At 66.0% G+C, this 55,009-nt stretch carries 54 protein-coding genes (2 of these 54 running past the window's edge); 23 read left to right on the top strand and 31 right to left on the bottom strand.

Annotation, left to right across the window (positions count from 1 at the left end; translation table 11 throughout):
- Window positions 1–802: the 5' portion of an AraC family transcriptional regulator gene (locus ACWIGM_RS25960; RefSeq protein ID WP_454028866.1), read on the bottom strand. It extends 98 nt beyond the left edge of the window; only the first 802 of its 900 coding nucleotides appear in the window; its start codon is at window positions 800–802; the stop codon falls past the left edge of the window.
- A gap of 299 nt (window positions 803–1,101) precedes the next feature.
- On the opposite strand from ACWIGM_RS25960, the gene ACWIGM_RS25955 reads away from it, so the two are divergent.
- Window positions 1,102–1,488, top strand: coding sequence for an Atu4866 domain-containing protein (locus ACWIGM_RS25955; protein WP_454028865.1), 387 nt, complete (start codon window positions 1,102–1,104; stop codon window positions 1,486–1,488).
- 37 nt (window positions 1,489–1,525) lie between these two features.
- Here the strand turns inward: ACWIGM_RS25955 and ACWIGM_RS25950 are convergent, their stop codons facing one another.
- A complete protein-coding gene (locus tag ACWIGM_RS25950; protein WP_454028864.1) occupies window positions 1,526–2,137 on the bottom strand; it encodes an NAD(P)-dependent oxidoreductase in 612 nt (203 codons plus the stop codon).
- 118 nt (window positions 2,138–2,255) lie between these two features.
- Between ACWIGM_RS25950 and ACWIGM_RS25945 the strand changes: the two genes are divergently transcribed.
- Window positions 2,256–2,627: a winged helix-turn-helix transcriptional regulator gene (locus ACWIGM_RS25945; RefSeq protein ID WP_454028863.1), complete on the top strand. Its 372-nt coding sequence runs from the start codon at window positions 2,256–2,258 to the stop codon at window positions 2,625–2,627.
- Here the strand turns inward: ACWIGM_RS25945 and ligD are convergent, their stop codons facing one another.
- The 4 genes from ligD to ACWIGM_RS25925 all read right to left on the bottom strand — a co-directional run bounded on the left by ligD (window position 2,628) and on the right by ACWIGM_RS25925 (window position 6,873).
- A complete protein-coding gene (ligD, locus tag ACWIGM_RS25940) occupies window positions 2,628–5,171 on the bottom strand; it encodes a DNA ligase D (RefSeq protein WP_454028862.1) in 2,544 nt (847 codons plus the stop codon). It abuts the gene before it with no gap.
- An 18-nt stretch (window positions 5,172–5,189) separates the two neighbouring features.
- Window positions 5,190–6,068, bottom strand: coding sequence for a non-homologous end joining protein Ku (gene ku / locus ACWIGM_RS25935; protein WP_454028861.1), 879 nt, complete (start codon window positions 6,066–6,068; stop codon window positions 5,190–5,192).
- Window positions 6,068–6,310: a hypothetical protein gene (locus ACWIGM_RS25930; protein WP_454028860.1), complete on the bottom strand. Its 243-nt coding sequence runs from the start codon at window positions 6,308–6,310 to the stop codon at window positions 6,068–6,070. Before ACWIGM_RS25930 ends, ku begins: the two co-directional genes overlap by 1 nt.
- 65 nt (window positions 6,311–6,375) lie before the next feature.
- The gene (locus tag ACWIGM_RS25925) at window positions 6,376–6,873 is read right to left on the bottom strand and encodes an NUDIX hydrolase (RefSeq protein ID WP_454028859.1); all 498 of its coding nucleotides are present in this window, start codon (window positions 6,871–6,873) and stop codon (window positions 6,376–6,378) included.
- A gap of 185 nt (window positions 6,874–7,058) precedes the next feature.
- On the opposite strand from ACWIGM_RS25925, the gene rpsO reads away from it, so the two are divergent.
- The 3 genes from rpsO (at window position 7,059) to ACWIGM_RS25910 (ending at window position 10,544) form a co-directional block, all read left to right on the top strand.
- On the top strand, window positions 7,059–7,328 hold the full coding sequence (gene rpsO / locus ACWIGM_RS25920; RefSeq protein ID WP_454028858.1) for a 30S ribosomal protein S15: 270 nt from the start codon (window positions 7,059–7,061) through the stop codon (window positions 7,326–7,328).
- 283 nt (window positions 7,329–7,611) lie between these two features.
- A complete protein-coding gene (gene pnp / locus ACWIGM_RS25915; protein WP_454028857.1) occupies window positions 7,612–9,783 on the top strand; it encodes a polyribonucleotide nucleotidyltransferase in 2,172 nt (723 codons plus the stop codon).
- A 128-nt stretch (window positions 9,784–9,911) separates the two neighbouring features.
- The gene (locus ACWIGM_RS25910; RefSeq protein ID WP_454028856.1) at window positions 9,912–10,544 is read left to right on the top strand and encodes a pyridoxamine 5'-phosphate oxidase family protein; all 633 of its coding nucleotides are present in this window, start codon (window positions 9,912–9,914) and stop codon (window positions 10,542–10,544) included.
- 651 nt (window positions 10,545–11,195) lie between these two features.
- On the opposite strand, the gene ACWIGM_RS25905 is transcribed toward ACWIGM_RS25910, so the two are convergent.
- Entirely contained in the window at window positions 11,196–12,827 is a 1,632-nt protein-coding gene (locus ACWIGM_RS25905; RefSeq protein WP_454028855.1) for an HAL/PAL/TAL family ammonia-lyase, read from the bottom strand.
- Between the two features lie 209 nt (window positions 12,828–13,036).
- Here ACWIGM_RS25905 and hemA point away from each other — a divergent pair, with 209 nt between their 5' ends.
- The gene (gene hemA, locus ACWIGM_RS25900; RefSeq protein ID WP_454028854.1) at window positions 13,037–14,248 is read left to right on the top strand and encodes a 5-aminolevulinate synthase; all 1,212 of its coding nucleotides are present in this window, start codon (window positions 13,037–13,039) and stop codon (window positions 14,246–14,248) included.
- Between the two features lie 17 nt (window positions 14,249–14,265).
- Here the strand turns inward: hemA and ACWIGM_RS25895 are convergent, their stop codons facing one another.
- From ACWIGM_RS25895 to ACWIGM_RS25875, 5 genes are all read right to left on the bottom strand, one after another.
- Window positions 14,266–15,264 (bottom strand): adenosine kinase, encoded by a 999-nt coding sequence (locus ACWIGM_RS25895; RefSeq protein ID WP_454028853.1) that lies wholly within the window; start codon window positions 15,262–15,264, stop codon window positions 14,266–14,268.
- Between the two features lie 56 nt (window positions 15,265–15,320).
- The gene (locus tag ACWIGM_RS25890) at window positions 15,321–15,695 is read right to left on the bottom strand and encodes a helix-turn-helix domain-containing protein (RefSeq protein ID WP_454028852.1); all 375 of its coding nucleotides are present in this window, start codon (window positions 15,693–15,695) and stop codon (window positions 15,321–15,323) included.
- On the bottom strand, window positions 15,695–16,255 hold the full coding sequence (locus tag ACWIGM_RS25885; RefSeq protein ID WP_454028851.1) for a Smr/MutS family protein: 561 nt from the start codon (window positions 16,253–16,255) through the stop codon (window positions 15,695–15,697). Before ACWIGM_RS25885 ends, ACWIGM_RS25890 begins: the two co-directional genes overlap by 1 nt.
- A gap of 3 nt (window positions 16,256–16,258) precedes the next feature.
- Window positions 16,259–17,314 carry a murein transglycosylase A gene (mltA, locus tag ACWIGM_RS25880; RefSeq protein ID WP_454028850.1) on the bottom strand — a complete coding sequence of 352 codons (1,056 nt, stop codon included), beginning with the start codon at window positions 17,312–17,314 and terminating at the stop codon, window positions 16,259–16,261.
- A 104-nt stretch (window positions 17,315–17,418) separates the two neighbouring features.
- A complete protein-coding gene (locus tag ACWIGM_RS25875; RefSeq protein WP_454028849.1) occupies window positions 17,419–18,144 on the bottom strand; it encodes a Tim44/TimA family putative adaptor protein in 726 nt (241 codons plus the stop codon).
- Between the two features lie 244 nt (window positions 18,145–18,388).
- Between ACWIGM_RS25875 and secB the strand changes: the two genes are divergently transcribed.
- On the top strand, window positions 18,389–18,895 hold the full coding sequence (secB, locus tag ACWIGM_RS25870) for a protein-export chaperone SecB (RefSeq protein ID WP_454028848.1): 507 nt from the start codon (window positions 18,389–18,391) through the stop codon (window positions 18,893–18,895).
- A 153-nt stretch (window positions 18,896–19,048) separates the two neighbouring features.
- Window positions 19,049–19,792, top strand: coding sequence for a TerC family protein (locus ACWIGM_RS25865; RefSeq protein WP_454028847.1), 744 nt, complete (start codon window positions 19,049–19,051; stop codon window positions 19,790–19,792).
- 48 nt (window positions 19,793–19,840) lie between these two features.
- On the opposite strand, the gene dnaQ is transcribed toward ACWIGM_RS25865, so the two are convergent.
- From dnaQ to ACWIGM_RS25840, 5 genes are read right to left on the bottom strand one after another with little or no spacing between them, the layout of a single operon-like run.
- Window positions 19,841–20,548: a DNA polymerase III subunit epsilon gene (gene dnaQ, locus ACWIGM_RS25860; RefSeq protein ID WP_454028846.1), complete on the bottom strand. Its 708-nt coding sequence runs from the start codon at window positions 20,546–20,548 to the stop codon at window positions 19,841–19,843.
- 1 nt (window position 20,549) lies between these two features.
- Window positions 20,550–21,161: a dephospho-CoA kinase gene (gene coaE / locus ACWIGM_RS25855; protein ID WP_454028845.1), complete on the bottom strand. Its 612-nt coding sequence runs from the start codon at window positions 21,159–21,161 to the stop codon at window positions 20,550–20,552.
- 22 nt (window positions 21,162–21,183) lie between these two features.
- Entirely contained in the window at window positions 21,184–22,017 is an 834-nt protein-coding gene (locus ACWIGM_RS25850; protein ID WP_454028844.1) for a shikimate dehydrogenase, read from the bottom strand.
- A gap of 19 nt (window positions 22,018–22,036) precedes the next feature.
- Entirely contained in the window at window positions 22,037–22,660 is a 624-nt protein-coding gene (locus ACWIGM_RS25845) for a Maf family protein (protein ID WP_454028843.1), read from the bottom strand.
- On the bottom strand, window positions 22,657–23,487 hold the full coding sequence (locus ACWIGM_RS25840; protein ID WP_454028842.1) for a pyruvate, water dikinase regulatory protein: 831 nt from the start codon (window positions 23,485–23,487) through the stop codon (window positions 22,657–22,659). Before ACWIGM_RS25840 ends, ACWIGM_RS25845 begins: the two co-directional genes overlap by 4 nt.
- 460 nt (window positions 23,488–23,947) lie before the next feature.
- Between ACWIGM_RS25840 and hemE the strand changes: the two genes are divergently transcribed.
- From hemE to rho, 3 genes are all read left to right on the top strand, one after another.
- A complete protein-coding gene (gene hemE, locus ACWIGM_RS25835; RefSeq protein ID WP_454028841.1) occupies window positions 23,948–24,973 on the top strand; it encodes a uroporphyrinogen decarboxylase in 1,026 nt (341 codons plus the stop codon).
- 19 nt (window positions 24,974–24,992) lie between these two features.
- Window positions 24,993–25,418, top strand: a complete 426-nt coding sequence (gene hemJ / locus ACWIGM_RS25830; protein WP_454028840.1) for a protoporphyrinogen oxidase HemJ — start codon at window positions 24,993–24,995, stop codon at window positions 25,416–25,418.
- 217 nt (window positions 25,419–25,635) lie between these two features.
- Window positions 25,636–26,901 carry a transcription termination factor Rho gene (gene rho, locus ACWIGM_RS25825; RefSeq protein ID WP_091835939.1) on the top strand — a complete coding sequence of 422 codons (1,266 nt, stop codon included), beginning with the start codon at window positions 25,636–25,638 and terminating at the stop codon, window positions 26,899–26,901.
- A gap of 82 nt (window positions 26,902–26,983) precedes the next feature.
- Here rho and ACWIGM_RS25820 read toward each other — a convergent pair whose 3' ends face one another.
- Entirely contained in the window at window positions 26,984–28,981 is a 1,998-nt protein-coding gene (locus ACWIGM_RS25820) for a thioredoxin domain-containing protein (protein WP_454028839.1), read from the bottom strand.
- 32 nt (window positions 28,982–29,013) lie between these two features.
- Here ACWIGM_RS25820 and mnmE point away from each other — a divergent pair, with 32 nt between their 5' ends.
- From mnmE to ACWIGM_RS25795, 5 genes are read left to right on the top strand one after another with little or no spacing between them, the layout of a single operon-like run.
- Complete coding sequence (mnmE, locus tag ACWIGM_RS25815; protein WP_454028838.1) at window positions 29,014–30,318, top strand: tRNA uridine-5-carboxymethylaminomethyl(34) synthesis GTPase MnmE; 1,305 nt, start codon at window positions 29,014–29,016, stop codon at window positions 30,316–30,318.
- 46 nt (window positions 30,319–30,364) lie between these two features.
- Window positions 30,365–32,257: a tRNA uridine-5-carboxymethylaminomethyl(34) synthesis enzyme MnmG gene (gene mnmG / locus ACWIGM_RS25810; RefSeq protein ID WP_454028837.1), complete on the top strand. Its 1,893-nt coding sequence runs from the start codon at window positions 30,365–30,367 to the stop codon at window positions 32,255–32,257.
- A 4-nt stretch (window positions 32,258–32,261) separates the two neighbouring features.
- Entirely contained in the window at window positions 32,262–32,915 is a 654-nt protein-coding gene (rsmG, locus tag ACWIGM_RS25805) for a 16S rRNA (guanine(527)-N(7))-methyltransferase RsmG (RefSeq protein ID WP_454028836.1), read from the top strand.
- Window positions 32,915–33,745, top strand: a complete 831-nt coding sequence (locus tag ACWIGM_RS25800) for a ParA family protein (protein WP_454028835.1) — start codon at window positions 32,915–32,917, stop codon at window positions 33,743–33,745. The genes rsmG and ACWIGM_RS25800 overlap by 1 nt, the downstream gene beginning before the upstream one ends.
- A gap of 30 nt (window positions 33,746–33,775) precedes the next feature.
- Entirely contained in the window at window positions 33,776–34,657 is an 882-nt protein-coding gene (locus tag ACWIGM_RS25795) for a ParB/RepB/Spo0J family partition protein (RefSeq protein WP_454028834.1), read from the top strand.
- Here the strand turns inward: ACWIGM_RS25795 and holA are convergent, their stop codons facing one another.
- Genes holA through leuS form a run of 3 tightly spaced genes read right to left on the bottom strand, consistent with a single transcriptional unit; the run spans window position 34,658 to window position 38,841 of the window.
- Window positions 34,658–35,680 (bottom strand): DNA polymerase III subunit delta, encoded by a 1,023-nt coding sequence (gene holA, locus ACWIGM_RS25790; RefSeq protein WP_454028833.1) that lies wholly within the window; start codon window positions 35,678–35,680, stop codon window positions 34,658–34,660. It lies immediately after the preceding gene.
- A 4-nt stretch (window positions 35,681–35,684) separates the two neighbouring features.
- On the bottom strand, window positions 35,685–36,206 hold the full coding sequence (gene lptE, locus ACWIGM_RS25785; protein WP_454028832.1) for an LPS assembly lipoprotein LptE: 522 nt from the start codon (window positions 36,204–36,206) through the stop codon (window positions 35,685–35,687).
- 10 nt (window positions 36,207–36,216) lie between these two features.
- The gene (gene leuS, locus ACWIGM_RS25780) at window positions 36,217–38,841 is read right to left on the bottom strand and encodes a leucine--tRNA ligase (RefSeq protein WP_454028831.1); all 2,625 of its coding nucleotides are present in this window, start codon (window positions 38,839–38,841) and stop codon (window positions 36,217–36,219) included.
- A 115-nt stretch (window positions 38,842–38,956) separates the two neighbouring features.
- Here leuS and ACWIGM_RS25775 point away from each other — a divergent pair, with 115 nt between their 5' ends.
- A complete protein-coding gene (locus ACWIGM_RS25775; RefSeq protein WP_454028830.1) occupies window positions 38,957–39,622 on the top strand; it encodes a YggS family pyridoxal phosphate-dependent enzyme in 666 nt (221 codons plus the stop codon).
- A gap of 21 nt (window positions 39,623–39,643) precedes the next feature.
- Here ACWIGM_RS25775 and ACWIGM_RS25770 read toward each other — a convergent pair whose 3' ends face one another.
- The gene (locus ACWIGM_RS25770; protein ID WP_454028829.1) at window positions 39,644–40,021 is read right to left on the bottom strand and encodes a VOC family protein; all 378 of its coding nucleotides are present in this window, start codon (window positions 40,019–40,021) and stop codon (window positions 39,644–39,646) included.
- 131 nt (window positions 40,022–40,152) lie between these two features.
- Complete coding sequence (locus ACWIGM_RS25765) at window positions 40,153–40,707, bottom strand: L,D-transpeptidase family protein (protein ID WP_454028828.1); 555 nt, start codon at window positions 40,705–40,707, stop codon at window positions 40,153–40,155.
- Between the two features lie 194 nt (window positions 40,708–40,901).
- On the opposite strand from ACWIGM_RS25765, the gene ACWIGM_RS25760 reads away from it, so the two are divergent.
- Together ACWIGM_RS25760 and ACWIGM_RS25755 are read left to right on the top strand one after the other, a co-directional pair.
- Window positions 40,902–41,588 (top strand): response regulator transcription factor, encoded by a 687-nt coding sequence (locus ACWIGM_RS25760; protein WP_454028827.1) that lies wholly within the window; start codon window positions 40,902–40,904, stop codon window positions 41,586–41,588.
- A gap of 6 nt (window positions 41,589–41,594) precedes the next feature.
- Window positions 41,595–42,059, top strand: coding sequence for a cyclic nucleotide-binding domain-containing protein (locus tag ACWIGM_RS25755; protein WP_454028826.1), 465 nt, complete (start codon window positions 41,595–41,597; stop codon window positions 42,057–42,059).
- Between the two features lie 23 nt (window positions 42,060–42,082).
- On the opposite strand, the gene xth is transcribed toward ACWIGM_RS25755, so the two are convergent.
- The gene (gene xth / locus ACWIGM_RS25750) at window positions 42,083–42,898 is read right to left on the bottom strand and encodes an exodeoxyribonuclease III (RefSeq protein ID WP_454028825.1); all 816 of its coding nucleotides are present in this window, start codon (window positions 42,896–42,898) and stop codon (window positions 42,083–42,085) included.
- 482 nt (window positions 42,899–43,380) lie between these two features.
- On the opposite strand from xth, the gene ACWIGM_RS25745 reads away from it, so the two are divergent.
- Window positions 43,381–44,016, top strand: coding sequence for a DUF1062 domain-containing protein (locus ACWIGM_RS25745; RefSeq protein ID WP_454029403.1), 636 nt, complete (start codon window positions 43,381–43,383; stop codon window positions 44,014–44,016).
- A gap of 63 nt (window positions 44,017–44,079) precedes the next feature.
- Here ACWIGM_RS25745 and ACWIGM_RS25740 read toward each other — a convergent pair whose 3' ends face one another.
- Together ACWIGM_RS25740 and ACWIGM_RS25735 are read right to left on the bottom strand one after the other, a co-directional pair.
- The gene (locus ACWIGM_RS25740) at window positions 44,080–44,925 is read right to left on the bottom strand and encodes an outer membrane lipoprotein carrier protein LolA (RefSeq protein ID WP_454028824.1); all 846 of its coding nucleotides are present in this window, start codon (window positions 44,923–44,925) and stop codon (window positions 44,080–44,082) included.
- A 152-nt stretch (window positions 44,926–45,077) separates the two neighbouring features.
- Window positions 45,078–47,651: an FtsK/SpoIIIE family DNA translocase gene (locus ACWIGM_RS25735; protein WP_454028823.1), complete on the bottom strand. Its 2,574-nt coding sequence runs from the start codon at window positions 47,649–47,651 to the stop codon at window positions 45,078–45,080.
- A gap of 180 nt (window positions 47,652–47,831) precedes the next feature.
- On the opposite strand from ACWIGM_RS25735, the gene ACWIGM_RS25730 reads away from it, so the two are divergent.
- Both ACWIGM_RS25730 and ACWIGM_RS25725 read left to right on the top strand, forming a co-directional pair.
- Complete coding sequence (locus ACWIGM_RS25730) at window positions 47,832–48,173, top strand: antibiotic biosynthesis monooxygenase family protein (RefSeq protein WP_454029402.1); 342 nt, start codon at window positions 47,832–47,834, stop codon at window positions 48,171–48,173.
- Window positions 48,174–48,273: 100 nt separating this feature from the next.
- The gene (locus ACWIGM_RS25725) at window positions 48,274–49,074 is read left to right on the top strand and encodes a class I SAM-dependent methyltransferase (protein WP_454029401.1); all 801 of its coding nucleotides are present in this window, start codon (window positions 48,274–48,276) and stop codon (window positions 49,072–49,074) included.
- Between the two features lie 87 nt (window positions 49,075–49,161).
- Here the strand turns inward: ACWIGM_RS25725 and ACWIGM_RS25720 are convergent, their stop codons facing one another.
- The 3 genes from ACWIGM_RS25720 to tesB all read right to left on the bottom strand — a co-directional run bounded on the left by ACWIGM_RS25720 (window position 49,162) and on the right by tesB (window position 52,103).
- Window positions 49,162–50,640 (bottom strand): ammonium transporter, encoded by a 1,479-nt coding sequence (locus ACWIGM_RS25720; RefSeq protein WP_454028822.1) that lies wholly within the window; start codon window positions 50,638–50,640, stop codon window positions 49,162–49,164.
- A 25-nt stretch (window positions 50,641–50,665) separates the two neighbouring features.
- Window positions 50,666–51,004: a P-II family nitrogen regulator gene (locus tag ACWIGM_RS25715; protein WP_110493299.1), complete on the bottom strand. Its 339-nt coding sequence runs from the start codon at window positions 51,002–51,004 to the stop codon at window positions 50,666–50,668.
- Between the two features lie 232 nt (window positions 51,005–51,236).
- Window positions 51,237–52,103 carry an acyl-CoA thioesterase II gene (gene tesB / locus ACWIGM_RS25710; RefSeq protein ID WP_454028821.1) on the bottom strand — a complete coding sequence of 289 codons (867 nt, stop codon included), beginning with the start codon at window positions 52,101–52,103 and terminating at the stop codon, window positions 51,237–51,239.
- Window positions 52,104–52,217: 114 nt separating this feature from the next.
- Between tesB and ACWIGM_RS25705 the strand changes: the two genes are divergently transcribed.
- Window positions 52,218–53,471: a ubiquinone biosynthesis hydroxylase gene (locus ACWIGM_RS25705; RefSeq protein ID WP_454028820.1), complete on the top strand. Its 1,254-nt coding sequence runs from the start codon at window positions 52,218–52,220 to the stop codon at window positions 53,469–53,471.
- A gap of 137 nt (window positions 53,472–53,608) precedes the next feature.
- On the opposite strand, the gene ACWIGM_RS25700 is transcribed toward ACWIGM_RS25705, so the two are convergent.
- Both ACWIGM_RS25700 and ACWIGM_RS25695 read right to left on the bottom strand, forming a co-directional pair.
- Entirely contained in the window at window positions 53,609–53,812 is a 204-nt protein-coding gene (locus ACWIGM_RS25700) for a Trm112 family protein (protein WP_454028819.1), read from the bottom strand.
- 69 nt (window positions 53,813–53,881) lie between these two features.
- On the bottom strand, window positions 53,882–55,009 hold the end of the coding sequence (locus ACWIGM_RS25695) for an NAD-glutamate dehydrogenase (protein WP_454028818.1). The gene runs 3,711 nt beyond the window's last position; 1,128 of the gene's 4,839 nt are visible here — the last part of the coding sequence; the start codon falls outside the window, past its right edge; it ends in the stop codon at window positions 53,882–53,884.

Here is a 55,009-nt window from a genome sequence, read left to right as displayed (position 1 = left end):
GGCTCTCATAGCCGACCTCGAACCCGGCAGATGCCGCGTCGCGTGCATTGGCCAGGATCAGCCGGCGCGCCTCCTGCAGTCGCAACTGCTTCTGGTATTGCAGCGGGCTCATCGCAGTCACCGCCTTGAAATGCAGATGCAGCGCCGATGGGCTCATCCGCGCCTCCGCCGCGACGATCTCAACGCTGAAAGGACTGCGGTAATTGCGCTTGATCCAGCCGATGGCGCGGTTCACCTGCTGCAGCTTGCTCTCGGCCACAGCGATCTGGCGCAGACGCGCCGCCTGTTCGCTGATCAGCAGGCGATAAAGGATCTCGCGCTCGACCAATGGCGCGAGTACCGCAATGTCGGCGGGAGAGGCCAGAAGGCTGGTCAGCCTGATCACGGCATCGCGCAAGGCCGGCGTCAGTGTGCTGACCACCATGCCCGGACCAGGCGCGACCTCCCGCTCGGCGAGTGGCGCGGTTTCCAGCATCAGCGCGCCGATCGCGGCTGGGTCAAGCTCGAGCTTGACGCAGAGATAGGGCTTGTCAGGCGTCGCCTCGATCACCTGGCCGATGACCGGCAGATCGAGCGAGACGACGAGGCAATGCGCGGCGTCATAGCGGTAGATCTGGTTGCCCAGGATCACCTGCTTGGCGCCCTGGGCGATGATGCAGAGCGCCGGCTCGTGCAGGCCGTGCATCGGCTCGCTCGGCTGCGAGAGACGGACGACTTTCATACGCGGGATCGCGGTTTCGTGGACACCGTCGGTCGGCGCGAAGCGCGCGATCAGTGCGGCGAGTTCCTGGACCTGGGGCATGCGCCGGCCTCCATAGCGGGTGGCCGAGGCCATCCGACTGCCTGGACTTTCATATAAGGAAGTACCGTGGCTTTGCCATGGGCGGACTGCAACGCTGGAGGATCAGGCAATGATCGCGGCGGATCGGTCTACCGCTCCATGCTCGCTCCGATGCATTGTCCTGGCATACCGGCAGCGTCGTCGACCAACGGACCCAGAGGCGGAACGCTCTGGCGCCCGGAGCCGGTTGCTACTGACATATTCCCGTCAAAGGCGGCGCTATCAGCACCGCCCAACAACCTGAACGAAAGGAGATCATCATGCCCTTCAGCCAGGTCTTCCAGTCGCTCGGCGCCATCGCGTCGATCATCGTCCCGGCCAAGCCGTCGGTTCGCCCGCTCGAGATCGATCTCGAGCTGCCCGAGCCACTCAGCAAGGCCGAGCGCGCCGTGCTCGGCCGCTGGGTCAGCGAGGATGGAGCCGTCCGGCTCGATCTTCGGCCCAATGGCCGCTTCGGCAAACAGCGCGACCAGACCCCGAGCCATGGCGGGCGCTACGAGGTCGATGCGTCGCAGCTCTATTTCGAGAGCGACGCAGGCCATGTCTGGCGCGGCGAACTCCGCCGCGGCCAGCTCGCCTTCGGCGAGAAGCGCTTCCGCCGGACCCTGCAGCTGGACCCGGTCAGACTGATCCAGTCTGACCGGTAAGCTCACGCAACGCTGGGACGAGACGCTAGGTCCCGTCTCAGTAGCCGACCGTAAAGCGCTGGCGCGAATGCGCCGGCTTTTCCAGCTCGTCGACCAGAGCGATGGCGTAGTCCTCGGCCGAGATCCGGCTCTTGCCCTCGCCGTCGACCAAGAGCTGATCCTTGCCGAGGCGGAATTTGCCGGTGCGCTCGCCCGGCTCGATCAAGGCGGAGGGCGAGAGAAAGGTCCAGTCGAGGCCGCTCTCGCCCTTGAGCAGATCGAGATAGGCGCCGCCCTTCCTGGCCTCGTCGAGATAGATCGCCGGGAATTCCTTGGTGTCGAACAGCTTCACGCCGGGCGCGACTTCGAGGCTGCCAGCGCCGCCGACGACGAGATAGCGCTTCACGCCCGACTGCTTCACGGCCGCGAGCAATGTCGCCGGATCGCTGGCGGTGTAGTGCACTGCGCTGATCACCGCATCATGGCCGGCGAGCAAGGCGGCGAGCTCGTCCTTGCTATAGACGTCGCCCTTCCTGGCGCTGACGCCAGCACCCTGCGGCACCTTCTCGGGATTGCGGACGATGGCGGTGACCTGATGGCCGCGGCTGGTCAATTCAGCGAGCAGGCGCGAGCCGATGAAGCCGGTGGCGCCGATGAGAGCAATCTTCATGGTGATCTTCCCTGGTATCTGATGGGAACCTACATCCCAATGGACACCAGATGGCAGCCATGCGACTTTCTCTCAAGAAGGCACTTTCACGCCACAAGGTCACCTGACGGAAACCGCCATGCTGTATCGTCCCGACGCCTTCGATGCCCGCTGCCCGACGCGGCAGGTGCTGGACCGGATCGGCGACAAATGGGCGGTGCTGGTGCTGATCCTGCTTGAGCAGGAGACTTTGCGTTTCAACGAACTGCGCCGGCGCATCGATAGCATCTCGCAGAAAATGCTGTCGCAGACGCTGAAGAGCCTGGAGCGCGACGGGCTGATCTCACGCCGTGCCTTCGCGACCGTGCCGGTCACGGTCGAGTATTCGCTGACACCGCTCGGGCGCACGCTCGCCGGCACGGTCGCGGCACTGACGCAATGGGCCGAGGCCCATATCGGCGAGGTCGAGGAAGCCCAGCGCCGCTATGATCGCGGCGAGATCGCCGCCTGATCAGCGCTTCAGGGCCCGCTTCGGCTTGAAGAATGCGGTCCAGGCGTCGTCAGGCGGACCCTTCTTCGTCACCTCCGGCGCCTTGTAAGCATCGGGCGCCAGACCCTTTTCCAGCAACTCCCAGGCGACCGGCATGGCGACCGCAGCACCAGGCCGCGCCCGTGTCGAGAACGGCGCGATCGCTGTCGAACCGCGACCATTGCGGAGATAGTCGATGAAGATGCGTCCCTTGCGAGCCTTCTTCGAGAGGGTCGCGGTATAGAGTTTCGGCTCGGCCTGCTCCATCGCCTTGGCGAAGTCGCGAGCGAAGCTTTTGACCTCCTCCCAATCCGCCTCGGGCTTCAACGGCAGCACGACATGGAAGCCCTTGCCGCCTGAGGTCTTGAGGAAACTCTCGAAACCGAGCTCCTCCAGCCGCTGGCGGACTGTCAGTGCCGCCTCGCGCACGCGCTCCATCGGCACGCCCGTGTCGGGGTCGAGATCGAAGATGACCTGGTCGGGCGTCTCGATCGCGTCGATCCTGGCGCCCCAGACATGGACCTCGACCGTGCCGAGCTGGACGAGCGCGGCGAGCCCGTCGAAGTCGCGGATGAAGAGCAGCTCCTCGCCACCCTCATCCTTCATCCGCGACATCGATTTGTGCAGACCGGCCCCGGCGTGCTTCTGGAAGAAGACTTGGCCGCCGACCCCTTCAGGAGCGCGCAGCAGGCTCAAGGGGCGCTCAATGACGAAGGGCGCCATGCGCTCCCAGACGCCGGCGTAATAGTCGAGCAGATCCTGCTTGGTGAGGCCGATGTCGGGCCAGAGCGGCTTGTCGGGATTGCTCAGCGTCACGGTCGTCTCCGGGCCGGCCTTGCGTCTGGTCTTCGTCGCGCGCCGAGCCTTCGCTTCGGTCTTGACCGGCTTCTCCTCGATCACCTCCTCAGCCGGCTTGTCCTCGCGCAGGCCGAGGAAAGCCGAGTGCCGCAGCGTTTTCGAGGCCGTCCAGGAGCCGAAGGCGATTTCGGCGACGAGCTCAGGCTTCACCCAGACGATACCACGCTCGCGGCCGGCGTCGCCCCGGAAGGGCGAGGTTTTCGCGGCGATGGCGTCGAACGTCTTCTTCAGCGCGGCGGCCGAATTGCGGGTGAAGCCGGTGCCGACGCGGCCGGCGGGCTTCAGCTCGCCATCTTCGTGATAGCCGAGGACGAGCGAACCTAGCTGGTTGCGCGAGGCCTTCGAGGGCACATAGCCGGCGATGACGAATTCCTGGCGCTGGGTGCATTTCGACTTGACCCAGTCCCGCCCGCGGCCGCTGCGATAGGGTGCCTCGGCGCGCTTGGAGATCACGCCCTCCAGTCCCATGCGACAGGCATGGCGTAGCATGGTCTGGCCGGGCTCGATGAAATGCTCGGAATAGCGCAGTGGTGCTTCGGCCTCCGCTGCCTGCAGCAACTCCTCGAGCCGCTCCTTGCGGGCGAGCAGCGGCTCGGCCCTGAGGTTCTCGCCGTCGAGATGCAGCAAGTCGAAGGCGAAGAAGACGAGGTTCGCGGTCTCCCCCTCCGACAGCGCAGCCTGGAGCGCGGAAAAGGAGGATATGCCGTTCTCGCCCAGTGCCACGACCTCGCCATCGATCAGGGCGGCCTCGCAAGGCAACGCCGCGAGCGCAGCGATGATCCGCTCACCGAAGCGCTCGGTCCAGTCGAGCCCGGTGCGAGTGAGCAGCCTGACCTTGCCGGCCGAGAACCGCGCCTGCAGCCGATAACCATCGAACTTGACCTCATGCAGCCAAGCATCGCCGGCCGGCGGCTTGTCCTGCAAGGTCGCAAGGCACGGCTCGACGAAACGCGGCAGCGGCTCGCCTTCGGTCTTTTCCGAGCGGCGGGCCGGCTTGGCCTCCGCTGGCTTTGCAGCGGCAGCTTTCGACTTGGCCGCCCTGAGCTGACGGCCTTTGGCAGGTTTGTCGTCTGTCGACCAGACATCGCCAGCGGGATCCTCGCCGACCTCCTCGACGCTTCTGCCCGATTTCACCGAATCCGGCGCGGTCTCCAGGATGTCCTCGTCATCGCGGGCGAAATCGTCATCGACCTTGATCAGCAGCCAGTTGTCGCGCTTCTCGCCGCGGCGAGGCTTCAGCCTGACCAGATGCCAGCGGCCGCCGAGCTTGTGACCTTCGAGCGCGAAGGCGAGATGGCCTTTCTCCATGCCGCGGATGGGATCGCTCTCCGGAATCCATTTACCTTCGTCCCAGACGATCACCGAACCGGCGCCATACTCGCCTTCGGGAATCGTGCCCTCGAAGGCGCCGTATTCGAGCGGGTGGTCCTCGACATGGACGGCGAGGCGCTTCTCGCCGGGGTCGAGGCTCGGCCCGCGCGTCACCGCCCAGGACCAGAGCACACCCTCATGCTCGAGCCTGAGATCATAGTGGAGCCGGCGGGCGGCGTGCTTGTGGATCACGAAAGCGCCACCGCTCCGGGCTGGCTTCCGGCGGCTGGCGGCGCCTTTCGGCTCGCGGGTGCGGCTGAAATCGCGCTTCGAACGATAAAGATCGAGATTGGCCATGGCGGCCTCCGACACGCGTCAGGCACTCTTCCTGCTCTTGCCGGCGGTCGGCTTTCTCGTCGACTTGCGCGCACTCGTCGGTTTCTTGCCGCGAGCCGACGGCTTGCCGGACGCACCGCTCTCCTCGCCGAGGCTCTTCTTCAGCGCCTCGAACAGATTGACGACATTGGACGGACGCTCGGCCGGTTTCGCCACCGGCGGCTTCTTGCCCTTGCGCTTGGCCGCGATCAGCTCGAGCAGCGCCTCTTCATAGCGGTCCTCGAAGCCGCTGGGATCGAACTTCGCCTCCTTCTTGTCGATGATATGGGTAGCGAGATCGACCAGTTCCTCGTCGAGCTTGCCCTTCTTCAGGCCGTCGAAGACCTCGTCCGGCTGGCGCACGGTCTTGTCGTAGCGCAGCGTCGTCAGGAGCAAACCCTTGTCAAAGGGCTCGATCATCACTGGCCGCTCGCGGCGATAGAGCACGATGCGGGCGATGCCGGCCTTCTTCTGCTTCGCCATCGCCTCGCGGATCACGGCGAAGGCCTCTTCCGAGACCTCGTCGGACGGGCTGAGATAATAGGGCTGGTCGAAATAGATCTGCGGGATCGCGGCGCGATCGACGAACTGCTCGATCGAAAGCGTATGCGAGCTCTCGATCTGGACCGCGTCGATCTCGTCCTCCTCGATCAGGAGGTATTCGTCGCCGCCGATCTCGTAGCCCTTGACCTCGTCGTCGGGATCGACCGGCTTGCCGCTGACGCTGTCGATATATTGTCGCCGGACGGTATTCCCGGTCTTGCGGTTGATGACGCGGAACGAGACCTTCTCGCTATGGTCGGTCGCTGAGGTCAGTTCGACGGCGCAGGAGACCAGCGAGAGCTTGAGATACCCCTTCCAGGCCGGCCGGGGCGCCATCAGGCCGCCCTCAGCTTCGGCCGGGCCGGAAGGGCCGGCGGCAGTCCACGCAGCCAGGCCTCAGCCCGGACGATCTCGTCACGGGTCACGACGGGAACCGGATCGGAGAGGATCGCCAACAGAACCTCGCGATCGAGCTGGCCGTTGGCGATCACGTCACGGAGCGCGTCGCGGGTCTCGCGCTCGGCCCGGAGCTGGACGCCGAGCGCAGCGATGAGGCGGTCTTTCGGCATAGCGGACATGATTACTCGACCCCAGTTGGAGACTGCGGCGAGTCAACCTGCGGAGCCGGCAGAGGTTCCGGCAGTCAGCGAGCCGGTGCGTCGTCGACCAGCACTTCCTCGGGCGGCGCCGGATCGGGCGCGCCCTCCGTGAGATATCGCGTCAGGATCGCCGGCAGGCTCAACGGCGTCAGCGGTTCGCCGATGCCGCCGAGCTCGGCGATCGGCCACCAGCGATGCTCGACGACCGTCCGCGCTTCCACCTCGTCGGTCATGACAGGCTCGAAGCGTTGCACCTCGACGATGCGGTATTCCTCGCGTTGCGAGATCCGGCGGGCGCCCCAGTCGAAAGTGTGGTGGCGGCGCCAGACGAGCGCACCGATCCGGAAATCGACCAGCCCGAGCTCCTCGCGCAGCTCGCGTCTCAAGCCGTCCTCGATCGTCTCGCCGGGATCGAGCCCGCCGCCCGGTGCGATCCAGAAGCACCGCGTTTCTCCAGGCGGCCGCAAGCGAAAGAGCAGGATCTGCCGGTCCGGTGTGAGGATGAGTGCCCGTACGGCGCGTCTTTCCTCGACCTGCTGCATGCCCTTCTCCGTACCACGACGCTAGAACCCTAGCCTTTCCGCCAGTTTCGTGTATATGCGCGTGCAACCGGCCCGATGGCCGGCTGCGCATCCCTTCCGCGATGAGGCGGATGCGGGCTTCGGACCTTGCTGGACGACATCCCGGCCTGGCCCGCCAGATCAACACCGAACCAAAGGACATGACGATGTCGATCACTGCCGAGCGCAAGAACGCGCTCATCAAAGAGCACGCCACCAAGCCGAACGACACCGGTTCGCCGGAAGTCCAGGTCGCGATCCTCACCGAGCGCATCAACAACCTGACCGGCCACTTCAAGTCCCACACCAAGGACAACCATTCGCGTCGCGGCCTGCTCAAGCTGGTCTCGCAGCGCCGCTCCCTGCTCGACTATCTCAAGGGCAAGGAAGAAGCGCGCTACAAGAGCCTGATCGAGAAGCTCGGCATCCGCCGCTGATCGAACCGAATTTCCGCCCGGTGCCTCGCTGCTCCGGGCGGTTCTGCTAGGGGCCGTCTCATCGACCCCAAACCGGGAGCGCCGCAATGACGCGACGTTCCCCCTTCAATGCGGCAACCGCATGGGGCGGCTTCCCGCATGATCCGCCGGCGTCAGTGACGTCCATGGCAGGATCGCCGAGCGCCCGGGCGCGCTTCCTGCGAGCACCTCCCGGACGTTTCGCCGTCTTGCCCATGGGCACGATCGACGCCGGACGGATCGCATCCGACCGAAAGAAAATCCTATGTTCGATGTTCAGACCGAAGAGCTGATCTGGGGCGGGCGCAAGCTCGTGCTCGAAACCGGCAAGATCGCCCGCCAGGCCGACGGCGCCGTGCTCGCCACCTATGGCGAGACCGTCGTGCTCGCCACCATCGTCTCGGCCAAGGAGCCGAAGCCGGGCTTCGACTTCTTCCCGCTCACCGTCAATTACCAGGAAAAGACCTTCGCGGCCGGCCGCATCCCCGGCGGCTATTTCAAGCGCGAGGGACGCCCGACCGAGAAGGAGACGCTGGTCTCGCGCCTGATCGACCGGCCGATCCGCCCGCTCTTCGCCGAAGGCTACAAGAACGACACCCAGGTGGTCGTCACGGTCCTGCAGCATGACCTCGAGAACGATCCCGACATCGTCGCGATGGTCGCCGCCTCCGCCGCCCTGACCCTCTCGGGCGTGCCCTTCATGGGCCCGGTCGGCGCTGCCCGCGTCGGCTATGTCGACGGCGCCTACAAGCTCAATCCGCTGATCGAAGAGGTCAAGGAATCGCAGCTCGACCTCGTCGTCGCCGGCACCCAGGACGCCGTGCTGATGGTCGAGTCGGAGGCCAAGGAGCTCTCCGAGGAAATCATGCTCGGCGCCGTGATGTTCGGCCACAAGCATTTCCAGCCGGTGATCGACGCGATCATCCGCCTGGCCGAGAAGGCCGCCAAGGAGCCGCGCGACTACGTGCCGGCCGACAACTCGGTCGTGCTCGACGCGGTTCTCAAGCTGGTCGATGCGGACCTGCGCGCCGCCTACAAGATCACCACCAAGGCCGAGCGCTACAAGGCACTGGATGCCGCCAAGGCCAAGGTCCAGGCGCTGGTTTCGGCCGAGCCGGACGGCAAGACCACCTTCACCAAGGAGCAGGTCGGCGGCCAGTTCAAGGAGGCCCAGGCCAAGGTCGTGCGCTGGACCATCCTCGACGACGGCGTCCGCATCGACGGCCGCGACGTCAAGACCGTCCGCAAGATCGTGGCGGAAGCGGGCATCCTGCCGCGCACCCACGGCTCCTCGCTGTTCACCCGCGGCGAGACGCAGGCGCTGGTCGTGACCACGCTCGGCACCGGCGACGACGAGCAGTTCATCGACTCGCTGGAAGGCACCTACAAGGAGACCTTCCTGCTGCACTACAACTTCCCGCCCTATTCGGTCGGCGAGACCGGCCGCATGGGTTCGCCCGGCCGTCGCGAGATCGGCCATGGCAAGCTCGCCTGGCGCGCCATCCGTCCGATGCTGCCGGCGAAGTCGGAGTTCCCCTACACGATCCGCGTCGTCTCGGAGATCACCGAGTCGAACGGCTCCTCCTCGATGGCCACGGTCTGCGGCACCTCGCTGGCGCTGATGGATGCGGGCGTGCCGCTGAAGTCGCCGGTCGCCGGCATCGCCATGGGCCTGATCCTCGAGGGTGAGCGCTTCGCGGTGCTTTCCGACATCCTCGGCGACGAGGACCATCTCGGCGACATGGACTTCAAGGTCGCCGGCACCGCCGCGGGCATCACCTCGCTGCAGATGGACATCAAGATCGCCGGCATCACCGAGGAGATCATGAAGGTCGCCCTCGGCCAGGCCAAGGGCGGTCGCGAGCACATTCTCGGCGAGATGAGCAAGGCGCTGTCCGCCTCGCGCAGCCAGCTCGGCGAGTATGCGCCGCGCATCGAGACGATGAAGATCCCGGTCGACAAGATCCGTGAAGTCATCGGTTCGGGCGGCAAGGTGATCCGCGAGATCGTCGAGAAGACCGGCGCCAAGGTCAACATCGAGGACGACGGCACCATCAAGATCGCTTCGGCCGACGGCAAGTCGATCGAAGCCGCGATCAAGTGGATCAAGTCGATCGTCTCCGAGGCGGAGCCGGGCATGATCTATGACGGCACTGTCGTGAAGGTCATGGAGTTCGGCGCCTTCGTGAACTTCTTCGGCGCCAAGGACGGCCTGGTCCATATCTCGGAGCTGGCCCCGCGCCGCGTCCAGAAGGTCCAGGACGTCGTCAAGGAAGGCGACAAGGTCAAGGTCAAGTTCCTCGGCATGGACGAGCGCGGCAAGGTGCGCCTGTCGATGAAGGTGGTCGACCAGGCTACTGGCGAGGACATCACCGAGAAGCTGAAGGCCGAGCGCGACGCCGAGAAGTCCCGCGAGCGCCAGGGCGCCGAAGACTGATACGCGACCAGCGTTTCACGTGAATCAGACGCCCCGTGCCGCAAGGTGCGGGGCGTTTTCTTTGGATCGCCCTCTGGTGCGCTGCAGCGAATTCAAATAGTCTAGACTTATTGTCTTCGGAGGCTGGCATGACCGCGCACCGCATCACCTCGCCCGAGCAGCTTGCAGCGCTTTATCCGAACCCGGTCGCGCCGGCCTCCGTCATCAAGGAGATCGATCATATCGACGCCAACTACGGCGCTCTGATCGCGGCCTCGCCGTTTTTCGTGCTCGCGACCAATGGTCCGGACGGGCTGGATTGCTCACCGCGTGGGGATCAGCCGGGCTTTGTCACCGTCAGCGACGCGAGAACGCTGCTGATTCCGGACAGAAGAGGCAATAACCGTCTGGATTCGTTGAAAAATCTTCTGTCTGATAATCGAATCGGAATGCTCTTTCTGATCCCCGGTTACGGCGAAACCCTGCGTGTGAACGGCACAGCGGTGCTCTCGACCGATCCTGAGCTGTGCGCGCGCTTCGAGATGGCGGGGAAACTGCCCGCCTGCGTGATGGTGGTCACGGTCGAGGCCGCCTACTTCCAGTGCTCACGGGCGGTGGTGCGGGCCGATCTCTGGAACCCGGCGGCGCAGGTCGACAAGCGCTCGCTGCCGAGCGCCGGCACGATCCTGCGCGACATCTCGGCGCGCGCGACCGCAGAGGCGTTCGACGGCGAAGCCTATGACAAGGCGCTGCCGGAGCGGGTCAAGGCGACGTTGTATTGAGCAGTGCCCCGCACTAATGCGGGGCACGCTTACTTTCAATCACGCGTAGCTGGACAGAATCCAGATAACTGCGCGACCACCGTACGGGGGCATCACATTGCCCTTGGCGATTGGCGCAGTCGTCGAAGGATAGCCTTCGACCCTCCACACGCCGCTCTCAGGGCAACGTTCGCCCGTGCGGATACGCGTGCCAAGTGGCACGCGATAAGTGGCTGACATCGACATGTCGACCTCCAACACGAGAAGGCGATCGGGGCCTTGACAAGCGGAATCGGTCGACTCAAAAGTTTGACCGCTTAGCAGCACTTGCGTGTGGGGCCCCAAACTGGGAATGCCACACTCATTTACGGGCCGCCCGCGTTGCAGCGCGAGCGGCCCGATTCATGTCGACGATTCGATTTTTCGTCAAGGGATGGTGGCTATGTCCCCACTATCCACAACTGCTAGACCAGAACGTAACGCGAATGTTTATAGATAAGCCTTTGATCTCATTGGTCTAAGGGCCCTCCTGGCAATCTCCCCGTCTTTCGACGTGGTAGTCACTTCGGCTTGCCCAGACGTTCGGCGCATGGGTCGAAGGGGGCAATTGGCCCTCCGGCCGACCTCGAATGCGAATCGCCGCTAGTCTTTTCTGTGAGAGCAGCTCCAGAACTACTCCAATCCCCCAACCACCGCCTCGACCGCCTCGACGATCGCGCCGGAGCGCACCAGAGCCGTCGCCTGGTTCATCTCGGCGGCGTACCAGCGGTCACCGTCGAGCGCCGGCGGGATCGTCTCGCGCAGCGCGTCGAGCGCCGCCTGCGTGCCCTTGCCGAGCGGATGGGCCTCGGCGGTCTCGGCGATCAGCGAGAGCGCCTGGCAGGCCATCAGGATCTCGGCGGCGATGATCATCTCGACGTTCTCGACGATGGTGCGCGCCTTGCGTCCGCACCAGGTCGAGTTCGAGACATGGTCCTCGGCGTTCGACTTGCCGGGGATTGAGTCGACCGAACCCGGCGAAGACAGGGTACGGTTCTCCATCACCAGGGCCGACATCGAGCACTGCACCGTGGCAAAACCGGTGTTGAGGCCGCGCTTGCCGGCGAGCAGGTTGCGCGGCAGGCCGTAGCTCAAAGTCGGATCGACCAGGCGGGCGAGGCGGCGCTCGCAGATCGAGCCGAGATCGGTCATCGCGATCGCGAGCAGGTCCATCGCCTGGGCGACATACTGGCCGTGGAAATGGCCACCGGAAATGACGCGATAGCCGTCATCCTCCGGGAAGATCAGCGGGTTGTCGGTCGCCGAATTGGTCTCGGTTGCGATGATCCGGCTGACATAGTCGAGTGCCTCGCGAGCCGGCCCATGCACCTGCGGGGCGCAGCGCAGAGAATAGACGTCCTGAACGCGCGGTGCCGGCGGCTTGCCAGGCGTGCGGCCGATCTCGTCGGGATAGATCGTCTCGCGGGCCGAGGCCGAGCAGCGCTTCGAGCCCTGCGTGATCTTCAGAAGATTGCGCGCCACCAGCGCCTGGCCGGGATGCGGCCGGGCAGCGTGGACGCGCGGATCGAAGGCGGCAAGCTCGCCGCGCATCGCTTCGAGCGAGAGCGCAAGGCCGATATCGGCAGCCTTGATCAAGCGCCTGGCGTCCTCGGTCGCGAGCACACCGAGCGCCAGCGACACCGTCGAGCCGTTGATCAGGGCCGAGGCATCCTTGGCGCCGAGCTTGAAATCGGGCTCCAGCCCGGCCCTGGCGAGGGCGTCGCGAGCCTTCATCCGCTTGCCCTTGTAAACGGCCTCCCCTTCCTCGAAGCCGCAGACCGCCGCCGACATATGGGCGAGCGGGGCGAGGTCGCCGGAGGCGCCGACCGAGCCCTTCTGCGGGATCACCGGATGAATGCCGGCATTGAGGCAGGCGAGCAGGCGCTCGACCAGGGCGACCTGCGGGCCGGAATAATTCGAGGCGAAGGCGTTGGCACGCAGCAGCATGGTGGCGCGCGTCACATCCTCCGGGAAGGGCTCGCCGATGCCGGTAGCGTGGGCATAGACGCTCTTGCGCTGATATTCGGTCATCTCCGACATCAGCACGCGCTGGTCCTTGAACAGGCCAACGCCGGTGTTGAAGGAGTACATGAACGGGGCTTCGTCGTTCATGAAATTGGCGTCGATATGGGCGCGCGTCGCCGCGATCGCCGCGCGCGCTGCCGGCGCGAGATTCGCCTTCTCATAGCGGCCGGAGGCCCCAGGCCGGGCCACGCGCAGCACCTGCTTGCCCTTCAGGGTCCGTCCGTCGATCGTTACCGCCATGACCAGTTCCTCGTCAGCTTCGCGACCGATCTAACGGGCCGGCGCAGCAAAGGGAAAGGCCCATTCCCGCCCGAAAACGAAAAGCTCCTTGCACGAGGTGGCGTGGCCTGCGCTAGGATCTGGGCGCCGCGGCCTTGCTGCGGCGCGACATTGGCGCGCCTTTACCCCGCGCCTGGAATCCCTCAAAGGTGCCGCCAGGAGCGTCACTCATGGATTTCGAAGCCTTTTTCCGCAGCGAACTCGACGGCCTCAAGGCCGAGGGCCGCTACCGCGTCTTCGCCGATCTCGAGCGCCGGGCCGGCCGCTTTCCCCGCGCCGCCTTCCACGGTCCGAATGGCCCGCGCGAGGTCATCGTCTGGTGCTCGAACGATTATCTCGGCATGGGCCAGCACCCTGCCGTGCTCGCTGCGATGCGCGAGGCGCTCGACAACTGCGGCGCCGGCGCCGGCGGAACCCGCAACATTGCCGGCACCAATCATTATCATGTCCTGCTGGAGCGCGAGCTCGCCGACCTGCACGGCAAGGAAGCGGCGCTGCTGTTCAACTCCGGCTACATGTCGAACTGGGCCTCGCTCTCGACGCTGGCCGCGCGCATTCCCGGCTGCGTCGTGCTGACCGACGCGGCCAACCATGCCTCGATGATCGAGGGCATCCGGCATTCGCGCGCCGAGAAGCTGATCTTCGCCCATAACGATGCGCAGGACCTGCGCCGCAAGCTTGCGAGCATCGACCGTAACAGGCCAAAGCTGATCGCTTTCGAGTCGGTCTATTCGATGGATGGCGACATCGCCCCGATCGCCGAGTTCTGCGACCTCGCCGAGGAGTTCGGCGCGATGACCTATATCGACGAGGTCCATGCCGTCGGGCTCTACGGGCCGCGCGGCGGCGGCGTCAGCGAGCGCGACGGGCTCAGCCGCCGGCTCGATCTGATCGAGGGCACGCTGGCCAAGTCCTTCGGCGTGATGGGCGGCTATGTCACCGGCTCGGCGGCCTTGTGCGACTTCATCCGCAGCTTCGCCTCGGGCTTCATCTTCTCGAGCTCGCTGCCGCCGACGCTCGCTGCAGGAGCGCTGGCGGCGATCCGCCATCTCAAGACGAGCTCGGCCGAGCGTGAGGGCCAGCAGGACCGGGTACGCAAGCTGCGCGGGCAGCTCGATCAGGCCGGCATCCCGCACCTGCCCAATCCCAGCCATATCGTGCCGGTGATGGTCGGCGATGCCGCCCTGTGCAAGCGGATCAGCGACGAGCTGCTGGAGCGCTTCGCGATCTACGTCCAGCCGATCAACTACCCGACCGTGGCGCGCGGCACCGAGCGCTTGCGGATCACCCCGACACCGCTGCATTCGGACGAGGACATCGCCGCCCTGGTCGGCGCCCTCAGCGAGATCTGGAGCGCGACGGGGCTGAAGCGGGCGGCCTGAACGGCCGCCCTTTTCCCTCAGAGCAGGCCGTTATTGCCGGCGAGCGTCTTCAGGTTGACGTCCGGGCGCGCGCCGACATGGCTGATCACCTCAGCGGCAGCGAGCGCGCCAAGTCGCAGGCAGTCGCGCGCCTCGCGGCCCGAGGTCAGGCCATGCAGGAAGCCGGCGGCGAAGAGGTCGCCGGCGCCGGTCGCGTCGACGACGCGCTCGATCGGGAAGACCGGCTCGGCCACGACGCCGTCCGGCGTCAGCGCCAGCGCACCATTCTCGGAACGGGTAATGACGGCGAGGATGTTCTCCGCCCGCATCGCTGCCAGCGCCGTGTCAAAGTCCGCGCTCTGGTAGAGGCTCTTGAGCTCGTGCTCGTTGGCGAAGACGAGATCGACCAGGCCGTTGCGGACCAGGCCGAGGAACTCGTCGCGATAGCGGTCGACGCAGAAGGAATCCGACAGGGTGATGGCGACGCGGCCGCCGGCCTTGTGGGCGAGTTCCGAGGCCTTGCGGAAGGCGTCCTTGGCCGCCGGCGGATCCCAGAGATAGCCTTCGAGATAGACGATATCAGCATTCTCGACCGTCGCAGCATCGACATCGGCCGGCGACAGGCCCTGGCAGGCGCCGAGATAGGTGTTCATCGTGCGCTCGCCATCCGGCGTGACGATGATGAAGGAGCGCGCCGTCGCCGGACCCTCGTTCGCCGCTGCGGTCTCGAAGGCGACGCCGAGCGAGGTCAGGTCGTGGCGATAGAGCTTGCCGAGCTCGTCGGCCTTGACCTTGCCGATGAAGGCGCCCTTGCCGCCGAAGGAGGCGAGGCCGGCGATCGTATTGGCGGCCGAGCCGCCCGAGACGACCTTGCCCGGACCCATCGCGCCATAGAGCAGCTCGGCCCGCGGTTCGTCGATCAGCGCCATCGAGCCTTTGACCAGCTCGTACTTCGCCAGGAAGTCTTCCTCCGCCGAGGCGAAGACGTCGACGATGGCATTGCCCAAGGCGAGCACGTCGTAGCGCTTGGAGGTCATGAAACGATCCGTGATGGCGGGAGGATGGCGGCGTGTGGCATTGCCGGCAGGCGAGGTCAAGCGCTGCCGCGGCGGCGCGCGGCACTGTCGAGGATCGAAGTCAGTGCCGCGAGATCGGACGGGCCGAGCCACTCCACCTCATGGGCGAGGCGGTTGGCAAACAATGTCGCCTCCGGTTCGAGGCCTGCCGTGTCGATCACCACGCGCGGATGGGAGAGCTCGGCGAGGCGGATCAGCTCGTCGGCCTCGTCCCAGATCACGCCGAGATGATGGATCGCGCCCTGGATCAGGGTGAAGGTCGGCTGGCCGCGCTTGCCGTGCTCAAGAGCCGAGAGATAGGCCGGGGTGACGCCGAGCGCCTGCGCCATCTGCGCCAGGGTGACGCCGCGGGCAGCACGCAATTCGCGGACACGGCGGCCGAAGGGCGTCATCAGCCGGCCTCCCGGCTGCGGCGCAGGCGGATATAGAGCGCGCCGGCGCCGCCATGGCGCTGCTCGGCCTCGTCGAAGCCGAGCACCAGCGGCCGCAGATCGGGCAGGCGCAGCCAGTGCGGGACGTTGCGGCGCAGGATGCCGCGCTCCTCGCCATAAGGCACATCACCGGCGATGCCCTTGCCGGTCACCACCAGCACGAGCTTCGCGCCGCGCTGCTGCTGCAGGCGCAGGAAGCCGCGAAGGGCGGAGTGTGCCTCGTCCTGGCGCAGGCCGTGCAGGTCGATCACCGCCTCGACGCCCTGCTGGCCCCTGCGCAGCTGCGTACGCATGCGCCGCTCCAGCGGCACCAGCGGCGGCGGCGCAGGCTTTGCGGACGGCCGAGGGGGTATGAGCACGGCCGAAGACGGAGCGCTTTCCGCAGCCGGGACGGGCTTCTCCTGCGCCGTTTCCGGCTCGACCTCGACAGGTGCCCGCCCGGGCAGCGGCTTGACCGTGCGCGCGACCTGGCGCCAGAGCGCGAGTTCCGCTTCGGAAAGGAGCTTGCCGCGCCGGCGCATGGCTCAGCGCGGCCAGAGCACGATGAAATCGACGGGGTGCCGGATCAGTCCGGCGCGATGGCCGGCCTCAGCGCCCGAGCCGACGAAGAGATCGATCCGGGCCGGGCCGACGATCGCCGTTCCCGTGTCCTGCGCCAGCATGAGCCGGGTCAGCTTCTCGCTGCCGCCCTTGCCGTCGGGGATCTCGGTCTCGATCCAGGCCGGCATGCCATAGGGCCAGAGCGAGCGGTCGACCGCGACGCTGCGCAGCGGAGTCAGCGGCAGGCCGGCACCGCCGATCGGGCCGGAGCCGGCCGGGAGATCATCGTTGCGGGCGAAGAAGACGAAGGAGCGGTTGAGGCGGATCAGTTCGCGGGCAAAGCCGGCATCGGCTTTCAGCCGGGCGATGAGTTTGTCCATCGTCATCTGCTCGGGCGGGATGTTCTCGCGTCGGCTGAGCTCGCGTCCGAGCGAGGTATAGGGGTGGCCGTTGCGCCCTGAATAGACCAGGCGCGTCACCTTGCCGTCCGGCAAGCGGATGCGGCCCGAGCCCTGGACCTGCAGGACGAAGCGATCGACGGGATCGCGCATCCAGAGGATCTCCAGACCCTGGCCGGCAAGCGCGCCCTCCTCGATCGCGGTGCGATCCGGGAAAGGCTCCAGCCCCTTGGCCGTCCGGCGCGCCGATGTCAGGGCGGAATCGAGCCCGGGCCAGTTGTCGCCCGGCATCTTGGTCACGAGATCGGCCGGGCGCCCATAGAGCGGCGTCAGGAAGGCATCGGACCGGGTCAGCGAGCCCTCGAACTCCGGCTCGAAATAACCGGTCATGAAACCGCGCTCAGAACCGGCCGGGCGGATGCGCCAGAAGGCGAAATTGTCCTCGAAGAAGCGGCGGGCCGCGTCCGGGTTCACGTCAGGCCCAGCGAGCAGGGCTGCCGCTTTCGTGCACAAAGCCGGCAGAGCGGGGGGTGGAACAGTGCCTTGCCGCAGTGGCGGATCGGTCTCGCAGCCCTTCGCAAACAGGCCGAGGATGGCGCGCTGATCGTCGGCGCTCCAGCCACTAAGCGAAGCGGGCGCCACGGGCTCGGCCCGGGCGCCCGACGGAAGAGGCGGAGGTGAAGCTTGCGCGCCGGTCATCGACAGCCCTGCAGCCAGAAGCCCCAGAACGAGACCGGCAGCACGGATCACGCGGCCGATTCGGTGGCGACCAGCAGCCAGTTCGGATCGCGGCTGCCGAGCTGGCGCGCGAAGGTCCAGACGTCGTTGACCTCGGAGACCGCATCGGCGCTGCCGTCGACGACATTGCCCTGCGCATCGCGGACCGCGCTGATCAGCTGCGAGACGAAGGCGATGGTGACCTGAGCGGCCTTGCCCTTGACGTCAACCGCGGTGATCTCGGCCTTGTCGATCGAGACGAAATTGGACTCGGCCTTCTCGGCGCGCTTCTCGCGTTCGGCGATGGCCTGCTCGAAGCCGTCATAGACTTCCTTGGCAAGCAGGCCCTTCAAGGTCTTCCGGTCGCCGCGGGCAAAGGCGGTGACGATGGTCTCGTAGGCCGATTTCGCACCGACGAGGAAACCCTGCGGTTCGAAGCGCGGTTCCTGACGAACAATCGCGTCGAGACCGACGGCGATTGGCGAGCCAGGCTCGGCAATATCCTTCCAACGTTCCGCATCCGCCACCGGGGCAGCCGCCGCATCGTTGGCGGCACCCGGCAGGCGGACCACATTGTCGCGCCGCTCGCCATTGCCCGGCTGATCGGGCCGCATCGGCGGGGTCTCTCGGCGCGCGAACGGATCGACCGGCGGTTTCTCGTGCCCGGTCTTCTGGCCCAGAACCGAGCGCAGTTTCCAGGCGACGAAAACGGCCAGGGCCAGGAAGACCAGGGTCGTCATATCGAAATTCTGCATCGCCGGCTGATCCGAACCTCGAAAACTCGTTCCCGCGCGGGCGTGCTTCTGCCGCCCGTCATCGAACGGATATGGTGAGGGAGGCTCGTAACATCCACCCCCGGGGTGCGACAAGGGCGCGGATAGCGTGCTTCGCTTGTGCCAGCCCCGCTGCCATGATAGCCGACGCGAGCCCGGCGCCGCCGCTTTGCCGGGCAATTCCGGCCGCGGCACGGAATTTCCTGAGGATTTTCGTAAAGACAAGATGGGACCGATGGCCAACGAAAACGGCAACGGCGCCGGCGCCGCCGACCAGCAGGGGCCCAGCCTCAATACGCTGGTCCAGTACATCAAGGATTTCTCCTTCGAGAACCCCAATGCTCCCCGCTCGCTGATCCAGCAGCAGCAACAGCAGGGCGGGCCGCAGATCGGCCTGCAGGTCAACGTCCATGCCAATGCGCTCGGTGAGAACGACATCGAGACGATCCTGACGCTCGAGGGCAAGGCGACGCTGAACGACGAGACGCTGTTCGCCTTCGAGCTCAGCTATGCCGGCGTCTTCCGCATCCAGGGCGTGCCGCAGGAGCAGGTGCATGCGGTCGTGATGATCGACTGCCCGCGCCTGCTTTTCCCCTTCGCCCGCGCGATCGTCGCCGAAGCCGTGCGCAATGGCGGCTTCCCGCCCCTCTATATCGACCCGATCGATTTCGCGTCGCTTTACCGCCAGCGCCTCGAGGAGATGCAGGCGCAGCAGGGCACGCCGAACGCCTGAACAGCGGCTGGCATCGCGAATTTCGCTGGAAAGAGCCCTTCGGGGCTCTTTTTTGTTGGCCACAGCCGTTGTGGAATCACCAGATCGTTTCCATGTCCCGCGGGCCAGAGGCCGCCATTCCGGTGCGCCGTTCCCGCGAGGTTCACGACTTCCATGGATTCCCTTATGACGCTCGCCGCCGACCCAACTGTCTGGGCGGCGCTCGGCGCCCTGATCGCCATGGAGGTCGTCCTCGGTATCGACAACCTCATCTTCATCTCGATCCTGACCAACAAGCTGCCCGAGCATCAGCGTGCGCGCGGCCGGCGGATCGGCATCGGCCTGGCGCTGATCCTGCGGCTCGGCCTGCTCTCGACCGTGGCCTTCATCGTGCAGCTGACCGCCCCGGTGTTCTCGGTCTTCGGCAAGGCCTTCTCCTGGCGCGACCTCATCCTGATCGCCGGCGGCCTGTTCCTGGTCTGGAAGGCGACCAAGGAGATCCATCACAAGGTCGATCCCGATCACGGGCCTGACATGTTCGATGGCGGCGCGGCCGCGGCCGTGACCTTCGGCGGCGTGATCTTCCAGATCCTGCTGCTCGACCTCGTCTTCTCGATCGACAGCATCATCACCGCCGTCGGCATGACCGAGCATATCCCGGTGATGGTGATCGCCGTCATCGTCGCCGTGCTGGTGATGCTGCTCGCGGCGGACCCGCTGGCGCGCTTCATCGACAAGAACCCGACCATCGTGATGCTGGCGCTCGGCTTCCTCCTGATGATCGGCGCCACGCTGATCGGCGAAGGCTTCGGCGCCCACATCCCGAAGGGCTACATCTACGCCGCCATGGCGTTCTCGGCCTTGATCGAGGGGCTGAACATGATGTCGCGCCGCGCGAGCCGGAAGCGGGGCGAGTAACAGAAATCGCCATGCTCGGGCTTGGGGCCCGAGCATGGCGCTCTTGCCTCAAACGTCCTCGGGCACGCCGAGATAGCCGCGCCAGAGCGGCCCCTTGAGCTTCATCACGAAAGCTTCATGGGCCGCTCGCTCATCCGGCGTCAGCCGCGGAGCGAGCGGACGCTGGCGGACCGGGCGTTCGATTGTGACAGCGAGCCCAGCGCCTGCCTTGCCGGCAGCGGCACTGCCGAAGCCGAGGCTCGTCTGCTTGCCGCCGATCAGCTCGATATAGACCTCGGCCAGGATCTCGGAGTCGAGCAGCGCGCCGTGCTTGGTCCGGCGGCTGTTGTCGATGCCATAGCGGGCGCAGAGCGCATCGAGGCTGTTGCTGGCGCCGGGATGCTTGCGCCGGGCCATGGCGAGCGTATCGACCACGAGCGCGGGCACGATCGCCGGCAAGCCGAGCCGGCCGAACTCCATGTTGATGAAGCCGACGTCGAAGGCGGCGTTGTGGATGACGAGTTTGGCGTCCGCGATGAAGGCGGCGAAATCGGCAGCGATCGCGGCGAAGACCGGTTTGTCGGAGAGGAAAGCCTCGGACAGCCCGTGTACCCTGAAGGCGCCGTCCGGCATGTCCCGCTCGGGATTGATGTAGACGTGGTAATTGCGGCCGGTCGGGCAATGATTGAGCAGCTCGACGCAGCCGATCTCGACGATGCGATCACCCTTCAGCGCCTCGACGCCGGTGGTCTCGGTATCGAGAACGATCTCGCGCATGTCAGCCCGCCCTTTCGGTCCGGCCGAAGCGGCCGGCGACGGCATTGAGGATAGAGCGGACCTGATGCTCGGCCGCCACGAGCCCGCGCGAGGTGTCCACAAGGAAGTGGGCCCGGCGGCGCTTTTCGGCGTCCGGCATCTGACGGGCGAGGATCGCAGCGAACTTTTCCTCGGTCATGCCGGGACGGCTGAGGACGCGCTCGCGCTGAACTTCCGCCGGTGCGGTGATGACGACGACGGCATCGTAGCGCCCCTCCCCGCCGGTCTCGAGCAGGAGCGGTATGTCGAGCACGGCAACGGTCGCACCGCTCTTACGAGCCTCAGCCAGGAAGGCCTGCTCCTTGGCCCGGACCAGCGGATGGACGATGGCCTCGAGCTTCGCCAGCGCCTCGGGCCGCCCCAGCACCGCTGCCGAGAGCTTGGCGCGGTTGACGACACCATTCGCCGTCGTATCCGGGAAAGCCGCTTCGATCTGCGGGGCAGCGGCACCGGCGTAGAGATCGTGCACCGCTTGGTCGGCGTCATGGACGGGCACGCCGGCGGCGCGAAACATCTCGGATGTCGTCGACTTGCCCATGCCGATCGAACCGGTGAGGCCGAGCAAGAAGGTCATCGCAGCGGCTCCACCATCGTGCTCATTCCCGGGGAATATCGCCTTCGAGCTTCGCACGCAGCTCTGGCGTCACCTGCGGGCGGACACCGAACCAGCGCTCGAAACCCGGCACCGCCTGGTGCAGCAGCATGCCGAGCCCATCGACCGGAATGCCACCGCGCCGTCTGGCTTCGGCCAGCAGCGGCGTCTCGAGCGGCACGTAGACGATGTCGTCGACGATCGTACCGGGGCGCAAGGCGGAGAGATCGATCTCCAGCGGTGGCTGGCCGCGCATGCCGAGTGAGGTCGTGTTCACGATCAGATCGCTCTCACCCACCAGGGCCGAGATGTCCTGCCACGGCCGCGCCTCGACCGTCCCGGGCAACGATGCCGCCAGCTCGAGCGCGCGCTCGGGACTGCGATTGACCAAGAGGATGCGACCGAGCCTGCGCTCGGCAAGGCCATGGATTACGGCACGCGCCGCGCCACCGGCGCCGAGAATGAGCGCGGTCATGTTCCGCCCGGCCCAGCCCGGCACGCAGGTATCGAGATGGGCGAGGAAGCCATAGGCATCGGTATTGTCGCCATGGAGCCGGCCGCCTTCCATCCAGAGCGTATTGGCGGCGCCCATGGCCCGAGCTGTTCCGCTCACCTCATCCAGCAGCGGCAGCACGACCTCCTTGTTCGGCACGGTGACATTGCCGCCTGCGAATTCGCCGGCGCGCAGGCGGCCGATGAAGGCCGGCACCTCGGCAGGCGGAACATCGACGCGCTCATAGCGGCCGGCAAGGCCGTACTCGGCGAGCCAGTGACCGTGGATCAGCGGCGAGCGGGAGTGCGCGACGGGGTGGCCGATGATGAAGCAGCGTCTGGTCATGGGCGAGGCGATTTCAGCATCATGCGATGAGGTCGAGACCCCGGAGCGTGGCGAGCAGGCTCAGCATCGGCAAGCCGAGGATCGTGGAATGATCGCCTTCGATCGCCTCGAACAGATGGATGCCGAGGCCTTCGAGCTGGTAGCCGCCGACGCTGCTGGTTGCCGCGCTGCCGGCGAGCGCGACATAGTCCCTGATGAAGCCTGACGCCAGCGGGCGCATGACGAGCGTTGCGCTGCTGGTGCCGCGGCCGATGATCCAGTCATCGCGGACCAGGGTGAAAGCCGATGTGAGCTCGTGCTTGCGGCCAGCGAGCAGGGCGATCTGTCGCTCGGCGGCGGCGGCGTCCTCGGGCTTGTGGAAGGGCCGGCCTTCGCAAATCAGCATCTGATCGGCCGAGAGAATGATTCGACCCGGATGCCGAGGCGATACCGACAAGGCTTTCGCTTCGGCCAGGGCAGCAGCGACGCCCGCGGGTGGACCGCCCATGGCGAGGAAATCCGCTTCGATCCCGCGCTCGTCGACTGCCGGCTTGACCACCTCGACCGGAAGCGCTGCCCCCTCAAGCAGCTGCCGCCGGGTCGCACTGCCGGAGGCGAGGATCAGCGGGTTTTCCGCGCGCCAGAATGTCGCCTGGCCGGTCATGTTGCGATGAACTTCATGCGGTGATCACGCAGCAGATCGAGGATGCCGGCAGCCGTCTCCTCGATCGAACGGCGGGTGACGTCGATCACCGGCCAGCCTCTGCGGGCGCAGAGCCGGCGCGACTGAGTGATCTCGTCGGCAACGGCGTCGGGATCGACATAGGGCGTCTCGTCATCCGCCTTCAGCGACAGGAGCCGGTTCTGCCGAATCTGGATGATGCGTTCGGCGCTGGCAACGAGGCCGACGATCAAGGGCTTCTTCAGGCCCTCGAGCTCGACCGGCAGTGGCACGTTCGGAACCAGCGGGATGTTTGCGGTCTTAATGCCGCGATTGGCGAGATAGATGCTGGTCGGGGTTTTCGAGGTTCGGCTGATGCCGACGAGGACGACATCGGCGTTTTCGAGATCGCCGCCGAGCTGCCCGTCATCATGCATCAGCGTATAGTTCATCGCGTCGATGCGGCGGAAGTACTCAGCGTTGAGCATGTGTTGCGCGCCGGGACGCGGCGCCGAGGCCTGGCCGAGATAAGACTGGAACAGCGACAGCACCGGCTGCAGAACCGACAGACAGGGGCAGCCGATGTCACGGCAGAAGGCCTCGAGCCGCTCGGCCCATTCCGGCTCGACCAGGGTATAGAGCACGACGCCCGGCGAGGATTCGATCTCCGCGAGCACGCGCGACAACTGGTTCTCGGACCGGACCAACGGGTAGACATGCTCGATCGCCGAGACGGCCTCGTACTGTGCCGCGGCGGCGCGGCTGACCGCAATCAGGGTCTCGCCGGTCGCGTCGGAGACCAAGTGCAGGTGAAAATAATTGCGCGCCACGGCTTATATCGCCCCCGCCGGCCTTTTCTCCGGCTCAGCTCTAGAGCTGTTCAGCCAGCCTGGGAATCCCTTTTCGATTCGATGATGAGAGACCGGCAGGGATTCACATGGCTGGGACAACTGGGGATAACCGGGCGCTCCGAAAGGCCTGTCGTCAGGGGGTGGGAAAACCCGGGTCGCCGCTCAACAGGCATCGACCTGTGGGCGGAATCGGGATGTTTCACGTGAATCATTTTTGGACGCGGCGCCAAGCCGCGCCCCGGAGCGAAATCCAATTCGTTAAGAAACCCTTAAACACTGATCGGCTCGATCAGGCTCGCTCGGCTCGGGCGAGTGCGAGCTGTGGACCGGTTGTGGACAATCTTGGGGCGGGCTATGTGCCCCCATCCAAGAGTCAAAACAGAAGACTCTCTTAGAAAAGAATCTTTTAGGACGATGGGCGGATAGCCCGGTGCGCTTCATGACCCAAAGCCTTTTCCTGCGTGCTCTCTCGGGCGAGATCCTTCCCAAGCCACCACTCTGGCTGATGCGGCAGGCTGGCCGATATCTGCCGGAGTATCGCGAGCTTCGCGCCAAGGCCGGTGGCTTCCTTGATCTCTGCTACAATCCGGAATGGGCCGCCGAGGTCACCTTGCAGCCGATCCGGCGTTTCGGCTTCGATGCGGCGATCCTGTTCTCCGACATCCTGGTGATTCCGCATGCGCTTGGGCAGAAGCTCTGGTTCGCGCAAGGCGAAGGGCCAAGGCTGGAGCCAGTCGCCGATGTTGCCCGCTTCGGCGAGATCCGCGAGGAGATCGATCAGGAGGTGCTGGCGCCGGTCTACGAGACCGTCAAGCGGGTCAAGGCTGCTCTTCCCGATGGCACTGCGCTGATCGGCTTCTGCGGCGCGCCCTGGACGGTGGCGACCTATATGGTGGCCGGGCGCGGCACGCCCGACCAGGGGCCGGCCAAGGAGTTGTTCCAGCGTGACCCTGCTCTCTTCGCCAGGCTGATCGACAGACTCGTCGTCAACTCGGCTGCCTACCTCAACGCCCAGATCGATGCCGGTGTCGATGCCGTGCAGATTTTCGACAGCTGGGCGGGCTCGCTTGGCCCGGATGATTTCAAGCGCTGGTCGATCGAACCGACCAGGCGTATTGTCGAGCTGGTCCGGGCGCGCCATCCGCAAGCAAGGATCATCGGCTTTCCGCGTGGTGCCGGCGCCGGCATTCCGGATTATGTCCGTGCGACGGGCATCGATGCGGTCGGGCTCGAGACCGAGATCGACCGGAATTTCGTGTGCGCGGCGATCCAGCCGCTGGTGCCCGTCCAGGGCCATCTTGATCCGCAATTGCTTCGGACAGGTGGGCCGGAGCTCGATCGCGAGATCGAGGCGATCCGTGCGGCATTCGGCGATAGGGCGTTCGTCTTCAATCTGGGGCATGGCATCCTGCCGGACACCCCGATCGCCCATGTCGAGCGGCTGGTCGAGCTGGTTCGTGCCTAAAGCCTAGAGGACTGCCGCGATGGCTTACGAATGGATCAAGGCCTTCCATGTCATGGCGGTGATCGCCTGGATGGCGGGGATGCTCTATCTGCCACGGCTGATGGTCTACCATGCCGAGGCGCAGGTCGGATCGATCCAGTCCGAGACCTTCAAGATCATGGAGCGCCGGCTGCTCAAGGGGATCATCAACCCCTCGATGATCGTCGCCTGGGTGCTCGGGCTGTACCTTGCCTGGAGCGCGTTCGGCTTCAAGGGTGGCTGGCTGCATGGCAAGATCGCGCTGGTCCTTGTGCTGTCGGGCATTCATGGCTATCTCGCCGGCAGGGTCAGGGCCTTCGCTGAAGACCGCAATGACAAGCCGGCGCGCTTCTATCGTATCCTCAACGAGGTGCCGGCGCTGCTGATGGCTGGCATTGTCATCCTGGTGATCGTCAAGCCTTTCTGAGCGATTGCGGTTTCCCGCTTGAGCGGCGCAGGGAAAGCGGTTATCAAGCCTCTGCGCTTTTCTGTACGCGTCCTCCCTATCGTCGACGGCTCGTGCCGCGGCTGCTTTCTCGGCCGACACGACATCCTGACAAGCGGGCCTTCAGGCCCTTCGTCCCGTCGATCCCTCCACTGCCGTCTGGCCTGCCTGACCGCGGGCCTGTTACTCCGGGTACCCCATGCGGGAAATCAAACTCCACGAACTCAAGGCGAAGTCGCCGACCGAGCTGCTCACCTTTGCCGAAGGCATGGAGGTCGAGAACGCGAGCACCATGCGCAAGCAGGAGCTCATGTTCGCCATCCTGAAGCAGCTCGCCTCTCAGGAAACCGAAATCCTCGGCGAAGGCGTCGTCGAGGTACTGCAGGACGGCTTTGGCTTCCTGCGCTCCTCCGATTCCAACTACCTGCCGGGCCCAGACGACATCTACGTCTCGCCTTCGCAGATCCGGAAATTCGGCCTGCGCACTGGCGACACCGTCGAAGGCCCGATCCGCGGGCCCAAGGATGGCGAGCGCTATTTCGCCCTGCTCAAGGTCAACACGATCAACTTCGAGGATCCGGAGAAGATCAAGCACAAGATTCACTTCGACAATCTGACGCCGCTCTATCCCGACGAGCGGCTCAGGCTCGAGGTGCAGGATCCGACCAAGAAGGACTTTTCGCCGCGCGTCATCGACATCGTCGCGCCGATCGGCAAAGGCCAGCGCGCCTTGATCGTGGCGCCGCCGCGGACCGGCAAGACCGTGCTGCTGCAGAACATCGCGCAGTCGATCACGACCAATCACCCCGAGTGCTATCTGATCGTGCTGCTGATCGACGAGCGGCCCGAGGAAGTCACGGACATGCAGCGCTCGGTGAAGGGCGAGGTCGTGTCCTCGACCTTCGACGAGCCTGCGACCCGCCACGTCCAGGTCGCGGAGATGGTGATCGAGAAGGCCAAGCGCCTGGTCGAGCATGGCCGCGACGTCGTCATCCTGCTCGACTCGATCACCCGTCTCGGCCGCGCCTATAACACGGTGGTGCCGTCCTCCGGCAAGGTGCTGACCGGCGGTGTCGACGCCAACGCCTTGCAGCGGCCGAAGCGCTTCTTCGGCGCCGCCCGCAATATCGAGGAGGGTGGCTCGCTGACCATCGTCGCGACTGCGCTGATCGACACCGGCAGCCGCATGGACGAAGTGATCTTCGAGGAGTTCAAGGGCACCGGTAACTCCGAAATCATCCTCGACCGCAAGGTGGCCGACAAGCGCATCTTCCCGGCGATCGACATCATCAAGTCGGGAACCCGCAAGGAAGAGCTCATCACGCCGCGCTCTGACCTGCAGAAGACCTATGTGTTGCGTCGCATCCTCAATCCGATGGGCCCGCAGGATGCGATCGAGTTCCTTTTGGACAAGCTGCGCCAGACCAAGCAGAACTCCGAGTTCTTCGACTCGATGAACACCTGATCGGGTTCATCGCCTCAGCAGATTGGAAAGGCCCCGGGTCAGTGCCGGGGCCTTTTTCTTTGAGCGTTGTCCCGAGCAGAACTCAGCGGGCTCCAGCGACCGCCTCAGCCAATCGATTCGGCTCCGTGACGGGCGGCAGGCAGCGCCCATGCAGGCAAACGAAGGCGGCGCCTGTTCCCGCCTGCCTGGCATAGGCGTGGGCTGGATGCTCCGCTGGCAATCCGCTCGGATCGGGACAGTCGACCAGCATGGTCGTGAGATGCGGTAGTGCCAAGGCTGCTTGCCGGAATGCCTCTCGCTCCGGGCCGGCGAGCACGATCTCGACGCCGCTGCGGGCAAGGTCATAGGCGTTGAGCACCGAGCCATGCGCCAGCGGGGCATGGGCTGCCGCGGCCAATATAATCGCCAGGAACTGGTCGGCTCGTGCACGATCTTCGGGCTGGCCCGTCTGGGCCGCGATCCGCAATAGGTTGGCTGCGTGCAGGCCGTTGGCATTGGGCACGGCGTCGTCGTGAGTCGGCCTGGGTACGACTGGCAGAGCCGCGGAGTCGACCCGAGTCATCCGCAAGAGCCCTGATTCAGCCTCGCGGTAGTGCCGATCGAGATGACCACTCCAGCGTTCCGCGAGTTCGAGGTAGTGCCGCTCACCGGTGGCGTCGTGCAAAGCGAGGGCTGCTTCCGCCATGGCAGCGTGATCGAGCGCGAAACCCGGCGCGATCAGCCGGCCGGCACGGTAGGAATGGGCGAGGCCCGCGCCATCAGCCATGGATTCGGTAACGAAACGAAAAGCGTCGGCGGCGTGGTTGATCCAGTCCTTGCGGCCGAGGATGCCGCTGGCCCGGACGAGGCTGGAGATCATCAGCCCGTTCCAGTCGGCCAGGATCTTGTCGTCGCGCCCGGGCGGAACGCGCTGGGAGCGCACGGCCAGAAGGCGAGTGCGAAGCCCGGCAAGCTTGACCGCGATCTCCGGCGGGGGATCAAGCGTATCCAGCCGGTTGAATATGGCGTTGCCTTCCCAATTGCCGCCCGCGGTCACGTCGTAATAGCGGCCGATGAGGGCAGCGTCTTCCGGACCGAGAACCTCTGCCAGCTCTGCCAGCGTCCAGACGTAGAACTTGCCCTCCACCCCTTCGGAATCGGCATCGAGGCTGGCGGCGAAGGCGCCTTCCGGCAAAAGCATGTCGCGTTTCAGCCAGGCGACGATCCCATCTGCAGCCTCCAGCAGAAGGGGGTCGTGGGTCCGCGCCGCCTCGAGTGCGTAGAGCGGCAGCAGCTGGGCGTTGTCGTAGAGCATTTTCTCGAAATGCGGCACCAGCCAGCGCTCATCGACGGCATAACGGGCAAGGCCGCCGCCGAGATGATCGTGGATTCCGCCGCGCGCCATCTGCACCAGCGTGCGATTGGCGGCGTCGCGCGAGGCTTCGTCGCGAGTACGCTCCCCATGGCGCCAGAGCAGTTCGATCAGGCCCGGGTTCGGGAATTTCGGAGCGCCGCCGAGCCCACCATGGTCGCGGTCGAAGCGGCGCGCGATCTGACTGGCGAGGTGGTCGAGATCGGGTTCACTTGCTCCCGCGACCCGCTGCAGACTCTGCTGCAGGGCTTCAGCGATCGCCGAGGCATTGCGCCCGACGCGCTCGCGGTCGCTGCGATAGATGCCGGAGATCTGCCGGAGCACGTCACTGAAGCCTGGCCGCCCATATCTCGACGTCGGCGGGAAATAGGTGCCGCCCCAGAATGGTGCGCCCGCGCTGTCGAGGAACATGGTCAACGGCCAGCCGCCCTGCTCTCCGAGGGTGTGCAGCGCGCTCATATAGACGTGGTCGATGTCGGGTCGCTCCTCGCGATCGACCTTGATGTTGACGAAGAGCTCGTTCATCACCGCTGCGATGGCAGGGTTCTCGAAGCTCTCATGCGCCATGACATGGCACCAATGACAGGCGGCATAGCCGACGGAGAGCATGACGGGGCGATTGCTGGCGCGCGCCTCGGCAAAGGCTTCGTCACTCCACTCCCACCAGTCGACGGGGTTGTCCTGGTGCTGCAGCAGATAGGGACTGGCGGCGTGCTTCAGGCGGTTCATTGGCGGAACTCCAGCCCTGGCGGTATCGAGCAGTGAAAGCCTATCCGACGATTGTGGCGCTGTCCTCCGGTGCCGGGCGCGCTGGTGTCGCGGTGGTCCGGGTTTCGGGTGAGCGCGTCCGATTCGCTATCGAAACGATTGCTGGATCGGCACCCGAGGCGCGCAAAGCCGCCTACCGGGCGCTACGCGATCCCGCTGGCGGGATCATCGACCATGGTCTCGTGCTGTTCTTCCCAGGGCCAGCAAGCTTCACCGGGGAGGATGTTGCCGAGTTCCATATCCATGGCTCGCGGGCGGTGCTGTCGCGCTTGTTGGCGGTGTTGACCGCCCTGCCCGGCCTGCGCCTGGCGGAAGCCGGCGAGTTCACTCGCCGCGCTTTCGAGGCTGGCAAGCTGGACCTGGCAGCGGTCGAAGGCTTGGCCGATTTGATTGATTCGGAGACGGAATGGCAGCGCAGGCAGGCGCTGCGGCAGATGGAAGGTGCGCTCGGCCAGGCAGCGAGTGAATGGCGCAGCGCGCTGATCAAGGCGATGGTGCTGCTCGAGGCCGAGATCGATTTTTCCGACGAGGGCGATGTTGGCGGTCCGCTGATTGCCGAGGCGGTGGCTGGTGCGCGGGGCGTACTCGGTAGTCTACGGGTAGCGCTTGGTAGTTTCGCGGCCGGTGAGCGGGTTCGGGAAGGCTTTGTCGTGGTCCTTGCTGGTCCGCCCAATGCCGGCAAGTCGAGCCTGTTGAATGCGTTGGCACGCCGGGATGTCGCGATCGTCTCGCCGATTGCCGGTACGACCCGGGACGCCATCGAAGTCAGGCTGGATCTGGGCGGCATTCCCGTCGTTCTGGTCGATACGGCGGGTTTGCGCGAGAGCGGCGACGAGATCGAAGCGGAAGGCGTGCGGCGCGCCCGACAGAAAGCGGCCCATGCCGATCTGGTGCTACGCCTGCGGTCGCCCGATTCGGAGTCGGAACAAAGTGTTATCGGCACTACCGAGATCGCTGTCGCAACGAAGCTCGATCTTGGCGGTAGTGCTGCCGCCGAGGAGGTCGGTGTGTCCACTGTGACCGGGGCCGGACTGCCGGAGCTGATCGAGCTCATCGCGTCTCGCCTCGGCAAGCTCGGCCAGGTGGAGCCGGCGCTCGTCACGCGCGAGCGGCAGCGTGCCGCGGTGGCGGATGCTGCCGCTGCGATCGAACGCGCTATCCTGCTCCCGCATGAACAGCCTGAGCTCATCGCGGAAGAGCTACGCGTCGCAGTCAGGGGGCTGGAGCGGCTGATCGGCAAGGTCGATGTCGAGGATGTGCTCGACAGCCTGTTTTCCGGCTTCTGCATCGGCAAATAGGCGGTTTTCATTGACCTCGCGGCCAGGCTTGGCTAGCGAATTGCTCATGTCGAATGCGCAGGCGAACGGGCACTACGATGTCGTCGTGGTGGGCGGCGGCCATGCCGGGGCGGAAGCCGCGGCTGCGGCGGCGCGCGCCGGCGCCAGGACGGCCCTGATTACCCAGCAGATCGCGACCGTCGGGGCGATGTCCTGCAATCCGGCGATCGGTGGGCTCGGCAAGGGCCATCTCGTCCGCGAGATCGATGCCCTCGACGGGATCATGGCCCGCTGCGCCGATCAGGGCGGCATTCAGTTCCGCATGCTCAATCGGCGCAAGGGGCCGGCGGTGCGCGGGCCGCGCGCCCAGGCCGACCGCAAGCTTTATCGCGAAGCGGTTCAGGCTGCACTGGCGGCTCAGAATGGGCTTACCCTGATCGAGGACGAAGCGTTCGACCTGGAGATCGTTGCTGGCGAGGTCGCCGGCGTCGTGCTCGCGGATGGCCGTCGGTTCGCCTGCGGAACGGTCGTGCTGACGACCGGTACGTTCCTGCGGGGCCTGATCCATATCGGCGAGAAGAAGATCCCGGCGGGACGCGTCGGCGAGGCGCCGTCACTCGGCCTCTCCGCGACGCTGGAGCGGTACGACTTCCCGCTTGGCCGATTGAAGACGGGAACGCCGCCGCGGCTGGACGGCCGCACGATCGATTGGGCCAGGTTGGAGATGCAGCCGGGCGACGAGCCGCCGGAGCCGTTCTCGGCCATGACCGAGGCGATCACCACGCCGCAGATCAGCTGTGGTGTGACCCGGACGACGCTGGCGACGCACGAGCTGATCCGAGCCAATCTGCACCGGGCGCCGATGTTCTCCGGCCAGATCGAAGGACGTGGCCCGCGCTATTGCCCATCGATCGAGGACAAGGTCGGCCGCTTCGGCGATCGTGACGGGCACCAGATCTTCCTTGAGCCCGAGGGCCTCGACGATCCCACCGTCTACCCGAACGGAATTTCGACGTCGCTGCCAGAGGATGTCCAGCTCGGCCTGCTGAAGACGATCCCGGGCCTCGAGCACGCGGTGATGCTGCGGCCGGGCTATGCCATCGAATACGATTATGTCGACCCGCGTGCGCTCAGGCCGACGCTGGAGACGCGGATGATAGCGGGCCTCTTCCTGGCCGGCCAGATCAACGGCACCACAGGTTACGAAGAGGCAGCGGCGCAGGGCCTGCTCGCCGGGCTCAACGCGGCACGTCGCGCCGGCGGCAGTCAGCCGGTCAGCCTCGACCGGACGCAATCCTATATCGGCGTGATGGTCGACGATTTGGTGACGCGCGGCGTTACGGAACCGTATCGAATGTTCACTTCGCGCGCGGAGTTTCGGCTGTCGCTGCGAGTGGACAATGCCGATGAGCGTCTGACGCGGCTCGGCATTGAGCTTGGCGTCGTCGGTAGCGCCCGGCAGGAGCGCTATGAGCGTCGGCAGTCAGAGATCGTTAAGCTTACCGAACTCTTACGCGAGCGGACATTGTCGCCGAATGAAGCGGCGGCGGCTGGGTTGGAGATCAATCGCGACGGGATCAGGCGTTCGGCTTTCCAGATCCTGTCCTACCCGGCAGTCGATTTCGAAGCCTTGTTTCGGATCTGGCCTGATCTTGCTGGTTTCTCCGAGACAGTGCGGGCGCGTGTTGCAGCGGACGCGACCTATGCGGTCTATCTCGACCGGCAGGCGGCAGAGATTGATTCCTACCAGCGCGACCAGGCTTTGGCGCTGCCGGAGGATCTCGACCTCGACGGAATCTCTGGGTTGTCGAATGAATTGCGGCTGAAGCTGCGCGCGGCGTGGCCGAGCAATCTGGCGCAGGCGGGTCGGATCGAGGGGATGACGCCGGCCGCCTTGACCTTGTTGGCCGCACATGCGCGCAAGCGTCAGGTCGCGCGTAGCACCAGCGTCGAGGCATGAACCTGTGAGTTCTGTTGATAAGGCGGATAACTCCGACCGCCTCCGCGCTTTTCGCTTGACGCCTGTTTCACGTGAAACAGAGGAGCGCCTTGCCATTCTGGTCGGCGAGCTACGGCGCTGGCAGCAGGCAAAGAACCTGGTCTCGGGCGCGACGCTCGATGAGGTCTGGACTCGGCACATTGCCGATTCCTTGCAATTGCTCGCTCATGCGCCACAGGCGCGGCGCTGGCTCGATCTCGGTTCGGGTGGCGGTTTTCCCGGGCTCGTGCTCGGCATCCAGCTCGCCGAGCTGGGCGGCCATATCGACCTGGTCGAGAGCAATGCCCGCAAATGCGCCTTTTTGCGCCATGCCGCCCGAATGACCGGCGCACCGGTGACCGTCCATAACGCCAGGATCGAGGATGTCGTCGACGGCTTCGCCGGAAAGGTCGAGGCGGTGACGGCGCGGGCGCTGGCGCCGCTACCGCTGCTCCTCGACTGGTGCAAAGAGCTGTTGAGAACCGGGGTGACGGGAGTCTTTCCCAAGGGACAACATCTAGAGGCGGAATTGACCGCCGCGGCTAAATATTGGAAGATTCAGGCCACAACGTTTCCATCCTTAACGGATTCGGCGGCCGCCATCCTGGTGATCAGCGGCGCCGAGAAACGGGCCGATTGATGACCGATTCTCGCTCTATCACGCTTCCCACCGCGCGGCCGCGCGTGCTGGCACTCGCCAATCAGAAGGGCGGGGTCGGCAAGACCACGACCGCGATCAATCTGGGCACCGCTCTCGCCGCCATCGGCGAAAAGGTCCTGATCATCGATCTCGATCCTCAGGGCAATGCCTCGACCGGACTCGGCGTCGATCGCAAGAGCCGGAAGGCATCGACCTATGACGTGCTCTGCGGCGATATCGGGCTCGGCATGGCGATGCAGGCTACCGCCGTTCCCAATCTGTTCCTGGCGCCGTCAACGCTCGACCTTCTGGGTGTCGAGCTCGAGATTGCCAGCGCCAAGGATCGCGCTGCGCGCCTGAAAAAGGCGATCGACGAACTGGTCGACGATCAGCGCTGCAGCGACCTGACCTATATCCTGATCGATTGCCCGCCTTCGCTCAGCCTGATCACCATCAACGCCATGACGGCGGCGGATGCGGTGCTGGTGCCGCTGCAATGCGAGTTCTTTGCGCTGGAGGGTCTCAGCCAGCTGCTCAAGACGGTCGAGCAGGTTCGGGCAGGTCTGAACCCGCGCCTGATGATCCAGGGCGTCGTGCTGACCATGTACGACCCGCGCAACAATCTCTCCGGCCAGGTCATGGCCGATGTTCGCCATTTTCTTGGCGACAAGGTCTACGAGACTGTGATTCCGCGCAATGTGCGGATCTCCGAGGCGCCGTCCTATGGCAAGCCGGCGCTACTCTACGATCTGCGCTGCGCCGGTTCGCAGGCCTATCTGAAGCTGGCCTCGGAGGTGATCAAGCGCGAGCGCACGCTGCGCGCCGCCTGATCGGTACAAGAAGGTTCAAGAGGAATGGCAATGGTCGAGGAACAGGGGCGCTCGCGTCTTGGCCGGGGTCTGGCTGCGCTGATCGGCGATGTCGGCGAGGAAATCGGCGCGATCGAGCGGGCGCGCGGGCAGCGCAAGGTTCCGGTCGAGTTCCTGCGTCCGAATGCGCGTAACCCGCGCAAGGCGTTCGCAGAAGCCGAGCTCGAGGACCTGGCCGCTTCGGTGCGCGAGCGCGGCATCCTGCAGCCGATCATCGTGCGTTCGATCCCGGGCATGATCGATGCCTATGAGATCATTGCCGGCGAGCGGCGCTGGCGGGCGGCGCAGCGGGCTGAACTTCATGATGTCCCGGTCATCCTGGTCGAAGCCAATGATCGCGAGGCGCTCGAAATCGCGATTGTCGAGAACGTCCAGCGCGCCGATCTCAACGCGATGGAAGAGGCGGCCGGCTATGAGCGGCTGATCGCCGAATTCGACTACACGCAGAATGATCTCGCCAAAGTGATCGGCAAGAGCCGTTCGCATGTGGCGAACACGCTGCGGCTGAGCAAATTGCCGGAGCCGGTCAAGCTACTGGTCAGCGAAGGCTCGGTCTCGGCCGGCCATGCTCGCGCCCTTCTTGCTGTTTCGGATCCGGAACAGGTTGCAAAACGCGTTGTGGAGCAAGGGCTTACAGTTCGTGACGTCGAACGACTCGGCCAGGATGAAGCCCGCAGCGAGAACAAGCCGGTGCGAGCTGCCGCGCCGAAGCCGGAGAAGGATCCGGATACGCGTGCGGTCGAAAAGGCACTGGAAGAAGCGCTCGGGCTCGGCGTTTCCATCCAGCATCGCGCCAATGGCGGCGGCGAGATGAAGATCAGCTACAAGACGCTGGAGCAGCTCGATGCTCTCTGCCGGCGCTTGAAGGCCTGATCAGCGCCCCCTGCCGCCCATTCGGCTCAGCGTCCAGAGCGCACGGGCGGCGATCGGCTTGGCCATATCGCCATCGCGGCGCACCGCCAGCATCGCGGTGCCGAGGATCGTCACCGCGTCGCGCAACTTCGCAGCCGGCCAGGTGCTGAGCGCCACTTCCGCTGTGGCGATCCGCGGATAGGGCAGACGCATGGCGCCGACGGCTTCACGCGCCGACTTGCCGCCCTCGATGGCGAGCTTCGCCTTCAGCAAGGCGAGGGCATGACGCAGAACGGCGCCGAGCAGAACGCCCTGGTCGAGCCCCTCGCCGGCTAGTTTGGCAAGAGCCAGATCGAGGCTGGGCAGGCGGCCGGCGAAGACCGCGTCGACCACGCCCGCCTGCTCGCGCTGGGCGGTATCGCCGACGACAGCTTCGACATGGGCAGCCGTCAGGGCCGCGTCGCTGCCGGCATAGATGATCAGCTTGTCGATCTCCTGCCGAGAGGTCTGGCGATCGCCGCCAAGCAGGCTGGTCAGGAGATCGCGCGTGGATCGGTCGATGCTCTTGCCGGCGGCCCGCGCCATCTCATCGACGATCGTGCCGAGATCGCGCGCGGCATCACCATAGCAAGGCACGGCGAGCGCCGATCTTGCCCGTTCGCAGGCCGTCCGCAGCGGGTTGCTCTTCTGCAGGTCGCCGGCCTCGACGATCACGATCGCGTCCTGCGACGGTGTCGCCAGGAGAGGCTCGACCGCAGCGGCGAGCGGGCGTGAGGTCGGGGAAACGCGGATCGCGCGGCGTCCGCCGAACAGCCCGATCGTATTGGCTTCGTCGACGAGTTTCAGCGGGTCCGATGCGATATCGTCGCCATCCATACGGATCAGCTGGAAGGCGTCCTGCGGGTCGTCGACGCTGCTGCGGGCCAGTGCAGCGGCCCGCTCGGAGATGAGCCCGGCGTCCGGGCCGTAGAACAGGAACAGGCGCCAGGCGGGATCGGGGCGCGCAAGCGCACGATCCGCCTCGTGCGCCTTGATCGTCGCCATCGGCTCAGCCGGCGACGAGCGCGGCGGCGACCCGGGCCTTGATCAGCTGGGCGAGCTCCTTGGCGGCGCGGACCTGGGCGTCGCGCGCGGCGCGCAGCGAGGCGAAACGCTGCTGCGAGCGCTCATAAGGCGCGCGGACCACACTCTGGCCGGAAGCGACGACCTCGTTCGAACCGGTGCGGGTGAGCTGCCAATCGGCAGTCGCGACCAGGACGGCCGAATCGGCGCGGCCGTTGGCGTAATCGACTGTGATGACCTCGAGCGTTTCGCTTGTGCTCGCGCTAAGCTTCAAGATCTTCTGACGGTCGGGGGCGCCGCCGCCATCGAACTCGAATACGAGCTCGTTGCGCAGATAGTGCCCGACCAGACCCCTGATCTCCGGTACGTCGATACCGAGCATCGCATTGCGGACATTGCCGCCCACCCGGCTGACCGTTCCCTCGCCGTAGAGCGGCTGGAAGCAGCCGCCAGCGAGCGCAGCAAGGGCAAGCGCTGCGGCGAGCGCCAGCGGACGGCGACGGGCCATAGTCCTGGTCTCAGACGACGACATTCACGATCCTCCCCGGTACCACGATCACCTTGCGGATCGGCCGGTTCTCGAGAGCCCTGGCGACAGCCTCGGAGGCGCGCACAATCGCCTCGACTGCAACCGTATCGGCATCGGCAGGCACCGTCACCTCCGCCCGCTTCTTGCCGTTGACCTGTACCGGCAGGATCTTGCTGTCATCCTGTAACAAATCCGTTTCAGCCTGCGGCCAGGCAGCTTCGCCGGCGAGGCCGGGCAGCCTCAGGGCCTGCCAGCATTCCTCGGCCAGATGCGGCATCATCGGAGCGACAAGCTGCGTCGCGATCGTGGCAGATTCGTGCAGCGCAAAGGCGATGTCTGCGGGGACATCCGCCGATTCGGCGGCCACGTCGAGCGCTTTGCCGATGGCGTTTGTCAGCGTGTAGACATGGGCGATGCAGCGATTGAAGGCGAGCCGCTCGATGTCGGCGCCGACAGCGTGCAAAGCGCGGTGGCTCGCCTTGCGCAAGGCGAGCGCCGGCTCGGAGAACGAGGCCGGGCGGGCCGGCGGGCCGCCAACGCGCTCGCCGATCTCGGCGACCAGGCGCCAGAGCCGCTGCACGAAGCGGGCCGCGCCCTGGACCCCTTCATCGCTCCAGATCACGTCGCGATCCGGTGGTGAATCGGAGAGCATGAACCAGCGGGCGGTGTCGGCGCCGTAGGAGGCGATGATGTCGTCGGGGTCGACGACATTCTTCTTCGACTTCGACATCTTCTCGATCGAGCCGATCTCGATCGGAGCCCCGCTCTCGACGTCGAAGCCGCGGCGCTCATTGCCGATCGTCTCGATCCGGACATTGCCCGGTTCGACCCAGGCGCCGTCTTCGGCCCGGTAGGTCTCGTGCACGACCATGCCTTGCGTGAACATGCCGGCGAAGGGCTCGTCCAGCCCGGTATGACCGGTCGCCTTCATCGCGCGGGTGAAGAAGCGCGAATAGAGCAGGTGCAGGATCGCGTGCTCGACGCCGCCGATGTACTGATCGACCGGCAGGAAGCGGTCGACGGCCTTGCGGTCGGTCGGGCTGTCGGTGCGCCAGGGATCGGTGAAGCGAGCGAAATACCAGGACGAATCGACGAAGGTGTCCATGGTGTCGGTCTCGCGCCGGGCCGGCTTGCCGCATTGCGGGCAGGCGACATGCTTCCAGCTCGGATGATGATCGAGCGGGTTGCCGGGCTTGTCGAAGGAGACGTCGTCCGGGAGCTTGACCGGCAGATCCTGCTCCGGCACCGGAACGACGCCGCAATCCTGGCAATGCACGATCGGGATCGGGCAGCCCCAATAGCGCTGGCGCGAGATGCCCCAGTCGCGCAGGCGGAAATTGACCTTGCGCTGGGCGACAGGGCGGTTGCCGAGGGTTTCGGCCTCCAACCGCCTGGCGACGTCTTCTTTCGCCTCCGGAATGGTCATGCCGTCGAGGAAGCGCGAATTGATCATCCGCCCCTCGCCGTCATAGGCGGTGTCGGTGACGACGAAGCTCGCCGGATCGGTGCCTTCGGGGCAAACCACCGGGGTGTTGCCGAGCCCGTACTTGTTGACGAAGTCGAGGTCGCGCTGGTCATGCGCCGGGCAGCCGAAGATGGCGCCGGTACCGTATTCCATCAGGATGAAATTCGCGACATAGACCGGCAAAGTCCATGCGGGATCAAAGGGATGGGCGGCGCGCAGGCCGGTGTCGAAGCCCTGCTTCTCGGCCTTGTCGATGTTCTCCTGGGCCGTGCCGGTCTTCTTGCACTCGGCGATGAAGTCCTGCAGCGCCGGATTCGTTTCGGCAGCGGCCTTCGCCAGCGGGTGGTCGGGGGCGACCGCCAGGAACTTGGCGCCGAAGAGCGTGTCCGGCCGAGTCGTGTAGACCTCGACTTCGCTCTGGCCCAGCGCATTCGATTCGAGAGCGAAACGAACGAGCAGGCCTTCCGAACGGCCAATCCAGTTCTTCTGCATCAGCCGGACCTTGTCAGGCCAGCGGGTCAGGCCCTCCAGGGCATCGTTCAGCTCCTCGCCGAAGGCGGTGATCTTGAAGAACCACTGCGTCAGCTCGCGCAGCTCGACCGGTGCGCCGGAGCGCCAGCCGCGGCCGTCGATGACCTGCTCGTTGGCGAGCACGGTCTCGTCGACCGGGTCCCAGTTGACCTTGGCGGTCTTCCGGTCGACCAGCCCGGCCTTGAGGAAGTCGAGGAAGAGCTTCTGCTGGTGCTTGTAGTAGCTGGCGTCGCAGGTGGCGAGCTCGCGGCTCCAGTCGAGCGACAGGCCCATCGACTGCAGCTGGCCGCGCATGGTCGCGATATTGGCATAGGTCCAGTCACGCGGATGGACCTTGTTGGCCTTGGCGGCGTTCTCCGCCGGCAGGCCGAAGGCGTCCCAACCCATCGGGTGCAGCACCGAAAAACCCTTGGCGCGCTTGTAGCGCGCGACGACGTCGCCCATCGCGTAGTTGCGGACATGGCCCATATGGATGCGCCCCGAAGGATAGGGGAACATCTCGAGCACGTAATAGGGCGGCCGCGTATCGTCGTTGCGGGTCTCGAAGAGCTTGTGCTCATCCCAGACCTTGCGCCATTTCGGCTCGGCTTCCTTCGGATTGTAGCGTTCGACGGCCATGCTGATCGTGTCGTTCTTGCGTGAGCGGACTGGGCCGGACTAGGACACCATCGTAGCCCCCGGGTCAATGTTCGGAACGGCTTGGCGGAAGCGCGTAAGGCGAGGACGGGTCGAAATGTCGGATGTCGTGGCGAGACTTCAGGAAACGCGGAACGCAATCGCCCGCGCCGCGCGCGACTTCGGCCGCAAGCCGGAGGGCGTGACGCTGGTCGCGGTTTCCAAGACCAAGCCGGTCGAGATGATCGTGCCGGTCTTGGGCGCAGGCCAGATCGATTTCGGCGAGAACTATGTCCAGGAGGCCAAGGAGAAGTGGCCGGCGCTGCGCGAGCGCTTCCCGCAAGCCAGGGTGCACATGATCGGACCGCTGCAGTCGAACAAGGCGCGCGACGCGGTGGCGCTGTTCGACGCAATCCACTCGCTCGATCGCGAGAGCCTCGCCAAGGAGCTGGCACGCGAGATCGAGCGCGCCGGCAAGGCGCCGCAGCTGATCGTGCAGGTCAATACCGGCGCCGAGCCGCAGAAGGGTGGCGTCCTGCCTGCCGAGGCCGACGCCTTTCTCGAACTCTGCCGGACCCGCTACGGGCTGACGATCGCGGGGCTGATGTGCATCCCCCCGGCCGAGGATCAGCCTTCGCCGCATTTTGCCCTGCTCGCCAAGATCGCCAAGCGTAACGGCCTGGCGATCCTGTCGATGGGCATGAGCGCCGATTACGAAGCAGCGATCCAGCTCGGCGCCACCCATGTCAGGGTCGGCAGCGCGATCTTTGGCGCGCGCGGCTGATTCCGCTGTTACGTCGGTTGCCTAGATCGGCTGGCCGACATCGATGCGGTTGCCGTCCGGATCCTCGAAGACGAAGGCGCGCAGTCCATAATCCTGGTCGCGCAGGCCCTTGACGATGCGCAGCCCGTGGCCGCGGCAAAGTTCGTGAAAGGCATCGACGTCATCGACCATGATATGGGCGATGTTGAAGGGCGCGGCCTCGTGGTCCTTCTGCAGGGTCAGGTGGATTTCGGCTTTGCCCTTCTTCAGGATCATGAAGCCGACTGGCTGGCCGTTCTCGAAGGTCTTGGTGAAGCCGAGCACGCCGATATAGAAGGCGCAGGCGCGCTCCATGTCCTTGACGGGGAACATCGCGGCGACGCGGCCGAAGCCGATCTCGGTCATAGGCGAATCAGTCATGGCACAGTCTCTTGCTGGGAGCTGGCCTTACCTGAACGGGGCGGTGCCCGCTCAAGTCCGGCGCTCCTGAAATCGATCGATGAGACGGTGCTCGGCGTCAGTATCTCCGGCTTGCGCCGAGTTGCAAGTGGCTAGTGCACGACGATGGCGCAGTGCCGGGCCAGCCTGGGCAGGACCTTGCCAAAGATGTCGCGGGTGACCGCGACGCAGCCTGCCGTTGGCGTGAAACCCGGTCGGGCGAGATGCCAGAAGATCGCGCTGCCACGGCCGCGCCGGACCGGCGCATCGTTCCAGCCGAGCTCGACGATGACGTCGTAGAGATTGTCGGTGCGGGCGAGCCGTTCCTCGGCCTCGCCAGGCGGGCGGTCGATCAGGCGGTTGTAGCGCCGGTCGGTCTGGTCGTCGCACCAGGCGTCGCGCGGCGTGATGGCCCGGACCGGCAGCAGGCTCGATGGCCGCGGCAGCCTGTCGGCGCGATAGAAGACCCGGCGCAGCGGCAGCTTCGCTCGTGGCGTGCCGCCATCGCCCTCGCGCTTGGCGACGATGATGCCGGAACGGCCGAGAGCACAGGGAAAGGCGGCGGAGCCAGCGATCAGGAAGCCCTTGCGGCGGTCATGCACCGAGCGCACCACCACCAGTTTCGTCAGCCGCCGACCCGCCGCAGCGCCATCATCACGTCTTTTCACAGCTCATCCATCTTGCGTGATCTGCCGGCCATTTCCTGTCACCCGGCGCGCTTTCCGTTTGACCGGTGTCAGCCGGACAGTCAGAATTCGCGCTAACTCAATATGTTGGAGCATGGGCCCTTCGCAAAGGTGGCTCCCACTTCTGCCGAACATGCTCTAATGTTGCGCCAACGCAAACGGGCTGAATCGCCTTCATGTCTGCTACCCATCATATCCTGCTGGTCGACGACGACCAGACGCTGCGTGATGCGCTCGCCGAGCAGCTTGCGCTCTATGACGAATTCAAGGTGTCGTCGGCGCCGACAGCGACGGCGAGCCTGAAGGCCGTGCAGGCCGAGCGCATCGACCTCGTGGTCATGGATGTCGGCCTGCCCGACATGGATGGCCGCGAGGCGGTGAAGCTGATGCGCAAGAACGGCTTCAAGGGGCCGGTGGTCATGCTGACCGGGCAGGGCTCGGATGCCGATACCGTGCTCGGGCTCGAAGCCGGTGCCAACGACTATGTGGTGAAGCCGTTCAAGTTCGCGGTGTTGCTGGCGCGCATCCGCGCGCATTTGCGGCAATATGAGGCGAGTGAGGACGCCATTTTTCAAGTTGGCCCGTACACATTTCACCCAGGCTCCAAGCTCCTGGTCAGCGCCAAGGGCTCGAAGACCAAGCTCACCGAGAAGGAGACGGCGATCCTGCGCTTCCTCTACCGCGCCGGCCGCAAGCCGATCGCGCGCGAGACCCTGCTGCAGGAGGTCTGGGGCTATAATTCGCAGGTCACGACGCATACGCTCGAGACCCATATCTACCGCCTGCGCCAGAAGATCGAGCCGGACCCCGCCAATGCGCGCCTGCTTGTGACCGATGCCGGCGGCTACCGGCTGAATCCGTAGTCCTGAATGTCGCTCAACGACGACATCGCGCTGCTGGCCCGTCAGCCGTTGCTGGGCCTGATGGATCGCGATGCCTTGCGCCTGCTCGCCTTCGCTGCCGAGACGCGGTCCTTGCGCGCCGGAGACGTGCTGTTCCGGCGCGGCGAGGGCTCGGACGGGGCCTTTCTCGTCATCTCCGGCGCGGTGGCGCTGAAGCGCGAGGATGATGGCCGGCCGGCCGACGAGGTCGTCGGGCCGGGTGCGCTGATCGGCGAGCTCGCGCTGTTCACGGCACTGGAGCGGCCGGTGACCGCGATTGCGCGCGAGCCGACCCAGGTGATGCGTCTCGCGCGCAGCGTGATGCGCCGGGTGCTCGGCGAATCACCGGATTCGGCGCAGGCGATCGCGGCGGCGGTGGCGGAGCGCCTGCATGCGTTCAACAGCGAGCTGGCCGCAGTCGGCACTGCGCTCAGGGCGATCGATCTGCGCTGACGCTTTTCACAATGACGGGCGGCTCACAGCTCCAGCTGCACCGTCACCGGGACATGATCCGAAGGCCGCTCCCAGCCGCGTGCCTCGCTCAGGAAGGTGAGGTCGCGCAGCGTCGGCTTCAGGGCGTCCGAGAGCCAGATATGGTCGAGCCGGCGGCCGCGATTCGAGGCCTGCCAGTCGGCGGCGCGGTAGCTCCACCAGCTGTAGAGCTTCTCGGGCTCGGGCCGGAGCGTACGGGCAGCGTCGGTCCAGCCGAGCTCGCTGCGCAGCTTCTCCAGCGTCGTGGTCTCGATCGGGGTGTGGCTGACGACGTCGAGCAGCTGCTTGTGGCTCCAGACATCGTGTTCGTAGGGGGCGATATTGAGATCGCCGACCAAAATGCTTGGCCGTCCGGCCGGGTTGCGGGCGACGCCCCAGGCACCGATGGCGTCGAGGAATTGCAGCTTGTGGGCGAATTTCGGGTTGGCCTCGGGGTCGGCGATGTCGCCGCCGGCGGGGATGTAGAAATTATGGATGGCGATGCCGGCCGCGGCGCCGGCGCCCTTGTCGAGCACGACGGTCATGTGGCGGGCGTCGTTGCGCTCGCACATCGCCATCGCTTCCTTCTCGGAGAAGGGCAGCTTGGAGACGATAGCGACGCCGTTATAGCCCTTGTTGCCGATGAAAGCCTGGTGGACATAGCCGGCCTCGCTGAAGGCCTTGCCCGGGAACTGCTCGTCCGGCGTCTTGGTCTCCTGCAGGCAGAGGACGTCAGGCTGGTGGGCCTTGAGGAACTTGGTGACCATGCCGATGCGCAGGCGCACCGAGTTGATGTTCCAGGTGGTGACGGAGAGCTGCACGCAGGGGGATTCCGGCCGAAAGGGAAGCCGGAAACTGGGTCGTCAGCCCGGGAAAAGCAAGGCTTTGTGCCAATCCTCCCCTGTGCGCTGAAAGCCGGGCGAGAAGAGTAGCCCGGCGAGCCGCATGGCGTTGCGCAAATATCTCAGGCCGGCGCTCTTCTCCTCGCGACTTGCGCGAGGGTCCCTCAGGAGCCGATCATCTGCTATCTGTGGTCGCGCAGAGCGTTGGCCCACCGAGGTAGACTTTGCCTAAGTAAATCCGGTCTCGATCCAGTTTCACCCGTGCAGGCTGACAGCGACGCGCTGCCGGCCTCGATTACGTTCGTCGGGTGGTGGCGAGACCGGTTTGGCATTGTCCAGTTGTGCCAGCACAGCTCTCGCTGTCTCTGCTCTGCGACCCGCTAAAGCATCGCCATACCGCGCCCGCTCGGGCTTTCTCGCACGCCGCCTTGGTGAACTTCCGAGAGGAAGACCAAGACACCATGTGCGATGCACTTCAGGTCAAATGGACCATCATTGCCAAGACAGCCCCTGAGCCCTGGATCGCCTGCAGCGGATGCGGTGGACCACGCGCCTTTCGATCCAGCGGAAAGATCAGACTCAACGCCAATGGTCGCAGGCTCGACGCCTGGCTCATCTACAACTGCAGGGATTGCGACAGGACCTGGAACCGGCCGCTGTTCGAACGCCGGCCCGTCCGCGAGATCGATCCCGCGGTTCTTGCGGCGCTGCAGTCCAACGATCCGCGATGGGCTTCGGCAGAAGCCTTCAACCTTGATGCCTTGAGGCGCGCATCGACGCGCATCGACGAGTTCGCGGATGTCGCCATCGCCAAGGAGATCGTGCGCGACAGTCATTCTCCGAGAACGATCGCGATCGCGCTGGTGGTCCCGTTGCCAACCAGCCTGCGCCTCGATCGCCTGCTGGCGTCTGAGCTGGCGATATCGCGTTCACGGCTGCAAGCGCTGCAGGACCGCGGCGTGCTTCGGATCAAGTCGGAGCGCGACGATGCCCTGCGATGGCGTGTCAGGACCGGCACGATCGTCGTGCTCAACTTATCGGCCGAGGCCGATTGCGCCTTGCTCTGGAGATTCCGGGCGACTGGGACCGTGTCCTGAGACACGGGCTCGGGGGGCGAGTTCTCGCTCCCCGTTACTTCGGCGTGACAGGCAGCGCTCGGTTCAGAGCACGCGCTGGTAGTCGATCACGAAGTTCTTCTGGTCGGGCCGGCGCTGCGTATCGAGGTTGTAGAGCGAGACTGAGGTCTCGTAGCCCTGCGGGTCGATCACCACCCATTGCCGGAGCTCGTTGGCGGTGAGGTCGAAGTTCAGCGTGATCTTCGAGGTGCCGCCCAGCGTCGAGCGGTCCTCGAGCTTGAGCGACAGGATGTCGCCCTTGGTGCTGACGCCGGTGACGATGCTGTCCTTCTCGAGGTTCATCTGCTCCTTGAGCAGGAACTTCAACGGAGTCTGGCCGATCGAATAGAGATCCTGGGTCGCGAGCTTGCGGTCGCGGATCGCGACCGAGGTGCCGTCGGCGACGACCTCCATCGTCACGGGCGGACGATATTCGAAGCGCATCTTGCCGGGGCGTTGGATGTAGAGCTTGCCCTCGAAGCGACGCCCATCCGCGGCGAACTGGATGAAATCGCCCTGCAAGGTCGAGAAGCCGTTGAAATAGCTGTTCAGCCGCTCGACCGCCTCGGCCTTGGACAGGGGCGTACTCGGGCGGGACGATTTGGCGGGCGTTGCTGCCCGCGGTTCATTGTTGGCGGTGACGACCGGCGCGGGAGCGGCGGCGGCAGGTGCCGGGGCGGCTGCCTGGGCCTGGCTGGCGTCGGTGCGCGGCATGCCAAGGCCCGGCGGGCGGATCGGCGGCAGCGGGATCGCGCGCTGTGCCGGGCGGGCGGCAACTGTGGGCTGACCGCTCGGCTTGATGTCGAGCGGCTGGGCGCAGACCTGGCCCGAGGCCAGCGCGAGCGCCAGAGCGGCGGCTGCGAGGGCTGGCATGGGCGAGAGAATGGTCATGGGGCTCAGGTGTCCGGTTGGCGGCCTTCTGGCGGAATATCGTGCCGCCCAGGCGGGCCGGCAAGGGTTCAACGCGTCAGTCGGCGGTGAAGTTGCACCGGGCTGATGGCATTTTCAGGACCGGTTTCGCGCCATTCGGCCGCACCCGGCCTCTAATCCTCGTCTTCCCTGGCCCTTCCGGTCTCGACGAGGATCTCGCGTTTGCCGGCGTGGTTGGCGGGTCCGACGATGCCCTCGTTCTCCATCCGCTCCATGATCGAGGCGGCGCGGTTGTAGCCGATCTGCAGGCGGCGCTGGATGTAGGAGGTCGAGGCCTTCTTGTCGCGCAGCACGACAGCCACCGCCTGCTCATAGGGGTCGTCGCTCTCCGACTGGCCCATGCCGGTCTTGTCGAAGACCGCCCCGTCCTCGTCCTCGGCTCCGGCGGCCTCCTCCTCGGCGGTGACCGCGTCGAGATAGTCCGGCCGCCCCTGCGTCTTCAGATGCGCCACCACCTTCTCGACCTCGGCATCCGAGACGAACGGGCCGTGCACGCGGGTGATCCGCCCGCCACCGGCCATGTAGAGCATGTCGCCCTGGCCGAGCAGCTGCTCGGCGCCCATCTCGCCGAGGATGGTGCGCGAGTCGATCTTGCTGGTGACCTGGAAGGAGATCCGCGTCGGGAAGTTCGCCTTGATCGTGCCGGTGATGACGTCGACCGAGGGGCGCTGCGTCGCGAGAACCACGTGGATGCCGGCGGCTCTGGCCATCTGTGCCAGGCGCTGGATCGTGCCCTCGATCTCCTTGCCGGCGACCATCATCAGGTCGGCCATCTCGTCGACGATCACGACGATGTAAGGCAGAGGCGACAGGTCCATCGCCTCCTCCTCGTAGATCGCCTCGCCCGAATGCTTGTCGAAGCCGGTCTGGACCGTGCGGGTGATGACCTCGCCCGCCGCCAGCGCCTCGCCGACCCGGACATTAAACCCGTCGATGTTGCGCACACCGAGCTTCGACATCTTCTTGTAGCGCTCCTCCATCTCGCGCACCGCCCATTTCAACGCGACCACCGCCTTCTTCGGGTCGGTGACGACGGGGGTGAGCAGATGCGGGATGCCGTCATAGACGGAGAGCTCGAGCATCTTGGGATCGACCATGATCAATCGGCACTCCTCCGGCTTCAGCCGGTAGAGGATCGACAGGATCATGGTGTTGATCGCGACCGACTTGCCCGAGCCGGTGGTGCCCGCCACCAGAAGGTGGGGCATGCGGGCCAGATCGGCGATCACCGGCTCGCCGCCGATGGTCTTGCCGAGGCACAGCGCCAGCTTGTGCTTGGTGCCCTCGAAGTCCTGGGAGGCCAGAAGCTCGCGCAGGAAGACGGTCTCACGCTTGGCGTTGGGCAGCTCGATGCCGATCGCGTTCTTGCCCTGCACCACCGCCACACGCGCCGACACCGCGCTCATCGACCGCGCGATGTCGTCCGCCAGAGAGATCACGCGCGAGCTCTTGGTGCCCGGCGCAGGCTCGAGCTCATACAAGGTGACCACAGGGCCGGGTCGAACCTGGCTGATCTCGCCGCGGACGCCGAAATCCTCGAGCACGCCTTCGAGCAAGGTGGCGTTCTGCTCCAGCGCGTCGGTGGAGATGGTGTTCGCGGGGATCTTTTTCGGCTCGGCCAGATAGGTCAGTGGCGGCAGCTCGAAACCGTCGCGATCGAGCAGCGAAGGCTGCGCCTCGCGCGAGAGGCGCTTGCCGGGCTTGGGCGCGCGCACTGGTGCGGCGACGCGCGGAGCGTTGAGGTCACGCACATCCTGCGCCTCGAAAGGCTCGTCATCGTCGTCATAAGCCGGGCGCGCCGTCGGCGCGGGCCTGGCGGCAGCGGGGCGCGCGAGTTCGGGTGCCACGACAGGGGACCGGTAGGCCTCCGGATCGCCGGTGAAGTTCGGCTCACGGCGGACCCGGCCGGTCTGGGCCGGCATGGGCATCGTGCCGGCGCTGGCTGAGGCCGGCTGCGGCGGACGCGGCAGGCGGCGCAGGATCGCGGCCTTCAACGCCATGGCGCCATGGGCGATCCAGCCGATCAGGATCACCGAGAAGCCCGGCTCGTCGTCGCGGCGCTCCTCGCCATCGGCGAAAGCCTCGTCGTCCTGGTCGGGATCGGGATCCTCGTCGGTGACGAAGCCGAAGCCGGCGGCGGCGGTGACGGAGAGAATGGCGATGCCGGCGAAGACGAAGGCGACGAGGCCGCCGAGTGCGGTGCCGCCCAGGCCGACGATGTTGCGGGTGCCCTGCAGCAGGGCGTCGCCGATGACGCCGCCCATGCCGGTCGGCAGCGGCCAGCGCGGCGTTGCCGGCAGGGCGCTCGCCACCGCGGCGGTGGAGACGATGCCGACGACCCAGAGCACGAGCTTGAGTGCGCTGCGATCGAAAAGGTGGAAGCGGATCAGCCGGAGCGACCAGAGCAGCGGCGGCAGCAGCAGCGCGACAACGCCGAGCCCGAGCAATTGCATGGCGAGGTCGGCGATCATCGCGCCGGGGCGGCCGAGCAGGTTGTGGACGGTGCCGCGCGTGGCGTTGTTCAGGCTGGGATCGTCGACAGACCAGGTGGCGAGGGCGACGGCGATGGCGATCATCACCGCGAGCATCGCCATCCCGCCGATCTCGGCGGCGCGGCGCGACAGGAACTCGCGCACCGGATCGGGCAGGCGGTCGATCAGCGATGAGGAGCGTCGGATCGTGCGCATCGGGCCGTGTCTGCGGGCGTCGGTCAGGAAGGCAGCCGAGACCGCCCCATCGAACCGGCAGGTTAGGAAGGTCCGGTTAAGGCCCGCTTAACCTTGCGCTGCCGCCACGCATTGTCGGGAGCGCGGGGAACGATGGCACGGCCAAAGCATTCTTCGACGAACAACAGCCAGGAGGACGACATGGCCGATGGCGGTGAGACGATTGCGAGAATTGCGCGGATCTGGCGCGGCCGCACGGTGCCGGAGAAGGCCGATGCCTATGCAGCCTATCTGCTCGAGGTCGGTGTCAGGCCGCTGGCAAAAAAGGCGCTCGGCGCGCAGATGTTCCGCGAGGATCGCGCGGGGGAGAGCGAGTTCGTGACGATTTCCTACTGGGAGAGTGTCGAGGCGATGTCGCGCTTCGCCGGGCCCGACCCGCGCAGGATCCACCATCTCGAACGCGATGCCGAGTTCCTGATCGAGCTGCCGGAGGCGGTGCAGGTGCTCGAGATCGTGCTGGACCGACCTTCAGGCGAGGAGTGAGACGCCCGCACCGTTTCGAGAGCGATTTTTCCAGCACCATGACTGGTCTATTGTCGTGGTGTCGGCGCCCGCCTTCCCGACGCGCCGCGAGGAGGGTTCGATGGCCTCAAGCTTCACCATCCACGATGCGGCCGGCTATGAGCAACTGATGGGCCGCTGGAGCAAAAAGCTCGCGCCCGGGTTCATCGACTTCGCCGGGCTGGCCGATGGCGAGCGCGTCCTCGACGTCGGTTGCGGCACCGGCAGCCTGACTTTCACGCTCGCTGCCTCGGCAGATCTCGCGGCGGTCGTCGCGATCGACTACTCGCCCGTCTTCGTCGCGGAGGCGACCCGGCGCAACAACGATGCGCGTATCAGCATCCGGCAGGCGGATGCCTGCGCCCTGCCATTCGAGGATCGCGTGTTCGACCGTGCAATGGCCCTGCTCGTGCTGCATTTCGTGCCTGAGGCCGGCAAGGCCATCGCCGAGATGGCTCGTGTCGTGCGGCGAGGCGGCGTGGTCGCGGCCGCCGTGTGGGACCACTATGGCGGCATGCCGGGCATGCGCATGATGGTCGATACCGTCGCGGGGCTGAACGAAGGCGGCCGTCAGATGCGCGCCCGCTATTGCTTCCAGCCGATGATGCAGCCGGGTGAAATGAAACGGGCTTTCGCCGAGCAGGGTCTCGCGGACGTCACCGAGACCGAGCTGATGATCCGCATGGACTATCGGGATTTCGACGACTTCTGGGCGCCGATCGCTGCCGGTGAAGGGCCGCTCGGCAAATATGTGGCGGCACTCGACACCGTGGAGCGGGCGCGCGTCGACGCCGCCGTGCGCGACGCCTACCAGGCCGGGCGGCCCGACGGCCCGAGATCTTTCGCGAACATCGCCTGGGCCTGCCGGGGGACCGTCCATTGAGCGACTGGCGACGGGCCTTCCAGCGGCCATGAAAAAGCCCCGGCGGGGTCCCGCCGGGGCGATGCTTTGGACTGGGCTGTTCAGGGCTCAGTCGTGATAGGCGCGCTCGCCGTGCTCGGCGATGTCGAGACCCTCGCGCTCCTGGTCGGAAGCGACGCGCAGGCCGACGATCACATCGACGATCTTGTAGAGGATCGCCGAGCCGACGCCGCTGAAGACGAGCGTGAACAGCACCGCCTTGAGCTGGGCCATGAAAGCCGTGCCGAACTCGTAGGTCGCGGCGACCAGCTCGCCCGGCTTGGTCGAGTAATCGGGGATGCCGGCGCCGCCGAGTGCCTGGTTGACCAGGATGCCGGTCGCCAGCGCACCGATGATGCCGCCGACACAGTGGATGCCGAAGACGTCGAGCGAGTCGTCGTAGCCGAGCGCGTTCTTCACCGTCGAGCAGAAGACGAAGCAGACGGCGCCTGCGACGAGGCCGAGGAGGATCGAGCCCATCGGGCCGGCAAAGCCCGCAGCCGGGGTGACGGCGACGAGGCCGGCGACCGCGCCCGAGACCATGCCGAGCATGGAGGGCTTGCCCTTCACGGCCCATTCGACGAACAGCCAGGCCACCGCTGCCGCCGCCGTGGCGACGAAGGTGTTGATCATGGCGAGCGCGGCGGTGCCGTTGGCCTCGAGGTTGGAGCCGGCGTTGAAGCCGAACCAACCGACCCAGAGCAGGGCGGCGCCGATCAGCGTCATGGTCAGCGAGTGCGGGGCCATCAGCTCCTTGCCGAAGCCGATGCGCTTGCCGATCAGGACGCAGCCGACGAGGCCCGCAATGCCGGCATTGATGTGCACGACGGTGCCGCCGGCGAAGTCGAGCGCGCCCCACTTGAACAGCATGCCGGCATCGGCGTTCACAGCATCGAGTGCTGCCTGGGCCGCGGCCTTGCCATCGGTGCCGGCATCAGCCAGCGCCTTGGCGGCGTTGCCGACCGCGTCGGGCCCGCCCCAGTACCAGACCATGTGGGCCATCGGGAAATAGATGAAGGTGACCCAGAGCACGATGAAGAGCAGCAGCGCCGAGAACTTCATGCGCTCGGCGAAGGCGCCGACGATGAGGGCCGGGGTGATGCAGGCGAAGGTCATCTGGAAGGCGATGTAGACATACTCCGGGATGACGACGCCGTTGGAGAAGGTCGCGGCGGTCGAATTGCCGTCGACGCCCTTCAGGAAGGCCTTGGAGAAGCCGCCGACGAAGTCGTTGAGGCCGCCGCCATTGGTGAAGGCGAGCGAGTAGCCGAATATGATCCACATCAGCGAGACGATGCAGACGATGGCGAAGACCTGGGTCAGCACCGAGAGCATGTTCTTGGAGCGGACCAGGCCGCCATAGAACAGCGCAAGGCCCGGGACCGTCATCAGGAGCACGAGGATCGTCGAGCTCATCATGAAGGCGGTGTCGCCCTTGTTGGGCACGGGGGCGGGCGGCGCTGCGGGGGTTTGCGCCAGCGCGGCGCCGGCCATTGCGGCGAACGCCAGCCCGACCAGCCCGGCCCGGTTAAGGGTCTTGTTGTTCATCGTGAAACTCCTGGAAGGTCGGGGCTCAGAGGGCGTCGCCGTCGGTCTCGCCGGTGCGAATGCGCACGGCCTTCTCGATCGACGAGACGAAGATCTTGCCGTCGCCGATCTGGCCGGTGCGGGCGGCGGCGGTGATGGCCTCGATCACCTTGGGAACGAGATCGTCGGTGACGGCGACCTCGATCTTGATCTTCGGCAGGAAGCTCACGGCGTATTCGGCGCCGCGGTAGATCTCGGTATGGCCCTTCTGGCGGCCATAGCCCTTGACTTCGGTCACGGTCAGGCCGTGCACGCCGATGGCGGTGAGCCCGTCGCGCACCTCCTCCAGCTTGAACGGCTTGATGATAGCCATCACGATCTTCATGGCTGGGTTACCCCCGCTTGTGCGCCGCCGGACCGCGATCCAAACGACGTCGTTGCGCCTCTCGCGCCCTTTCGAGCCAGGCGCGTCGGGGGAGACCTTTCAAGGCCCGTGCCAACCGGTGGATGTGGCGCGTTGGCGGGCAATGCCGCGATTCCGCCACGATCAGGCGGCGCGCAGCATGCCGGATTGATCAATAATTAGGCAGATGCCGTGAAAGCAGGCGGTGGTTGGCTCAGGCGCGATCGGGGCGCGGCCGGATCAGGCCTTCCTGCGCCACGGAAGCGACGAGATGCCCTTCCCGGTCGAAGATCAGCCCGCGCGAGAAACCGCGCGCACCCGAGGCCGAGGGGCTGTCCTGAGCATAGAGCAGCCAGTCATCGGCCCGGAAAGGCCGGTGGAACCACATTGCGTGATCGAGGCTGGCGCTCTGGACACGCCGGTCGAAGACGCTGGTGCCGTGAGCGATCAGGCTGGAATCGAGCAGCATCAGGTCCGAGGCATAGGCGAGCACGCTCTGGTGCAGCGCTGGTTCATCGGGCAGTCTCTGCGACGCCCTGACCCAGACATTGAATTTCGGCTCCCGCGGCCCATCCGCCGCATAGCGGCTCATCTCGACGGGACGAATTTCGATCGGCCGCTCGCGTCGGTAATAGGCGCGCACCGCCTCAGGCATATGAGGCAGCACGTCACGCTCCATGCCGTCGCGATCCGGCAAATCTTCCGGCATCGGCACGGCAGGCATTGGCATCTGGTGGTCGTAGCCGGGTTCGGCGATCTGGAAGGAGACAGACATGGCGAAGATCGCCGCGTCCTTCTGCAGCGCCAGCACGCGCCGCGTCGAGAACGAGCCGCCGTCGCGCAGCCGCTCGACCTCGTAGACGATCGGGATCGTCGGATCGCCCGGCAGCATGAAGTAGGCGTGGAGCGAATGCGGCTGGCGCTCCTCGACCGTCTTGCAGGCGGCATAGAGCGCCTGGCCGATCACCTGGCCGCCGAAGACGCGCGTCCAGCCATTGTCGGGGCTGCGACCCTGGAACCGGTTGTGTCCGAGCGGTTCGAGATCGAAGATCGGGAGCAGGGTGTTCGCGGCTGAGGTCATCGGCTGAAAAACCGGCTCGGCGCGGGCTTGCGGCCCGGGCCGGCTGTGGGCAAGACGGCGAGCATCAGCAACGAGCGATCCGGCCGCGTCAAGCGGTGCGATACAGGGAATGTCATGGCGCAGAGTTCTGAGGGTGCGAGCCAGCGCATCGTCATCGCCGGCGGCGGCGTCGCCGGGCTGACATTGGGGGTCGCGCTGAAGCAGGCACTGGGCGAGAGCTTTCGTGTCATCGTCGCCGACCCGGCGCTCGCCGGTCCGGCGCGGGCCGACGATCGCGCCTATGCGGTCGCGGCGGCGGCGCGCAACATGCTGGAGGCGCTCGGAATCTGGCGCCTGGCCGAGACGGCTGCGACGGCGATGACCGAGATGATCATCACCGACAGCCGCACGCCCGACCTGGTGCGCCCGGTATTCCTGAGCTTCGACGGTGAGGTCGAGCCAGGCCAACCCTTTGCTCATATGGTCGAGAATGGCGCGCTGATGGCGGCATTGCTCCAGGTCGCGCGTGCCAATGGCGTCGAACTCCGGGCTGAAGGTGTCCGTTCCGGCACGGTGGACGATGACGGCGTGGTCGCAGTCGCCCTCACCGGTGGCGAAAGCCTCGATGCGGCGTTGCTGGTCGCGGCTGACGGCGCGCGCTCAAAACTGCGCGAGCAGGCTGGTATCGGCTGGGTCGGCTGGTCCTATCCGCAATCCGGCATCGTTGCGACCATCGGCCATGAGCGGCCGCATGACGGGCGCGCGGTCGAGCATTTCCTGCCATCCGGCCCCTTCGCGATCCTGCCTCTGGCTGACGGCGGCAAGCTCGGCCATCGCTCCTCGATCGTCTGGACCGAGCGCAGCGAGAACGTCCCGGCCCTGCTGGCGCTCGACGAGAGTGACCTCCTGCTTGAGGTCGAGCGCCGCTTCGGCCTCGAACTGGGCGAGATCGCCATGGAGAGCCGCCCGGGCGCCTATCCCCTCTCCTTCGGCGTGGCGCGCCGCTTCGTCGGCGAGCGGCTGGCGCTGCTCGGCGATGCCGCCCATGTCATCCACCCGATTGCCGGCCAGGGGCTCAATCTCGGGCTGAAGGACGTCGCGGCGCTGGCCGAGGCGATCGTCGACGCGGCCCGGCTCGGCCTCGATGTCGGCGGCTCCGAGGTGCTCGAAGCCTATGAGAAGGGTCGGCGCTTCGACACGGTCGCGATGGGCGTCGTCACCGACGGGCTCAACCGGCTGTTCTCGAACGATTCGACGCCGTTACGATTGGCGCGTGATCTCGGCCTCGGCCTGGTCGAGCGTATGCCGGGGCTGAAGCGCTTCTTCATCCGCGAGGCGGCGGGGCTGGCGGGGCCGACGCCGCGCCTGCTCAAGGGCGAGATGCTGTAGGTACTACTTGGTCACAAACGGACTGTGAGCGGGTCATACCGAGTCTGGCCGGCAGCTTCAGGTGAACTGGGCAGAAATTTCCGGAGTCTGCCTGAATCTTACCCGAGTCAGCCCGAGTAAAATGCCGACTACCGGCACTACCCCTCCAGCTGGCGCGCCTCTTCCGGCAGCATGATCGGGATTCCGTCGCGGATCGGATAGGCGAGTTTGGCGGCGCGGCTGATCAGCTCCTGACGGGCGGCATCGTATTCGAGCGTCGCCTTCGTGACCGGGCAGACCAGGATCTCCAGCAGCTTTGGGTCGATTCGCGTCGCGACCGTGCCGTCTTCATCGGGATTCATCGTCACACTCTCTCATGGGGTCGCCGCGCACCGCGTGAAGCGCGGCGACCGATGTCCTGGTGGCTGGCTTTACCGACGCGGTAGGTCGGCCAGCATGCCGGCCGCCACCATCAGCTTTGGCAGCGAGAGGCCCGACATGGCAATGGCCGAGACGGTGGCACGGGTGCGTTCGGCATCGGCACCGCGTTCCGCGAGCCAATCCTTCAGTGCGTCGGGGCCGGATTTGCCGGTGGCGATCTCCTGCGTCAGCCCGGCATGGGCGTCGGTCAGGGTCTCGACCGCTCGCTGACGTGCAAGGCGCTCATAGTCGTCGGTCGCCGGAACGGCTGCCGCTGCTGCGGCCAGCGTCGAGAAGCCGAAGGTCGAATCGGTACTGAAATGAATCCGCGCCACCTCGACGATGTCACGCTTGGTGCGGCTGGCGATGTCGACGATGTCGGTCGCCTCGGCGAGCCAGGGCAGACTGGCGACACGCACGGCCAGCGCCTCGGGCACATCCTCGGCCATCAGCGCCGCGATGCGGGCATTGCGTGCCTGGGCCGCCGCCTCTGGCAGCAATTCGGCGAGCGCGCCCTCCAGCGCCGCGACGCCCTTGGCATAGTGCGCCACGGTCTGCTCGATCGCGCCGGGCTTGGCGACGCCACGACGCAGGAACCAGCGCATCCGGTCGACGACCAATTCCTGCGCGGCGGCATAGAGGCCGGTCTGGGTCTTGCCCGGCAGCTTGGCGTCAAGCGCGTCGATGGCGCCATTCAGCGTGATCAGGTCGAAGGAATCGCGGGCGACGGCGTAGGCCGCGGCGATCGCCGGGGCCTCGGCGCGGGTCTGGTCGACCAGCATCGAGACGATGGCCGGGCCGCCGCGGTTGATGATGGCGTTGGCGAGCTGGGTCGCAACGATCTCGCGGCGCAGCCTGTGCCCGGCGATCTCCTTGCCATAGCCCTCGCGCAGCGGCTGCGGGAAATAGCGGACGAGCTCGCTCTTCAGATAGGGGTCGTCGGGAATGGCCGAGTCGAGCAGCGCGTCATGCAAAGCGAGCTTGGCGTAGGCCAGCAGCACGGCGAGTTCCGGCCGGGTCAGGCCCTCGCCGCGCTTCTCGCGCTCGATCAGCACCGCGTCGGAGGGCAGGTACTCGACGCCGCGGTCGAGCCGGCCATCCTCCTCGAGCCGCACCATCAGCCGGCGCAGATGCGGACT

Source organism: Allobosea sp. NPDC055332, from assembly GCF_053645455.1.
Note: the sequence above shows the minus strand (reverse complement) of the source record. Positions and strands in the feature narration are given on the sequence as shown.

Bases quoted from the DNA above. Each gene is read 5' to 3' on its own strand.
- ACWIGM_RS25955 (WP_454028865.1), top strand. From the start codon at position 1,102: ATGCCCTTCAGCCAGGTCTTCCAGTCGCTCGGCGCCATCGCGTCGATC.
- ACWIGM_RS25950 (WP_454028864.1), bottom strand. From the start codon at position 2,137: ATGAAGATTGCTCTCATCGGCGCCACCGGCTTCATCGGCTCGCGCCTG.
- ACWIGM_RS25945 (WP_454028863.1), top strand. From the start codon at position 2,256: ATGCTGTATCGTCCCGACGCCTTCGATGCCCGCTGCCCGACGCGGCAG.
- ligD (WP_454028862.1), bottom strand. From the start codon at position 5,171: ATGGCCAATCTCGATCTTTATCGTTCGAAGCGCGATTTCAGCCGCACC.
- ku (WP_454028861.1), bottom strand. From the start codon at position 6,068: ATGGCGCCCCGGCCGGCCTGGAAGGGGTATCTCAAGCTCTCGCTGGTC.
- ACWIGM_RS25930 (WP_454028860.1), bottom strand. From the start codon at position 6,310: ATGTCCGCTATGCCGAAAGACCGCCTCATCGCTGCGCTCGGCGTCCAG.
- ACWIGM_RS25925 (WP_454028859.1), bottom strand. From the start codon at position 6,873: ATGCAGCAGGTCGAGGAAAGACGCGCCGTACGGGCACTCATCCTCACA.
- rpsO (WP_454028858.1), top strand. From the start codon at position 7,059: ATGTCGATCACTGCCGAGCGCAAGAACGCGCTCATCAAAGAGCACGCC.
- pnp (WP_454028857.1), top strand. From the start codon at position 7,612: ATGTTCGATGTTCAGACCGAAGAGCTGATCTGGGGCGGGCGCAAGCTC.
- ACWIGM_RS25910 (WP_454028856.1), top strand. From the start codon at position 9,912: ATGACCGCGCACCGCATCACCTCGCCCGAGCAGCTTGCAGCGCTTTAT.
- ACWIGM_RS25905 (WP_454028855.1), bottom strand. From the start codon at position 12,827: ATGGCGGTAACGATCGACGGACGGACCCTGAAGGGCAAGCAGGTGCTG.
- hemA (WP_454028854.1), top strand. From the start codon at position 13,037: ATGGATTTCGAAGCCTTTTTCCGCAGCGAACTCGACGGCCTCAAGGCC.
- ACWIGM_RS25895 (WP_454028853.1), bottom strand. From the start codon at position 15,264: ATGACCTCCAAGCGCTACGACGTGCTCGCCTTGGGCAATGCCATCGTC.
- ACWIGM_RS25890 (WP_454028852.1), bottom strand. From the start codon at position 15,695: ATGACGCCCTTCGGCCGCCGTGTCCGCGAATTGCGTGCTGCCCGCGGC.
- ACWIGM_RS25885 (WP_454028851.1), bottom strand. From the start codon at position 16,255: ATGCGCCGGCGCGGCAAGCTCCTTTCCGAAGCGGAACTCGCGCTCTGG.
- ACWIGM_RS25875 (WP_454028849.1), bottom strand. From the start codon at position 18,144: ATGCAGAATTTCGATATGACGACCCTGGTCTTCCTGGCCCTGGCCGTT.
- secB (WP_454028848.1), top strand. From the start codon at position 18,389: ATGGGACCGATGGCCAACGAAAACGGCAACGGCGCCGGCGCCGCCGAC.
- ACWIGM_RS25865 (WP_454028847.1), top strand. From the start codon at position 19,049: ATGGATTCCCTTATGACGCTCGCCGCCGACCCAACTGTCTGGGCGGCG.
- dnaQ (WP_454028846.1), bottom strand. From the start codon at position 20,548: ATGCGCGAGATCGTTCTCGATACCGAGACCACCGGCGTCGAGGCGCTG.
- coaE (WP_454028845.1), bottom strand. From the start codon at position 21,161: ATGACCTTCTTGCTCGGCCTCACCGGTTCGATCGGCATGGGCAAGTCG.
- ACWIGM_RS25850 (WP_454028844.1), bottom strand. From the start codon at position 22,017: ATGACCAGACGCTGCTTCATCATCGGCCACCCCGTCGCGCACTCCCGC.
- ACWIGM_RS25845 (WP_454028843.1), bottom strand. From the start codon at position 22,660: ATGACCGGCCAGGCGACATTCTGGCGCGCGGAAAACCCGCTGATCCTC.
- hemE (WP_454028841.1), top strand. From the start codon at position 23,948: ATGACCCAAAGCCTTTTCCTGCGTGCTCTCTCGGGCGAGATCCTTCCC.
- hemJ (WP_454028840.1), top strand. From the start codon at position 24,993: ATGGCTTACGAATGGATCAAGGCCTTCCATGTCATGGCGGTGATCGCC.
- rho (WP_091835939.1), top strand. From the start codon at position 25,636: ATGCGGGAAATCAAACTCCACGAACTCAAGGCGAAGTCGCCGACCGAG.
- ACWIGM_RS25820 (WP_454028839.1), bottom strand. From the start codon at position 28,981: ATGAACCGCCTGAAGCACGCCGCCAGTCCCTATCTGCTGCAGCACCAG.
- mnmG (WP_454028837.1), top strand. From the start codon at position 30,365: ATGTCGAATGCGCAGGCGAACGGGCACTACGATGTCGTCGTGGTGGGC.
- ACWIGM_RS25800 (WP_454028835.1), top strand. From the start codon at position 32,915: ATGACCGATTCTCGCTCTATCACGCTTCCCACCGCGCGGCCGCGCGTG.
- ACWIGM_RS25795 (WP_454028834.1), top strand. From the start codon at position 33,776: ATGGTCGAGGAACAGGGGCGCTCGCGTCTTGGCCGGGGTCTGGCTGCG.
- holA (WP_454028833.1), bottom strand. From the start codon at position 35,680: ATGGCGACGATCAAGGCGCACGAGGCGGATCGTGCGCTTGCGCGCCCC.
- lptE (WP_454028832.1), bottom strand. From the start codon at position 36,206: ATGGCCCGTCGCCGTCCGCTGGCGCTCGCCGCAGCGCTTGCCCTTGCT.
- leuS (WP_454028831.1), bottom strand. From the start codon at position 38,841: ATGGCCGTCGAACGCTACAATCCGAAGGAAGCCGAGCCGAAATGGCGC.
- ACWIGM_RS25775 (WP_454028830.1), top strand. From the start codon at position 38,957: ATGTCGGATGTCGTGGCGAGACTTCAGGAAACGCGGAACGCAATCGCC.
- ACWIGM_RS25770 (WP_454028829.1), bottom strand. From the start codon at position 40,021: ATGACTGATTCGCCTATGACCGAGATCGGCTTCGGCCGCGTCGCCGCG.
- ACWIGM_RS25760 (WP_454028827.1), top strand. From the start codon at position 40,902: ATGTCTGCTACCCATCATATCCTGCTGGTCGACGACGACCAGACGCTG.
- ACWIGM_RS25755 (WP_454028826.1), top strand. From the start codon at position 41,595: ATGTCGCTCAACGACGACATCGCGCTGCTGGCCCGTCAGCCGTTGCTG.
- ACWIGM_RS25745 (WP_454029403.1), top strand. From the start codon at position 43,381: ATGTGCGATGCACTTCAGGTCAAATGGACCATCATTGCCAAGACAGCC.
- ACWIGM_RS25740 (WP_454028824.1), bottom strand. From the start codon at position 44,925: ATGACCATTCTCTCGCCCATGCCAGCCCTCGCAGCCGCCGCTCTGGCG.
- ACWIGM_RS25735 (WP_454028823.1), bottom strand. From the start codon at position 47,651: ATGCGCACGATCCGACGCTCCTCATCGCTGATCGACCGCCTGCCCGAT.
- ACWIGM_RS25730 (WP_454029402.1), top strand. From the start codon at position 47,832: ATGGCCGATGGCGGTGAGACGATTGCGAGAATTGCGCGGATCTGGCGC.
- ACWIGM_RS25725 (WP_454029401.1), top strand. From the start codon at position 48,274: ATGGCCTCAAGCTTCACCATCCACGATGCGGCCGGCTATGAGCAACTG.
- ACWIGM_RS25720 (WP_454028822.1), bottom strand. From the start codon at position 50,640: ATGAACAACAAGACCCTTAACCGGGCCGGGCTGGTCGGGCTGGCGTTC.
- ACWIGM_RS25715 (WP_110493299.1), bottom strand. From the start codon at position 51,004: ATGAAGATCGTGATGGCTATCATCAAGCCGTTCAAGCTGGAGGAGGTG.
- tesB (WP_454028821.1), bottom strand. From the start codon at position 52,103: ATGACCTCAGCCGCGAACACCCTGCTCCCGATCTTCGATCTCGAACCG.
- ACWIGM_RS25705 (WP_454028820.1), top strand. From the start codon at position 52,218: ATGGCGCAGAGTTCTGAGGGTGCGAGCCAGCGCATCGTCATCGCCGGC.
- ACWIGM_RS25700 (WP_454028819.1), bottom strand. From the start codon at position 53,812: ATGAATCCCGATGAAGACGGCACGGTCGCGACGCGAATCGACCCAAAG.